General features: G+C 40.2%; 43 protein-coding genes and 2 tRNA genes (1 of these 45 cut by a window edge). 33 read left to right on the top strand and 12 right to left on the bottom strand.

Annotated features, from left to right (window positions below):
* Window positions 1-191: 191 nt before the first annotated feature.
* The 3 genes from FKV42_RS04920 to ablB all read left to right on the top strand — a co-directional run bounded on the left by FKV42_RS04920 (window position 192) and on the right by ablB (window position 3,835).
* Window positions 192-1,448, top strand: a complete 1,257-nt coding sequence (locus tag FKV42_RS04920) for an ATP-binding protein (protein WP_154809127.1) — start codon at window positions 192-194, stop codon at window positions 1,446-1,448.
* 238 nt (window positions 1,449-1,686) lie between these two features.
* Window positions 1,687-3,000 carry a lysine 2,3-aminomutase gene (gene kamA, locus FKV42_RS04915; protein ID WP_154809126.1) on the top strand — a complete coding sequence of 438 codons (1,314 nt, stop codon included), beginning with the start codon at window positions 1,687-1,689 and terminating at the stop codon, window positions 2,998-3,000.
* Complete coding sequence (gene ablB, locus FKV42_RS04910) at window positions 2,993-3,835, top strand: putative beta-lysine N-acetyltransferase (RefSeq protein ID WP_154809125.1); 843 nt, start codon at window positions 2,993-2,995, stop codon at window positions 3,833-3,835. The genes kamA and ablB overlap by 8 nt, the downstream gene beginning before the upstream one ends.
* On the opposite strand, the gene FKV42_RS04905 is transcribed toward ablB, so the two are convergent.
* Entirely contained in the window at window positions 3,826-4,269 is a 444-nt protein-coding gene (locus FKV42_RS04905) for an Lrp/AsnC family transcriptional regulator (RefSeq protein WP_154809124.1), read from the bottom strand. The two genes, ablB and FKV42_RS04905, sit on opposite strands and share 10 nt — an antisense overlap.
* A 187-nt stretch (window positions 4,270-4,456) precedes the next feature.
* Between FKV42_RS04905 and FKV42_RS04900 the strand changes: the two genes are divergently transcribed.
* The 4 genes from FKV42_RS04900 (at window position 4,457) to FKV42_RS04885 (ending at window position 7,462) form a co-directional block, all read left to right on the top strand.
* Window positions 4,457-4,936: a 3-isopropylmalate dehydratase small subunit gene (locus tag FKV42_RS04900; protein WP_154809123.1), complete on the top strand. Its 480-nt coding sequence runs from the start codon at window positions 4,457-4,459 to the stop codon at window positions 4,934-4,936.
* Between the two features lie 69 nt (window positions 4,937-5,005).
* Complete coding sequence (locus tag FKV42_RS04895; RefSeq protein ID WP_154809122.1) at window positions 5,006-6,133, top strand: isocitrate/isopropylmalate dehydrogenase family protein; 1,128 nt, start codon at window positions 5,006-5,008, stop codon at window positions 6,131-6,133.
* Between the two features lie 273 nt (window positions 6,134-6,406).
* Complete coding sequence (locus tag FKV42_RS04890; RefSeq protein ID WP_154809121.1) at window positions 6,407-6,925, top strand: cobalamin B12-binding domain-containing protein; 519 nt, start codon at window positions 6,407-6,409, stop codon at window positions 6,923-6,925.
* A gap of 237 nt (window positions 6,926-7,162) precedes the next feature.
* Window positions 7,163-7,462, top strand: a complete 300-nt coding sequence (locus FKV42_RS04885) for a hypothetical protein (RefSeq protein ID WP_154809120.1) — start codon at window positions 7,163-7,165, stop codon at window positions 7,460-7,462.
* A 42-nt stretch (window positions 7,463-7,504) separates the two neighbouring features.
* Here FKV42_RS04885 and pyrH read toward each other — a convergent pair whose 3' ends face one another.
* From pyrH to FKV42_RS04870, 3 genes are all read right to left on the bottom strand, one after another.
* Complete coding sequence (pyrH, locus tag FKV42_RS04880; RefSeq protein ID WP_154809119.1) at window positions 7,505-8,206, bottom strand: UMP kinase; 702 nt, start codon at window positions 8,204-8,206, stop codon at window positions 7,505-7,507.
* A gap of 8 nt (window positions 8,207-8,214) precedes the next feature.
* A complete protein-coding gene (locus tag FKV42_RS04875; protein ID WP_154809118.1) occupies window positions 8,215-8,922 on the bottom strand; it encodes a hypothetical protein in 708 nt (235 codons plus the stop codon).
* A 190-nt stretch (window positions 8,923-9,112) separates the two neighbouring features.
* Window positions 9,113-9,289, bottom strand: coding sequence for a 4Fe-4S binding protein (locus FKV42_RS04870; protein WP_154809117.1), 177 nt, complete (start codon window positions 9,287-9,289; stop codon window positions 9,113-9,115).
* 282 nt (window positions 9,290-9,571) lie between these two features.
* Here FKV42_RS04870 and FKV42_RS04865 point away from each other — a divergent pair, with 282 nt between their 5' ends.
* The 12 genes from FKV42_RS04865 (at window position 9,572) to FKV42_RS04810 (ending at window position 26,692) form a co-directional block, all read left to right on the top strand.
* Window positions 9,572-10,207 (top strand): type IV pilin domain-containing protein, encoded by a 636-nt coding sequence (locus FKV42_RS04865; RefSeq protein WP_154809116.1) that lies wholly within the window; start codon window positions 9,572-9,574, stop codon window positions 10,205-10,207.
* A gap of 49 nt (window positions 10,208-10,256) precedes the next feature.
* On the top strand, window positions 10,257-12,440 hold the full coding sequence (locus FKV42_RS04860) for an ATP-dependent DNA helicase (RefSeq protein WP_154809115.1): 2,184 nt from the start codon (window positions 10,257-10,259) through the stop codon (window positions 12,438-12,440).
* 145 nt (window positions 12,441-12,585) lie between these two features.
* Window positions 12,586-12,996: a GerW family sporulation protein gene (locus FKV42_RS04855; RefSeq protein ID WP_154809114.1), complete on the top strand. Its 411-nt coding sequence runs from the start codon at window positions 12,586-12,588 to the stop codon at window positions 12,994-12,996.
* 37 nt (window positions 12,997-13,033) lie between these two features.
* Window positions 13,034-13,723, top strand: coding sequence for a DUF2953 domain-containing protein (locus tag FKV42_RS04850; protein ID WP_154809113.1), 690 nt, complete (start codon window positions 13,034-13,036; stop codon window positions 13,721-13,723).
* Window positions 13,724-13,750: 27 nt separating this feature from the next.
* Window positions 13,751-14,710, top strand: coding sequence for a beta-ribofuranosylaminobenzene 5'-phosphate synthase (locus FKV42_RS04845; protein WP_154809112.1), 960 nt, complete (start codon window positions 13,751-13,753; stop codon window positions 14,708-14,710).
* Window positions 14,658-15,785: an NOP5/NOP56 family protein gene (locus FKV42_RS04840; protein WP_328287505.1), complete on the top strand. Its 1,128-nt coding sequence runs from the start codon at window positions 14,658-14,660 to the stop codon at window positions 15,783-15,785. Before FKV42_RS04845 ends, FKV42_RS04840 begins: the two co-directional genes overlap by 53 nt.
* Window positions 15,785-16,480, top strand: a complete 696-nt coding sequence (locus FKV42_RS04835; RefSeq protein ID WP_154809111.1) for a fibrillarin-like rRNA/tRNA 2'-O-methyltransferase — start codon at window positions 15,785-15,787, stop codon at window positions 16,478-16,480. Before FKV42_RS04840 ends, FKV42_RS04835 begins: the two co-directional genes overlap by 1 nt.
* 484 nt (window positions 16,481-16,964) lie before the next feature.
* Window positions 16,965-19,007 (top strand): methyl-accepting chemotaxis protein, encoded by a 2,043-nt coding sequence (locus FKV42_RS04830; RefSeq protein ID WP_196214053.1) that lies wholly within the window; start codon window positions 16,965-16,967, stop codon window positions 19,005-19,007.
* A gap of 228 nt (window positions 19,008-19,235) precedes the next feature.
* Window positions 19,236-19,907: a winged helix-turn-helix domain-containing protein/riboflavin kinase gene (locus FKV42_RS04825; RefSeq protein WP_154809109.1), complete on the top strand. Its 672-nt coding sequence runs from the start codon at window positions 19,236-19,238 to the stop codon at window positions 19,905-19,907.
* A gap of 45 nt (window positions 19,908-19,952) precedes the next feature.
* Entirely contained in the window at window positions 19,953-20,687 is a 735-nt protein-coding gene (gene ribB / locus FKV42_RS04820) for a 3,4-dihydroxy-2-butanone-4-phosphate synthase (protein ID WP_154809108.1), read from the top strand.
* Window positions 20,688-20,764: 77 nt separating this feature from the next.
* Window positions 20,765-20,842, top strand: a tRNA-Pro gene (locus tag FKV42_RS04815).
* A gap of 525 nt (window positions 20,843-21,367) precedes the next feature.
* Window positions 21,368-26,692 (top strand): PGF-pre-PGF domain-containing protein, encoded by a 5,325-nt coding sequence (locus FKV42_RS04810; RefSeq protein WP_154809107.1) that lies wholly within the window; start codon window positions 21,368-21,370, stop codon window positions 26,690-26,692.
* 90 nt (window positions 26,693-26,782) lie between these two features.
* Here FKV42_RS04810 and FKV42_RS04805 read toward each other — a convergent pair whose 3' ends face one another.
* Window positions 26,783-27,190 carry a fasciclin domain-containing protein gene (locus FKV42_RS04805; protein WP_154809106.1) on the bottom strand — a complete coding sequence of 136 codons (408 nt, stop codon included), beginning with the start codon at window positions 27,188-27,190 and terminating at the stop codon, window positions 26,783-26,785.
* A 157-nt stretch (window positions 27,191-27,347) separates the two neighbouring features.
* Between FKV42_RS04805 and FKV42_RS04800 the strand changes: the two genes are divergently transcribed.
* The 3 genes from FKV42_RS04800 to FKV42_RS04790 all read left to right on the top strand — a co-directional run bounded on the left by FKV42_RS04800 (window position 27,348) and on the right by FKV42_RS04790 (window position 30,095).
* On the top strand, window positions 27,348-28,241 hold the full coding sequence (locus tag FKV42_RS04800) for an ABC transporter ATP-binding protein (protein ID WP_230375500.1): 894 nt from the start codon (window positions 27,348-27,350) through the stop codon (window positions 28,239-28,241).
* Entirely contained in the window at window positions 28,238-29,029 is a 792-nt protein-coding gene (locus FKV42_RS04795) for an ABC transporter permease (protein WP_154809104.1), read from the top strand. The genes FKV42_RS04800 and FKV42_RS04795 overlap by 4 nt, the downstream gene beginning before the upstream one ends.
* A 154-nt stretch (window positions 29,030-29,183) precedes the next feature.
* A complete protein-coding gene (locus tag FKV42_RS04790) occupies window positions 29,184-30,095 on the top strand; it encodes a DUF5803 family protein (protein WP_154809103.1) in 912 nt (303 codons plus the stop codon).
* A gap of 42 nt (window positions 30,096-30,137) precedes the next feature.
* Here FKV42_RS04790 and FKV42_RS04785 read toward each other — a convergent pair whose 3' ends face one another.
* From FKV42_RS04785 to FKV42_RS04775, 3 genes are all read right to left on the bottom strand, one after another.
* The gene (locus FKV42_RS04785) at window positions 30,138-30,887 is read right to left on the bottom strand and encodes an MBL fold metallo-hydrolase (RefSeq protein WP_154809102.1); all 750 of its coding nucleotides are present in this window, start codon (window positions 30,885-30,887) and stop codon (window positions 30,138-30,140) included.
* The gene (locus tag FKV42_RS04780; protein ID WP_154809101.1) at window positions 30,884-32,164 is read right to left on the bottom strand and encodes an ATP-binding protein; all 1,281 of its coding nucleotides are present in this window, start codon (window positions 32,162-32,164) and stop codon (window positions 30,884-30,886) included. Before FKV42_RS04780 ends, FKV42_RS04785 begins: the two co-directional genes overlap by 4 nt.
* Window positions 32,165-32,328: 164 nt before the next feature.
* Window positions 32,329-32,832: a DUF5817 domain-containing protein gene (locus FKV42_RS04775; RefSeq protein ID WP_154809100.1), complete on the bottom strand. Its 504-nt coding sequence runs from the start codon at window positions 32,830-32,832 to the stop codon at window positions 32,329-32,331.
* A gap of 82 nt (window positions 32,833-32,914) precedes the next feature.
* On the opposite strand from FKV42_RS04775, the gene rimI reads away from it, so the two are divergent.
* Entirely contained in the window at window positions 32,915-33,349 is a 435-nt protein-coding gene (gene rimI / locus FKV42_RS04770; protein ID WP_230375498.1) for a ribosomal protein S18-alanine N-acetyltransferase, read from the top strand.
* Between the two features lie 21 nt (window positions 33,350-33,370).
* Here rimI and FKV42_RS04765 read toward each other — a convergent pair whose 3' ends face one another.
* A complete protein-coding gene (locus FKV42_RS04765; RefSeq protein ID WP_154809098.1) occupies window positions 33,371-34,030 on the bottom strand; it encodes an undecaprenyl diphosphate synthase family protein in 660 nt (219 codons plus the stop codon).
* A gap of 89 nt (window positions 34,031-34,119) precedes the next feature.
* On the bottom strand, window positions 34,120-35,304 hold the full coding sequence (locus FKV42_RS04760; RefSeq protein ID WP_154809097.1) for a redox-regulated ATPase YchF: 1,185 nt from the start codon (window positions 35,302-35,304) through the stop codon (window positions 34,120-34,122).
* Between the two features lie 133 nt (window positions 35,305-35,437).
* Here FKV42_RS04760 and FKV42_RS04755 point away from each other — a divergent pair.
* The 5 genes from FKV42_RS04755 to FKV42_RS04740 all read left to right on the top strand — a co-directional run bounded on the left by FKV42_RS04755 (window position 35,438) and on the right by FKV42_RS04740 (window position 38,864).
* Window positions 35,438-35,509: transfer RNA gene (locus FKV42_RS04755), tRNA-Arg, on the top strand.
* 91 nt (window positions 35,510-35,600) lie between these two features.
* On the top strand, window positions 35,601-35,897 hold the full coding sequence (locus FKV42_RS13995; protein ID WP_196214052.1) for a hypothetical protein: 297 nt from the start codon (window positions 35,601-35,603) through the stop codon (window positions 35,895-35,897).
* Window positions 35,851-36,399: a hypothetical protein gene (locus tag FKV42_RS04750; protein WP_196214051.1), complete on the top strand. Its 549-nt coding sequence runs from the start codon at window positions 35,851-35,853 to the stop codon at window positions 36,397-36,399. Before FKV42_RS13995 ends, FKV42_RS04750 begins: the two co-directional genes overlap by 47 nt.
* A 101-nt stretch (window positions 36,400-36,500) precedes the next feature.
* Window positions 36,501-37,826 (top strand): Fic family protein, encoded by a 1,326-nt coding sequence (locus tag FKV42_RS04745; RefSeq protein ID WP_154809095.1) that lies wholly within the window; start codon window positions 36,501-36,503, stop codon window positions 37,824-37,826.
* A gap of 174 nt (window positions 37,827-38,000) precedes the next feature.
* Window positions 38,001-38,864: a hypothetical protein gene (locus tag FKV42_RS04740; protein WP_154809094.1), complete on the top strand. Its 864-nt coding sequence runs from the start codon at window positions 38,001-38,003 to the stop codon at window positions 38,862-38,864.
* Between the two features lie 87 nt (window positions 38,865-38,951).
* Here FKV42_RS04740 and FKV42_RS04735 read toward each other — a convergent pair whose 3' ends face one another.
* Complete coding sequence (locus tag FKV42_RS04735) at window positions 38,952-39,212, bottom strand: hypothetical protein (RefSeq protein ID WP_154809093.1); 261 nt, start codon at window positions 39,210-39,212, stop codon at window positions 38,952-38,954.
* A gap of 123 nt (window positions 39,213-39,335) precedes the next feature.
* Between FKV42_RS04735 and FKV42_RS04730 the strand changes: the two genes are divergently transcribed.
* From FKV42_RS04730 to FKV42_RS04720, 3 genes are all read left to right on the top strand, one after another.
* Entirely contained in the window at window positions 39,336-40,139 is an 804-nt protein-coding gene (locus FKV42_RS04730) for a hypothetical protein (protein ID WP_154809092.1), read from the top strand.
* Window positions 40,140-40,304: 165 nt separating this feature from the next.
* Complete coding sequence (locus FKV42_RS04725; RefSeq protein WP_154809091.1) at window positions 40,305-41,174, top strand: ribonuclease HI family protein; 870 nt, start codon at window positions 40,305-40,307, stop codon at window positions 41,172-41,174.
* Between the two features lie 213 nt (window positions 41,175-41,387).
* Complete coding sequence (locus FKV42_RS04720) at window positions 41,388-41,687, top strand: DUF5658 family protein (RefSeq protein WP_154809090.1); 300 nt, start codon at window positions 41,388-41,390, stop codon at window positions 41,685-41,687.
* A gap of 8 nt (window positions 41,688-41,695) precedes the next feature.
* On the opposite strand, the gene FKV42_RS13990 is transcribed toward FKV42_RS04720, so the two are convergent.
* Complete coding sequence (locus FKV42_RS13990; protein WP_196214049.1) at window positions 41,696-41,983, bottom strand: hypothetical protein; 288 nt, start codon at window positions 41,981-41,983, stop codon at window positions 41,696-41,698.
* Between the two features lie 191 nt (window positions 41,984-42,174).
* Between FKV42_RS13990 and FKV42_RS04710 the strand changes: the two genes are divergently transcribed.
* Window positions 42,175-42,330, top strand: coding sequence for a hypothetical protein (locus FKV42_RS04710; RefSeq protein WP_154809089.1), 156 nt, complete (start codon window positions 42,175-42,177; stop codon window positions 42,328-42,330).
* 302 nt (window positions 42,331-42,632) lie between these two features.
* Window positions 42,633-43,263: the 5' portion of an aspartate-semialdehyde dehydrogenase gene (locus tag FKV42_RS04705; protein WP_154809088.1), read on the top strand. The gene runs 362 nt beyond the window's last position; the window shows 631 of its 993 coding nt (coding positions 1-631); its start codon is at window positions 42,633-42,635; the stop codon falls past the right edge of the window.

Raw genomic sequence — 43,263 nt, 5'->3', positions numbered from 1 at the left:
TATCTAATGACTTAAAAAATACAGGGTTAATCTGAATCCTCTATATGATTGGATTATTGAAGGAATTGATGTTACATGTCCAAAGAAACCCCATAATAAAGTCTCAGCCCAACGTGAATTATCTAATGACTTAAAAAATACAGGGTTAATCTGAATCCTCTATATATTGTGGCTATGTTTTCCCATCCTGTATGTCTTACTCTTTAAATGCAGGTGTTTCAAAGCAGCAATATATTTTGGGGGGAAATTGTGAAGATGTCCTTCTTTACATGGGAAGGTATCTTGCACGTGATCGATCTTCCGGTTCCCATGTTTCTCTGGATGTGAACAAACCGCATGCAGTATTCATTGCAGGTAAAAGAGGCTATGGTAAATCCTACACAATGGCGGTTCTCATGGAAGGTATGATGATGCTTCCCAGTGAGATCAGGAGTAATGTTTCATCAGTTGTTATTGATACCATGGGTATTTTCTGGACTCTTGGAAAAGCCAATGAGGTCCAGAAAGAACAGATACTTAATTGGGGACTTGAACCTGCACCATTTGATGTCGATATTTTTGTACCTGTAGGAAGTCTTGCATCTTATAAGGAAAGAAACATCAATGTAAAGCCTATTTCCTTGCCGATATCGGAAATAGATGGATATGAGTGGTGTAAACTTTTTTGCATCGATCCGGTATCTCCATCAGGAGTTCTAATTATACGGTTGATATATGAGCTGCGAAATAAAGAGGCATTTTCATTTGAAGAGATTATCAATTCTGTGATGGAAGATGAACGGGCAGATCCTGTTGCAAAAGCTGCTGTTGAGAATCATTTCAGGATAGCAGAGTCATGGGGTATTTTTTCGGAAAAAGGAGTGGGAATTACAGAACTGGTAAAGGGTGGTTCAACATCAGTAATTGATGTAAGTACAATCAGAAGTGAGGCACTAAGGTCTGCACTTGTGAGTTCAATTGCCCGGAATATCTATCATCTGAGGCTGGAAGCCAGGCGTTCATATGAAAGGAAAATGATGGGTGATAATTCAGTTAAAAACGGAATCCCTATGGTCTGGATGTTTATTGATGAAGCTCAGCAATTCCTGCCCGCACAGGGTGAGACACTTGCATCGGATGTGTTACTGAATGAATGGCTCAAACAGGGTAGACAACCTGGTCTTTCACTTGTGCTTGCAACCCAGCGTCCTGCATCTATTCATCCCGATGTGCTTTCACAATCAGATCTTGTTATATGCCACAGGCTCACATCTAAGGACGATATTAATGTCCTTGAATCTGTCAGGCCTACATATATGAAAGGCAATTTTGGAGATTCAATTATGAAAATGGAATCTGAGAAAGGGATCGCATTTGTAGTGGATGATAATACAGAGGCAACACATATAATACGAATGCGTCCACGTCTAAGCTGGCATGGGGGAGATGATCCGTCCATCATCTCGTAATACGGTAATGTATATTCTGCGGATTCTGCAAAAAGTAGATGATTATTCATCTGATATCTCAAATAAATTATATAATATCTAAAATGATTATTTGCTATCAAATCAGAATTGATACGCATGCAGAAGATCAGCGCTGAATTATGTTTGTGAATTATTCATATATCCAAACAAAAAACCTCATTCAGTGTGTTCTGTTTTCAACTCTCTTCTGCAGATTCATATATTATTAAGTGATTTGATGCAATCTTACAAACGCAGGCAGCAAAATATTGTAGATAGAATCGACTCTGAAGTACCTCTTGCAAAATGGAATGACTGGAAGTGGCAGTTAAAAAATTCAGTTAATGACATTGATACTTTTGAAACACTTCTTGACATCAAGTTTGAGGCTAAAGAGAGAGAAGCTTTACTAAAAACACTTGAAAAATTTCCATTATCCATAACTCCATACTATCTCTCTCTTATAGAAGTGGAAGATTTCAGAAATGACCCTATTTTCATGCAATCTTTTCCTTCTCCGCAGGAACTAATTGTTTCATGTGATGAGATGGCAGACCCTCTGAGTGAGGATCATGACAGTCCTGTTCCGGGAATAACACACAGGTATCCTGACAGGGTGCTTTTCCACATCAGCAACGTATGTTCAATGTATTGCAGGCATTGTACAAGAAAAAGAAAAGTAGGTGATGTAGATTCCATTCCTGAAAAAGATGAAGTTCTTAAGGGAATTGAGTACATAGCAAACAACCCTCAGGTAAGGGATGTTCTATTGTCAGGAGGTGATCCACTGATGCTTTCGGATGAATACCTGGACTGGATTCTTTCAGAAATACGTGCGATTCCACATGTTGAGGTCATAAGGATTGGCAGCAGAATGCCGGTGGTTCTACCTTACAGGGTAACAGATAACCTAGTAAATGTCCTGAAAAAACATCACCCTGTATGGCTCAATACTCATTTTAACCATCCCCGTGAAGTTACAGTTTCTTCAAAACAGGCACTCAGTAAGCTTGCAGATGCAGGTATTCCATTGGGTAATCAGACAGTCCTGCTTGCAGGTGTGAATGATTGTTACAAGATTCTCAAGAAACTCTTCCACAAGCTTGTGGAAAACCGCGTCCGACCGTATTATTTGTATCAGTGCGACCTTTCCGAAGGCCTAACTCATTTTAGGACGTCTGTGGGTAAGGGAATCGAGATCATGGAAAATCTCATAGGCCATACAAGTGGTTTTGCAATTCCATCCTATGTAATTGATGCACCAGGAGGCGGAGGGAAAATACCTGTAATGCCAAACTACCTGATTTCATGGTCCACTAACAAAGTTATTCTCAGAAATTATGAGGGTGTTATCACTTCCTACACGGAACCTGATTCATATGAGGCGATTTATTGTGACAGGAAATGTGATGATTGTTCTTTGCAGCTAAAACTGGACGAAGCCCAGGAATTCAGATCAGTGGGAATTGCAAAATTGCTTTCTGATTTCGATGATGCAATGAGCCTTGTACCTGAAGATACTGAACGCATGGAGAGAAGAAACATTGCATGATCAGGTTCTTAAGATCAATAATTCGGTCATTCAGCACGGTCCTTTCAACGACCGTGTGTACTTGATGAAGCTTTCACCTGAAGATTATGGGGAAGTACCTGCAAAGATAGAGGGTATAGCAGAATCAAATGGATATTCAAAGATATTTTCCAAAATCCCTTCTTCTGCAAAAGATTATTTTCAGGAAATAAGTCATGTTGAAGAGGCCTACGTACCCGGGATGTACAATGGAACCGAAGGTGCCAGCTTCATGGCAAAATTCCTTTCAAACGAACGTGAGAAAGAGATAACTGCTGATGAGGTTGAAGCAGTAATTAGTACTGCTCTCTCCAAGATCAATAGTCCGAAGGAAGTGACACTTTCAGGAGATGAAGATTGTTTTGTTTGCACCGGTGAGGACGTTCAGGAAATGGCAAAAATATATGATCGGGTGTTTGCAAGTTATCCGTTTCCAATAAAAGACCCACAATATCTTCTCAGGACTATGCAGGAGAACCTTATCTATTTCGGAATAAGAAAAGCTGGTAAAATTGTTGCTCTTGCATCCTGTGAAATGGATGTTGACAACAGTAATGTTGAGATGACCGATTTTGCAACATTACCTGAATACAGGGGCAGAGGTTATTCCTACTATCTGCTCAGGAAGATGGAATCAAAGATGCGTGAAATGGGGATAATAACTGCTTATACAATTGCAAGGGCAAGGTCTTATGGAATGAATATTACATTCTCCCGCAGTTCATATTCATATGCAGGAACTCTTGTGAATAACACAAATATTTCCGGATCAATTGAAAGCATGAACGTCTGGTACAAAAAGCTTGATCAGATGTGATATATGCTGTCTTTGATATTTTTTGTAATTATCTCAACGCTATAATTCTGAACAGGGATCTCGTAGAGAAGACGATTGTTTATGAAATTGGTCAGTTCTTCTTCATCGTTGAAAAGACCAAAGGCTTTGATAGAGTATTGTCCCGTAGTCTGATATATTTTTATGAACTCTTCAATTGCCATTAGTTTTTTAATGCTCTCTTTTGTCTTTTTGGGTTCCATCTCCAGATTAAAGATGGCAAACGTTCCCTTTCCGAATTTTCTGGGATTTAACAACACAGTATAATTCTTGATGTATCCTTCATCTTCCAGTTTTTCGAGCCTGTACCTGACACCATTTTCGCTAAGGCCTACTTCCTTTGCAATCTCTGATATAGGTGTTCTGGCTCCCTGTTGCAGTATGGATAGGATAAGTTCATCCTTTTTGCTGACCATTGCCTTTAACTTATGTTTGCTATTATTAATGATTTCTTGTTAATTTGTTTCTGTTGTAAATGTCTACTCCATATACTTTTTCAAAAACACTGCTTTTTCCAGTAGTATTATTTAGTATGATGCTATCTATGGTATAGTTTCAAGTTCATTAATGATAATTATCGATTAATACTAATTAGGTGTAAATATGAGCGGAAGAGTCTGGAAATTTGGAGACGATATTGATACTGATGCTGTAATTCCGGGAAGGTATTTGATCATGAATACCCCTGAAGAACTTGCAGTACATGCCTTTGAAGGTGTAAGGCCTGAATTCCCAAAAGAGGTAAAAGAAGGTGACATTATAGTTGCCGGCAACAATTTCGGCTGTGGTTCTTCAAGAGAACACGCACCAATTGCACTGAAAGGAACAAAGATAAGCTGTGTAATTGCAAAGTCATTTGCACGTATCTTTTTCAGGAACTCTATCAACATCGGTGTTGCACTCCTTGAGTGTCCTGATACTGACAAGATAGAAGACGGTGACCAGCTTGAGGTTGATTTCGCATCCGGTGTAATTAAGAATGTCACAAAGGGCGAACAGTACCAGGCAACACCTCTGCCGGATTTCGTAAGAGGAATCATGGATGCCGGTGGACTTATAGAATACACAAGACAGATTATCTGATCTTGCTATTTTATTTATCAATATTATCTATTCATTTTTAAATTCAATAATGGTTAGGAGTTATTATTTATGACACAGTACAAAATACCTGTAATACCAGGAGACGGTATAGGACCTGAGATCATTGCCGAAGGACGTAAGGTAATTGATGCTGCAGGTGAGAAATTTGGTTTTGATGTTGATTGGGTAGAGTTCCCTCACGGAGCAGACCACTATCTTGAAACAGGGGAACTAATCTCAGAGGATTCCCTCAAAGAGCTTTCAGGCTACAAAGCAATCTACCTCGGTTCCATCGGAGATGACAGGATCGCACCGGGAGTACTTGAAAAAGGTATCCTGCTCGCTGCAAGATTCTATTTTGACCAGTACATTAACCTTCGTCCGATCAAGCTTCTTGATGGTGTATGGTGTCCTATCAAGGACAAGACTCCTGCAGACATTGACTTTACAGTTGTCAGGGAGAACACCGAAGACTTCTATATCGGTATAGGTGGACGTGCAAAGTCAGGTGCTAGCAAGGATATCCTTGAAGTTCACAGGACACTCTACAATGCAAAGTTCGGTCTTGACATAGAGACTGATAGCGAAGAGATCGGATATCAGATCGGTATGATCTCAAAGGAAGGTACACAGAGAGTTATCAACTATGCATTCGACCTTGCTGAGAAGAGCAAGAAGCATGTTTCATCTGTTGACAAAGCAAACGTCCTTTCAGACATATACGGATTCTGGAGAGAAGAATTCAATGCAGTTGCTGCAAAGCATCCGGATGTTTCTACAGACTTCAACTATGTTGATGCAATGACCATGTGGTTTGTCAAGAATCCTGAGTGGTTCGATGTTGTTGTAACACCAAACATGTTCGGTGACATCATCACTGACCTTGGTGCAATGGTACAGGGCGGTCTTGGACTTGCACCTGGAGGAAACATCAACCCAGAAGGTACAAGCATGTTTGAGCCTATCCACGGTTCAGCACCAAAGTACAAGGGACAGAACAAGGTCAATCCTATTGCAACTATCTGGGCAGGTGCAATGCTCATTGAACAGATGGGTGAAAAGGAAGCAGCAGATGCTATTGTCTCTGCAATTGAAACTAACATCCGTGAAGCAAAGGTCCAGACCTATGATATGGGCGGTTCTGCCGGTACTTCCGATGTTGGTGACGATATAGCAAGAATTGTTCTTGGAAAGTAATTATAAATTGCATCCTTCGAGGATGCATGTTTTCTCTTTTTATTCTATATTTCTTTCAATTTGAAAAAATTGTTATTTTTTGTAATATTTAATTCGATATTCTTCTCCACAGAAATAAATTTTTGTATTTTTATTTTATTATGTAGATTCATTATGAATATCTCTATTTTGCTCGATGAGTTTATATATTATAGCAAATTTGTGTGAAATGTGACTAAATTGCACTAAAGTGAGCAATTTAGAATGTGCTAATCCAATCAAAGGGATGATAATTTGTCTGAGGGAAAAACGATTACACAAATTATAGATGAAGCAAAAAAATCCATACTGGATTTTGATGAGAAAGCCGCAGAAAACGCGGCAAACCAAGCCCTTGAGTTGGGTTACGACCTAAACGAAATTATAGAGAAGGGATTTCTCGAAGGCATGAAAGCAATCGGGGACATGTTTGAAGAGGGAAATGCATGTCTCCTCCATATTTTTGTAGCAGCCGACACTATGGATGCAGGTCTTGCTGTATTTGAAGATTGTGGGGAATATAACAAACTTAGTAAGAACATGGCTATTGAGCTTGTAGGTGAAGGGCAGCGGGATGAAAAGATCGATGTACTTGAAACCATGTTCAGGATAAATGGTTATGATGTTGTTGAAATTCCGGATAATATACCTATTGTAGATTTCCTTGAAAAGGATGAAGCATTTGTAGATATTCCAGATTCCTGCAAGGAAGAGATCATGGCAAAAGTTGCTGCCAATCCATGTGTAACAACTTTCCAGCTATGTGAAATATAATTTCTTCTTTTTCCTGTTCATTTTTTCTCATTTTTGCCTTTTTTCTACCCTTAAGCTGTTGTTTTTGACTTCTGCAATATATCATTCTCATAATGATGATTATATTCTAAAGAATAGATATCATTATATAATAGTAATTGTCACACTCTAAGTGTAAACTTATGGCATATCGGGCTGTAGAGTTAATCAAAAAACGGACCTTTAGTCAAAGTTAACTTAAAGGAGTGTGAAACTCGTATGGCAAAAACAATTAAAGAACTGGAAAATGACCTTGATCTCATGAATGAGATGTTTCGTAAGTACGTAAAACTCTCTTTAAATTACCAGCAGCAGATAAACAACGCAGACATTCCTGAGGATCAGCGTCAGGCTCTCATGGATAAACTGGAAGTTGAAAATGAAAAGGTCCGAAAGGCAAAAGAGCAGATGGCAAAGTTTGAAAAGACCATTGAAACTCTTAAAAAATCCAATGATAAATTAAAAGAGGTTACTTCCTGTAAGGAAGAATCCGGTGACTATCTCGTGGCTTATATCTAAAGCCACTTCTACTACTTTTGAATCAAAATCAATACAGAAGGATCAGTTAATGATCCTTGTGCCTAAATAAACAGCTTTTTTATCGGTCTTTCCGCTTTCATCGCGAATGACCTTCAGTACATCCTGTGGATTGCTGCCGTCCATTACAATTGTCTCTATGTTGCAGCGTTCAATTATCTTTGCAGCAAGAGGATCTACAGGTGACTTTGAGCCAGCTTTCATCTCAGTAGTCATTACAGTACTCACAAGTTCTTTAGCTGTCATTGTCTCATACTTTACAGCATCAGGGTCTTTGCGTGGATCTGCAGAATACACTCCGTCAACTGCAGTTGCTATAACAAGAAGGTTTGCACCCAGATATTCTGTAAGGATTGCTGCCACTGCATCGGTTGTCTGTCCCGGGATAACTCCACCCATAACAAGGATCTTACCGGAAGAGAGTTTGTCCTGTGCTTCCTTGTAGTCCTTTGGTGGCTCAGGATAAGCAGCATCTCCGAGTGCAGAAATCAGAAGTTTTGCATTGAGGCGGGTTATGTCAATTCCAATATAGTCACATTCGACTTCATTGGCACCGGTACTTCTTGCAACGTTGATGTAATCTCTTGCAGAAGCACCACCACCTGTTACTATAACAATTTCGTGCTCTTTTGCAAGTTCTTTAAGAGCTTCAGCATATCCCTTAAAACTGTCCGGGTTGAGTTCTTTAGCCAGTATGGATCCACCGACTGATAATACGATTAACATGATGATCTCTAGTCCTTACGTTGCTTTGATTTTAAAAGTAACGCTATGGATAATATGGCAATTGCACCCATAACGGATGAAAATCCGGGAATCAATGTGGAAATTGATAATGGGGATTTATCCAGTCCCATACTCTCGCTGTGAAGTATTCTTCCGTTGTAAAGCCCTGTGATCTTGGCTCTGTCTCCAACCTGAAGTTCAGTAGAACCATAGAAAAAAACTTTTAATCGATTTCCTTCTTCATCCTCTGCAACAAGGGTATATCTTCCCATACTCTTTTCTACGCTGGTAAGATTACCTGCTACTATCATGTATTTTCCATTGTATGCGGCAGTGTCTGCAACAACATCACTTATATTGACAAGTCCCAGGTCTTGTGTAGGATAGTGAAGGACGTAAGTAGGTGTAAGCATGCTATCTCCAAGAGGATCGTAAATATATTCCCCTGTTACCATTATCTCATCACTGACATTAAAACCTTCAAAAAGCTCGACCTTTGTAACGTCGATCTTCAATTGTTCTAAACTAGCATCATCAATGCTTGCGGATTGTTTGCTAAGTTCAGTAATATTCCCGATAACACTTATCTTACGATATGCCATGGTGCTGTCATAAGCAGAAGGGTCATCATTAATTTTTGATATTGGCACAATTTCCAGTTCACACATTGAAGCATATGCATTGGTGGCAGTACAACTGAGTAAAAGTAATGCCATAAAAACTATTCTGAATGTACTGCTTTTCAAACATTATCACATCGAGAGGATTATAATCCTATTTAAGTCATTTAATTATATATAATTTACACTAAAATAAAACTCCCTTTTCAGAAAGCATAAGAACCAGAATAAAAAAGCAGAATAAAAAAGAATAGAAAAGAAAAAGTGTGGAATAGAGATATTAATCTTATTCCATTGCGATTGCGTCTGTTGGGCAGACGTCAACACATGCACCGCAGTCAAGGCATTCTTCTGCACTTACGACTGCAATGTTTTCACCGTTGATTGTGATTGCCTCTGCTGGGCATTCGTCTACACATGTTCCGCATCCTACACATTCATCGACTGTAATAATTGCTACCATTTGTTTTACGCTCCTTTAGTTGTATAACAACATACTATTGCAGTTGTATATTTCATTAGAGTATATTAGTTGAACTCTACCACTCTATCATAACAGAAGTGGGATAAAAAGTTATCGTTATTAATATTAAATCGTGGAGACTGCTGTTCTATTGTCATTTTATTTATGAGCTTGAGAGCTTAATTTTTCCATATGTCTAATTATTCGAATGCTTGTATACTGACAACGAATATATTAGAGTAATTAAGATTAATTTATATAGTTGTTATCAAATTTGAAAACGTGGTTAAAAAATATTTTACTTTGCCGGGAAATGAAAAAGGCATGTCACCAATATTGGGTATTTTGTTGATGCTACTTTTAACAATAGTACTGGCAGGAATTACAGTCTCTGCTGTTTATGGTGATGATCTCAGTACATCACTTTCTAGCGCTCCAATGGCAGGTATAAAAGCAGAATCAGAAGGATCTATCGGCTATCATGTAGGCTTTGCTAAGAACTTTATTTATCTTGAACATACAGGTGGTGAACCATTATTTACTGATTCTACAAAAATAGTCATAACCGGTGAGGGGAAAAGCCATACTCCTAACTTTATAGGTGGTATGAATCTATTTGGTGATGTCTTTATCAGTTATGATAATCTTCTTTTTGATGGTAAGAAATCTGAATATGCTTCAAGAAATCCAGTTCTTTCTGACGGTGTTTGGTCTCCAGGCGAGGAGTTAATTCTGAATGGTGAAGATAGTATTAATGGCACTTTAGCATCTTCAGTATCTGTTAGCATTGACGGAAATGAAAATACATCAAAGAACTATGGTTTGAAAGAGAATAGTATGATAACCATCAAAGTGTTTGACATTAAAACACAGCGCCTGATATCTGAATGTGAATGTAAGGTTATTCCTGCAGAATGATTCTGCTGTATCAACACCGTTTAAGTAATGTGAGCTCATAGGTAGTGCGATGAGCGGCAAAACCGGATACATGAAATATTTCCCAAAGGAAACCTGCTACCCAAACCAGCAGGATGCAATGGATAAGATCCATGCTTCTCTCATTAATAAGGAAATCATACTTTTTGAAGGGGCATGCGGTACAGGCAAGACCCTCAGTGCACTGGCACCTTCACTAAATGTCGGGAAACAACTTCAGAAAACCGTAATTATTGCAACGAACGTTCATCAGCAAATGGTTCAGTTCATCAATGAGGCCCGTGAGATCAAACAGACAAATGACCTGAAGGTTGCAGTGGTAAAAGGTAAAGCCACAATGTGTCCCAATGAGACTGACTATGAGGAATGCAGGCTCAAACGTGAGAACACATTCGAACTTCTGGAAACCGAAAGGGAAGTTGCTCTTAAAAAACAGGAAATGAAGTCTGCATATGAGAACTATAAAAAATCAAAGGACCCTGCTCTTATAGCATTGCGTGATGCTCTGTCCAAAGAACTTGAAGTTGCAGAGGAAAAATCCACAGAGCTTCGAAAACGGTCATGCAATGAACTTTATGAGGTGCTGCGCTATGATGGAGAAGCTTTCAGACAATGGCTTTTTGATGATGTCCGCACACCTGAAGAGGTCAATGATTATGCTTTCCAGAAAGGTATGTGTGGTTATGAACTGCTGAAACGTGAACTGAAACATGCAGACCTTCTGATATGTAATTTCCATCACGTGCTCAATTCCGATATTTTTATGACCGTGCTCAACTGGCTTGAAAAAGAGCCTCAGGATGTTATTGTAATCTTTGATGAGGCACACAACATTGAATCTGCTGCAAGGTCACATTCATCTATTACAATTACCGAACACACACTGAAGAAAGCTATCTCTGAGATCGAGGCAAATCTCGATATTATGCCGGATGGCGGAATCCATAATCTGCTTAAGATTCTGACCAGCGTTATGCAGGATATCTATAACAACCGTTTCAAATTCGGTGAACGTGAACGCGTTGGCAGGCACTGGTATGATATGCGTATCAGTGACCCGTATGAACGCAATGACATGGTAAGGGGCAAATTTCTCAAACAAGCGCAGGAAGCAGGCTTTGGCGATGAGGCTGCAATCCAGGCAACTCTTTCTGAAGCAAGCGCTTTTGGAGCTATGCTTGATGAGAATTACCGTGAGCAGTATAAAAAAGGACTTACAGGTGTCCTGAAACGCTCCCACATAAGATATGCGGCAGATTTTCTTTCATCTTATCTTGTTCTTTCAAATAACCTGAACTATTATCCTGTTTTGAATGTGAGACGTGACCTCAATGATGAGATATACGGACGCATCGAACTTTTTACATGTATCCCTAAAAACGTAACCGAGCCGTTGTTTGATTCGGTCTTCTCAGCAGTTCTGATGTCCGCAACCCTGCGACCATTCGATATGGTCAAGTCCACACTTGGAATTGCAAGAACTACATGTGAACTATCCTATGGAACCTCGTTCCCCGAGGACAGGAGGATGACTCTTTCAGTTTCAGTGCCACCTTTATTTGCAAAGACAAGGGATGATCCGCAGACACTTCAGGCAGTAGAGGAAGTGATCTTTGATTCCATAGAGCAGACGGAAGGCAATGTGATTATCTTTTTCCAGAGTTCATTTGAAGCAAGACGTTACTACAGTAAGCTGGAATCACGTCTGAATGTTCCTGTTTTTCTTGATGAGGTTGGTGTATCTTCCCAGGAGATACGTGAGGATTTCTTCAGGATGGGCGAATCAGGTGGAAAGGCGGTTCTTGTCTCATATTTATGGGGAACTCTCAGCGAAGGAATAGATTATCGTGATGGCAGGGGAAGAACTGTTATTATAGTAGGTGTCGGTTATCCGGCACTAAATGACAGGATGAATGCTGTGGAATCTGCTTACGATCATACTTTTGGTTATGGTGCCGGCTGGGAATTTGCAGTGCAGGTGCCAACAATTCGCAAGATCCGTCAGGCAATGGGAAGGGTTGTGCGTTCTCCTGTTGATTATGGAGTAAGGATTCTTCTTGACGGCAGGTTTACAACCGAAGCACCAAAAAAGTTCGGTAAATTCTCTGTTTTTGAAATGTTCCCTGATGATGAGAGGGAAGAATTCATTGATGTTGTTCCTGAAAAGGTGAAATATTCCCTGATGAACTTCTTCCAGGATAATTCTGAAAATTAAACGCTGTATTTTTTGAAATTAGGGAAACTCTCGCTATGTAGTCCCTTTATAAATAGGGGGACTACTTCTATATATTTTAAAGACTCATTTCTTATCAGGAAATAATATTAGCAATAAAATTCCATTATTCTTTAGGGGTTAAAATATGGCATTAGAAGATCTAATGAAAGAAGTATCCGCAGAACTTGAAAGACTTGTAAGCACAAAGACCGTGGTAGGGGAAGCCATGATTGTAGGTGAGACTACTATCATTCCCGTCACCAAGGTTTCATTTGGATTTGGAACCGGCGGCGGCGAAGGTAAGAAGACAGGAGAGGAAGAAGGGTTTGGCGGTGGTGGCGGAGCCGGTGCAAAGATCGAACCTGTAGCCTTCATTGTGATTTCTCCGGAAGGCACAAAGCTCATGACCCTTTCAGGACAGACAGATTTTGGAAAGATTCTTGAATCTGTTCCGGGTCTCATTGAGAAAGTCAAGTCTATGAAAAAGTCAAAGAAAGATAACAGTTGTGAAGGCGATGGACCCTGTGAGGGTGCAGAAGAGTCTTCAGAAGACTGATTCTTTCTATTTTTGACAAATCAGAACAGGAGCAGATATGCTATCGCTCATAATGGTGATACTGCTTCTTATTGTATTTTTAGTACTCTTAGTCTTGGTTGCTGCAATTGATATTGTTTTTGATGTGAAAGGTTGCGGTGTTTCAGTTGAACATACTGTTATTGTTCACTGGTTATTATTTTCCAGACAGGTGAGTCCTGAGCAGGAAGATGAGGATAATTCTGACGATTTTCCAGAGGAGTTCAAAGATGCAGAAAAATATGTTACGGAAAAGGTAAAGGGACACTTTCAGGAATCCGATGAAAAGGAAAAAAGAAAAAAGAAAAAGTCATTGGATATGACTTATTCTGAGATGATACAGACTTTCAGGCAACTGAAGGTGCCTGTAATTAGATTTATCAGGGAACTTATCTATGCCATAAAGATTCCTTATGCCAGGGTAAATGCGGTGTATGGATTTGCTGATCCATCATATACAGGTATTGTATGTGGCTATTCTCATTCACTGATGGCCTATCTTGCATGTAATTTTGAAAATCTGAAAATGCAAATTGAGCCCGATTTTGTGGATCGCAGGATTGAATTTGATATGTCGGGGAAGCTCCGTATAAGATTGTATCGTTTAATCCCTGTGATTTTGAGATTTATATTTAATAGGGCGATACTGAGGTTTTCATGGAACTATTTTATTAAAAAATATTACAGAAAATCAAGTGGTAATCTTTAATAGTATGGGTCACTGATACTCCCTGACATGATAACTATTAAGTCCCCATCAAGACTTCATCTTACTCTTATTGACCTGAATGCGGAACTTGGGAGAGTGGATGGAGGTGCCGGAATTTCGGTAGAATCTCCGCATGTTATCATATCTGCGGAGAAATCAGATATTATTGAAGTGGTGGGTGACTCTTTCCTTGCTGAAAGGATGACCAGTGCCGTAAAACAGGTACTTCCTGAAGGCGAGGGTATTAGTCTTAAAATAGAAGAGGACATGCTGGCACATGTCGGTTTTGGGTCAGGTACCCAGGCAGCACTTTCTGCGGCTGCGGCTGTAAATGAGCTTTATGGTCTTGGCAAGAGCGTAAGGGAACTTGCAATTGCAGTTGGACGCGGTGGAACATCCGGTATTGGCGTTGCATCATTTGAGATGGGTGGCTTCATAGTCGATGGAGGTCACAGGTTCAGTGACAAAGGTTCATTTTCGCCATCATCTGCAAGCAGGGCAGACCCGGCACCGGTGCTTTTCAGGCATGATTTCCCTGATTGGAACATAGTGCTCGCACTCCCTGACACGACCGGAGCACACGATGCCAAAGAGGTCAATATTTTCCAGAAAGAGTGTCCGATTCCTCTAAATGAGGTGCAGGAACTCTCTCATATTATTCTTATGAAAATGATGCCTGCTATAATGGAGCAGGATATCGAAGCATTTGGTTATTGTATAAATCACATGCAGAACATTGGTTTTAAAAAGCGGGAAGTATCCCTTCAGCATACAGTTGTGAGGGATGTTATGAATCTTATGCAGGACAATGGTGCCTACGGTGCAGGCATGAGTTCATTCGGACCTGCAGTTTATGGAATTGTTGAAACCCCTGAAGATGCTGCATATCTGCAGGAGGATGTACAGGAACTTCTTGACAGAACAATAGGCGGCAATGTTCTGGTTACCAGGGCAAACAATACCGGTGCAGAGATCAGGAGGGTTTGAACTGGCAGACATTGAATTCACCGCATGGTTCGGTAAACTCAAGCTTGATGCAGACGGAGAGATACAGGACTGTAACCTTTTTGATAATGATCCTGAAAAGCTGGCAGAGCTTGTTGTACAGTTGCAGGAAAGTTCAAAGGAGAAACCACAGTCAGTCCCATTACAGAGAACCGATTTAAGAGATGCTGCACTGGGATGTGGTTTTGTTGAGCTTGACGAGGATTATGATATTTTGCTTCGTGATGTTTGTATAAGAGCCGCAAAGAGTCAGATTTCACAGACCGATACCGATGATTCAAGAATTATCCAGGCAGTTGAAGCTCTGGATGATATAGATAAGAATGTGAATGAATTGAGCGAGCGCTTGTTCGAGTGGTATGGAAGGTATTTCCCGGAACTTGAAATGACAGGTGAGGAGCTTGCAAATTTCGTTTCCACCTACGGCTCCCGGTCAAATGTGCCGGATGATCATGAACTATCCGAAAAAGCATCTCAGTCCATGGGTGCTGAACTCATGTTCGCAGATGAGGAGCTTCTGAGATCATTTGCAAGAAACATCTGCAGCCTGTATGACACCCGTAGGTACATTGAAAATTACATTAATACGAGTATGGGCTCGGTGGCACCGAACCTCTGCGAAATAGCAGGAGCATCAATTGGTGCCCGTCTTATGAGTATGGCAGGAAGCCTTGAGAAACTGGCTGCTTTCCCATCCAGCACGGTTCAGGTAATTGGTGCAAACAGGGCGCTTTTCAAGCATCTTCGTTCCCGGGCACCGTCTCCAAAACACGGAATTATCTTTAACAATCCAGTTATCAAGAATGCGCCCTGGTGGCAGAGAGGAAAACTTGCAAGGGCACTTGCTGCAAAGATCAGCCTTGCTGCAAGGACTGATTTCTATTCCGGTGAACTGGACTCAACGATCAAGGAAGCCCTTGATAAGAAACTGGAAAGCATAAGGCAGGCTAACCCTAATCCTCCTGAGAGGAAGCCGGAAGCGAAACCACAAGGTAAAGGTGGCAAACGCAGAAGCAGAGGAAGGAAGAAAAACAAAAAGTCAGGAGGTAACAAGTGATGCCGGTAAGGGAATTATCCAGTGGTATCTATGAATTGGATATTGATGACAGGATGATTCTTGCAACAAAGAATATGATTCCGGGCACCAGTGTCTACGGTGAGCGTCTCATTACAGATGATGGCATAGAATATCGCCAGTGGGACCCAAGCAGGAGCAAGCTCGGAGCCATGGTGCTCAAGAACTTCGATATTCCTCTTGAAACTGATTCAACAGTTCTCTATCTTGGTGCTGCCTCGGGAACAACAGTAAGCCACGTATCCGACATACTAACAGACGGACTTGTCTACGCAGTAGAATTCTCCCCACGCACCATGCGTGACCTTATCCAGCTCTGTGACCAGCGTCCGAATATTATTCCTATTCTTGCAGATGCAAACAAACCACAATCCTACGCTCATATAGTGGAAAAAGTGGATGTTGTTTTCCAGGATGTTGCCCAGCCCAACCAGGCTGAGATAGCCGTCTTCAATTCAAAATACTTCTTAGAAGAACATGGCCACCTGATGCTCTCCATCAAGTCAAGGAGCATTGACACCGTAGCTAGCCCGAAAAAGATATTCAAGGAAGAGGTCCGCAAACTTGAAAGCGGCTTTGACATTGAGTTTGAGGTGCTGGAAAGAAAGGAGCTTGAACCTTTTCACGAGGACCATCTGGGTCTGGTGGCGCAGATGTTTGTGGATGATGAAGAATGAAGTTGTTTGTAATGTGGAATAAGTTGTCTTTTATTTTATCCTGATACAATTGTTCGAAGCATGCATCACATTCCCTGAAGAGTGATTGCATTAGCAAAATAATTATAAAGATCTGCACGCAAATTCAATCATGTCTGAGCGTCCATCCATTTTGTACAGAGCACAATTTTGCCAGGCAAAATATAACATTTTTATTTATTTTTGTAGACCACACAACTAATGTGGAATATGGGAATACGATTTTGTCATTTACATGTATTAGTTCGATGTCATTATAGTTATGCGCTTGTCTTGCAAGTTCTTTTAAGCAACCGTTATATCAGTTCCTTATAAATATAAGCAATAGTAATATACAGGAAATAATATATTATTAGACAAATTGGTATAAGTTTATAGGTGGCTGATTATTATTAAGTATACTCACTCTTTAACGTTCAAAGCTACGGCAATGATCAGTTTAGCTATCATACTGATAGCTAGTGCCATGATCTTGGTAGTTTCAAATTCAATTCTTGAGCAGGAACAGAAAATTATCTTTGAGGAATCAACTCAAATGGCATCTAATTATGCCAATCAGTTTGACTCCGACATGCAGGCCCATATGTCTGTTTCAAGGACAATGGCATCTTTTATGACCGGATATGAAGCAGGCGATACTTCTCAGGTTCTGATGATGCTGGAAGGAATAATGTATGAATACCCGGATGTCAATGGTGTATATCTGGCCTACGAACCAGATGGCTTTGATGGAATGGATACTGTACACATAGGAGAATCCGGACATGACAGTACCGGAAGATTCAGTCCATTCTGGTATCGTGAAGATGGTGACATATATCTGGACGATGAGGTTTATGAATATGAACAGGACGTTGCTGAGGATTACTATCTGATACCCAAAGAGACCCTTGCTGATTCAGTAATAGAACCTTATCTTGAGGATGGTTCTATCATGATAAGTTATGTCTCCCCTATCATAAAAGACGATACGTTTGCAGGTATTGCAGGTGTTGACGTTATACTTGCCAACATCGACGAAGAAATAAGCAGTATCAGTATTTTTGACACGGGCTATGCATTTGTGGTAAGTAATGCAGGGGTTCTGCTGTCCCATCCCTACGAAAAAGAATGGATCGGGGTGAAAATGCTTAGTGATTTTGGAAATGAGGATATTTCCTTAATGAGCACAGACATAAGTGATGGTAAAGGCGGTTACATAGAAACGATCGACCCTGCAACAGGTAAAGATGTTGTAATGTTCTATGAGCCGATAGAAACCGGGAACTTCGCATTCGTCCTGTCAGTTCCCCGTGAAGAAATGTTTGCAGGAGTTGAAGAACTAAAAGCTGAGATGATCTTCTTCTTTTCAGTTGCTATTATTTTTATTGCAATAATCACTTTCCTGCTTACAAGAAAGATTGTCCGGCCACTGGGCGAAGTCCTTAAAGCGGCTGAAAAGATGGCAGATAATGACTTTAATGTGGAAGTGACCCACCGGTCAAAAGATGAAATAGGACTATTATCAGATGCCATACGTACCATGGCCGTAAATATCGGTCAGAATCTTGCTAATATGGTGGTTAAGGTTCAGGAAAATGCATCAATGCTGGCACTAACCACCGAACAAATGTCAAGTTCCACTGCCAGTGTTGCAAGTGGTGCAAATAGTGTTTCTAATTCTATATTTGAGATATCACAGGGTGCGACTTCCCAATCCCATAAGAGTGATGAGATTTCCAGGGCGATGAATGATATGTCTGCAAATGTGCAGGACATTGCCCGAAATGCACAAATGGCTGCAGAAACCGCAACTGTAGCAAGTAATCTCATTCAGGAAGTAGGAGGCCGATCAGAAAATCTGATTAGGCAGATGGATGAGATTCAGGTTTCTTCAGCTGCTTCTGCTGAAGTTATCCGGGAACTGGACAATAAATCCTCTCAGATAAGTGAAATCGTAGATATGATTACAGGCATTGCAGACCAGACCAATCTTCTTGCACTCAATGCTGCAATAGAAGCAGCAAGAGCCGGTGATCACGGGAGAGGTTTTGCCGTAGTGGCCGATGAAGTTAGAAAACTGGCAGAAGACTCAGGGAATGCTGCCCACCAGATATCCGGTCTTATCAGGGAGATACAGGAAGGTACTCGCGAAGCTGTTGAATCCGTAGGAGGCAGTGTAAGTTCTGTGGGTTCAGGTGTACAGGCGCTGAACGAAACTATGGATGCTGTCAAGAAAATAGTAGAAGGTGGAGGTAAAGTTGCAAGAATGGCGGATGATATTGCTGCGTCTGCAGAAGAGCAGTCGGCATCCATTGAAGAGATAACAGCTTCTATGGAAGAAGTTTCGGCAATTTCAAAGCAGTCGGCTATTTACACGCAGGAGACATCCGAATCTATAAAGAATCAGATGTCTTCAATGAAGGAACTTGAAAGTTCATCACTAGAACTTAGTTCTATGGCGGAGAGTCTCAGGGCAGTAACTATGCAATTTAACTTAAATCTTGGAAATGAGGCTGAAGATAAATAGGTTTGACCTGTTTATCTTCTCCTGTTTTTTATTTTTAGCTTTTGTCTCACTCCATTGGACAAAATTTGCATTTAAATATCTTCTTTTCCAGACAGGCTTGATGTGTATCATTCTGAATTACCTGAACGTTTCTTCAGAATCTCCAGAATAACCAGTCATCAAAACCTTTATCTCGTCTCATCTCATACATGAGATTCTGCTCAAATATGAGATTGATGTGATTAGTCAATGTACACAACAACGTCCCTAAAGAAACTGGCACTGATCGGTGCGATCGAAAAACCTGTGAAGATATCCTCCACTGAGTTCATGCACCACGTATCAACCAGTTCCAAGACTGCCGCAAGAGTGCTAAAACAGCTTGAAGATGACGGTTTCATCTCAAGACAGCTTGTTGCAGGAGGGCAGATGGTCCAACTCACTGAAGTTGGTGTCGGGCTTCTCAAAAAGGAGTATGCTGACTACCAGCAGATATTCTGTAAGGACCATGTTGACCTTGAACTCTATGGAGAGGTCATAACGGGGCTTGGGGAAGGACAGTACTACATTGCAAAAGATGGTTACATGTCCCAGTTCAGGGACAAACTCGATTTCAAGCCATTCCCCGGAACACTTAACGTGCGTCTAAATGGTGAAAGTGCCCAGATACGAGACAACATGGACCTGATACAACCTATCATTATAAACGGTTTCAATGATGGAGAGCGCAGTTTCGGTGGTGTGAAATGCTATCCAATCGAGATAGAGGGTATCAAAAGTGCCGTCATAATACCGGACAGGACACACTATCCGGCAGACCTTCTGGAGATAATCGCACCTGTAAAGCTGCGTGAAGTGCTAAGGATACATGATGGCGATGAAGTAAAGGTAGTGGTGAAAAACCCGCAAAAATGCAAGTGATGATTGGAAGTCAGGAAGACTAAGTGCAAGGGAGAAATGATAATTATGGTTTCAAATGCGGATTCTATTGAAAATTACAGTAAGAATATACAGAAAGCAATCAAGGCTCTCCAGAGAGGTGAAATGATCCTGCTTTTCGATCTTGAAGGCCGTGAAGCTGAGACTGACTTCACCATTGCTGCAAATGCAGTTACACCTGAAGATGTCAGGTGGATGCGTAAGGATGCAGGCGGACTCATTTGTGTTGCTCTTGATTCTGAAGCATCAGAGAAACTTGGTCTTCCATTTATGGCAGACATAATAAGGGAAGCTAATCAGTGTAGCACAGCACTCAACAAGATCGTGGAAAAGGGCGGAGATCTCAAGTACGATTCACGTTCATCTTTCTCAATATGGGTTAACCACAGGGATACACGCACCGGAATTCCTGACAATGACAGGGCTCTTACAATCAACAAACTTGGTGAGATCGTCGAGAAGACACTCAACGGTGAAGATGTTCATTTCGGAACAGAATTCAGAACCCCCGGTCATGTTGCAACCCTGCGTGCTGCAAAAGGACTTGTCCATGAACGCATGGGTCAGACAGAACTTTCCATTGTTCTTGCAAAGATAGCAGGCATAACTCCTGCAATGGTTGTTTGTGAGATGCTGGACGATGAAACCGGCAGAGCTCTTGAAAAAGGAGATGCAAAGCAGTATGGTAAAGACAATGACCTTGTCTTTGTTGAGGGCGAGGAAGTCATTGAGGCTTACGATATCTGGCTGAAGTCCCAATAACTATTTTTTAATTAATTTAGAGTTTCTGCCCTCGGAAACACTAAAATACTGTAATGTATATCTAATTACAATCCTGCGGGATCGTAGGGTAGCCTGGTCCATCCTGTTAGGCTGGGGGTCTAGCGACTGGAGTTCAAATCTCCGCGATCCCACCAATTTCTACGTTAATTCATGTGGTATTACACGTAGTGTTATACCTCGTCTCGCGCTCCAGAAGCGTCATCTGGGTTGCAAATCTCCGCGATCCCACCAATTTCTACGTTAATTCATGTGGTATTACACGTAGTGTTATACTCGGTTTCGAAATCAACAAGGATCATCTGTTTTAGATGATCGAACCAAACCCTGATTCTCTTTTCATATTGTATTGTAGTTTTTCATTTCTGAAATATCTGCGCAACAATTAATAAAATACATATAATATACTGGATATATACAATTCTTGAAATATTAGCGTGGATTGTTCTAGTTCTTATAATCGCTAGCTTTCTACTTCATTCAAAATAGTGTATACTGTTTGTCATTTTACACTAAGTATAAAATAAGTTTTTACATTTACGGAGAGGATATTTTTGATAAAGGAACAGGCTAAGCATAATCGATTTTTCTTACTATTGGGATTAGTTCTACTACTCCTTCTATTTTCAGTTATTTCGGCAGGTGGAACCATAACCGGAGCTGTGGTACAAACGGTTTATGGTGATAATACAACTGAATATATGATTCCCACGTATTTGAATTTCACAGCAACTGAAGATGCGGATATTACGTCATTGAACATAACATGTCCAGACGGCATTGGTATAGATATCATTAGTACAGATAACTATACACTGAATGGTTTTGATAATGTGTCTTTAGGCAACATTACTTTCAATCAAAACGTACTTACAATCTCTAACGGTACAAATATTATTGTTCATAATAACACAGAATTTTCCATTAACATCTCTGATTCTGCAGTAGTATTTGATGACCAGTACCTACAAAATATCACTTCTACATTCAATCTTAACACTAGCGCAACAACCACAAGCGTACCAATTTATTTAACAATAGATGGTGAACCTTCTGTAATTCCCATAAATTTCACACAATCAGAAGAGACATGGGTTAAGAATGGTTCAATCCTTTCACTTAATGCAAGTATCAGTGATGCAGTTTCAGGCGTGTATAATGCCACAGTTAATATATCCCAGGTAAATGAAAGTGCAAGCTTAATCAACCTTGAAAATATACTTCCTGATTACTGGACAAACAGTTCATTTGTCATTAGTGCCATTGACGGCCGATATGACCTGCCTATTACTTCTTATGATAATGTATCCCATGTGAATAACAGTGCCAATTTTACTGTGTGGGTCGACAATACAGAACCAACAGTCACTCCAAATACATTTGGAGAAACACAAACATGGGTGAGCAACGGTATGGCAATTACATTGAATGCAAGCGTTGTCGATGTAAACGGTTCAGGTGTGTCCACAGTAACATTCGGCGGACCTGCCATAAATAACTCATATGGAGGGCCAATTGATCTTACGCTAATTGATGGTTACTGGATTAATAACAGTGTAATCGTAGGGGTAAGTGCTGAAGGGTCAACCAATGTGCCAATCACCGCAACTGACAATATGGGCAATATCAACGGAACTGTCGAATTCACAGTATGGGTCGATAATACTGAGCCTGTAGTTACTGCAATCTCCCCAACATCCGATGTTTGGATGAACAATGGTTCAACCCTCACACTTAATGTCAGTGCAATTGATTTAGGAGGCTCCAATGCAAGTAACGTAAGCAGTGTTACAGTCAATGTTTCAGATGTTAATGCAAGCACAACAGCAATCCTTACCAAAGTTGGTGAAACTGATTACTGGTTCAACGATTCACTTACAGCAGCTTCATCTTCGGAAGGACCTATAGATTTGCAGATAGGTGTATCCGATGACGCAGGTAATGTCAACAACAGTGTGAATATTACACTGAACATTGATAATACTGCACCGGTGCTTGAAACACAGGATCCGGTCTATCCAACATCACAGACGGCTGCAAAGGCTGGTGACACTATCATTCTTAATGTAACTGCGAACGACTCTGAATATTCAGGTCTGAATTTCTCTTCTGTGATGCTCGATCTCTCGGGCTTGAATGATAGTTTTACTGACTGGGTTCAGTTCAATTATGCAGACGGTGATGTTTTCACCAAATCAGTAATTATCAATAATTCTACTACTGGTACTGTCAATGTACCTGTAAAGGCATCTGACAATGCAACAAATATGAATCAGACAACGATTCAGGTAATCCTTGATAATACAATGCCTGAGTTCAGTTCTGTTAATCCGGTAATTGCAAATGGTACCGAATACCCTACAAGTATGTACTATTACTACGACAACACAACTGCAAATCCATCTGCTATTGTAATAGATGTGAATCTGACCGAAACAGCCCTCACGGTCTGGGGTAATTTTAGTGAAGTCGATGGAAATATCTCAGAAGTGTTTGCAACTGCTTCAGGGAACACGTATACTATTGCACATCCAATTGGCAACTCTGCAAATGGTAACGTCAGTGCAGGTTATGTAAGAAATGTGATAATTTATGCCATGGATGGAGCAGGTAACATGAATATCACAGACTCATCCACAGGACCTGATCCGTTCATTGCCCTTGTCAACGTAACTCCTGAGATGTTCGACCCTTCGCTTGGAGGTTCGACCACCAACTGGACCACAGAGATCAGTGATTTCACCAATGTCAGTAACCTTGTGTTTGAAAACGTAAACGGATCAATCAACTTCACAGCACCAGTGAATCTCTGTGATATGACTACGGTTTCAGCTCTTCAGAATCTTAGTACCAACATGCAGATTGCTGCAGCCAATATGTCACTTGACAGTGCAGCAGATGCACTTATAGCACTGAATGTATCCGCTGATCTGAGCATGTACAGCCTATCACAGTTCTCATGCGACCCCGGTATACTCATGGATGGTGTTCCTATAGTTCAGAGTGGAGCTACAAGCGGAGATACAGTAACAGGACTTGTATGGAACGATACCACAGATACCCTGACATTCAGTGTTTCCCACTGGACGTCCTATTCTGCCGATGGTATGGAACCGTTAGTGATCCCGATATCTCCACTTGGTACCGAGTGGTTGAACAACGGTTCACTGCTAAACCTCGCTGCAATCATCTATGACAGCGGCGAAGCCGGTATTAAGAACGCAACCGTTGATATCTCACAGGTAAATGATTCATCAATAGCTATTCTTGCAAACACGGAAGGGAACAACTGGACCAACAACTCAATGATTGTTTCCGCATCCAATGACGGTATTTTCAACCTAACTATAACCGCATACGATAATGTGAGCAATGTTAATGATTCCGTAAACCTGACAGTGAAGATTGATAACACTGCTCCGATAGTAAGTAATGTAGTAGCAGTTTATCCTTCAGAACATGATGCTGTGAACAGCAGTGGTGAGGTGGTATTGAACCTCACTGCAACAGATGGAGATCTCTCAGGTATCAACGCTTCGGCCTTAATGATCAATGTCTCCGGTCTTAACAGTTCACTTGGCTGGGAAACACTAAGTTCGGCAGGCGGTAACAACTTCACACTGTCTGTGAACGTCAATAATTCAAGTACCGGAACTGTCATTCTGCCGGTAAGTGTTGCAGATAATGCAACAAATGTTAATTCCAGTCAGACCATCTCAGTTGTTCTGGATAATTCTGCACCATTGGTATCAGGTATCTTGCCGGATGGTTCCGAGTGGCTTAAGAATGGTTCAAGCATCGATATCAATGTCTCAAGCACGGATGTTGGTTCTGCTGGAATGGATACAGTGGTAGTTGACACATCTGATGTGTCAGTTGCAAGCACAGCAATACTTGCCAACTCTGCTGGTAGCTACTGGACCAACAGTTCACTAACAGTTTCCACATCAAACGAGGGTTCTATCAACCTTACGGTAAGTGCCTATGATAACATCAGTAATGTGAATGACAGCGTAAACCTGACAGTGAATGTGGACAACACTGCCCCGATCTTCACCAATGCTGAAGCTGTCTATCAGTCAGGCACGAATGCTGTAAGCGATGGTGGAACAGTTGTACTGAACCTTACTGTTATCGATGGCAGCCTTTCAGGTGTGAATGCATCTACAGTAATGGTCAATGCTTCCGGTCTTAACAGTTCACTTGATTGGGAATCCTTCACCGTTGCAGGTGAGGATGATTACACACTTTCAGTCATTGTGAATAATTCAAGTTCAGGAACAGTTAATTTACCAGTGATGGCAGCAGATAATGCAACCAACTGGAACACCAGTGGCTCCATATCCGTTATCATTGACAATGTTGGTCCTACTGTAACTCCTGTTTCTCCTACAGGTTCCCAGTGGTTTAAGGATGGCGACGCTCTTGAGCTGAATGCTACTATTGTTGATACGGGAGTTGGTGTGAAGAATGCTACAGTTGATGTTTCAGATGTAAATGCATCATCACTGGCAATCCTTGAGAATGCAGGCGGAAACGACTGGTTCAATAATTCGCTCATAATCTCTGCGCCTACAGATGGTACTTTCAATCTTACTGTAGTGACCTATGACAATGCAAGTAATGTGAACGATTCAGTGAACCTCAGTATCAAGGTAGACAATACTGAATCACTTGTGCTTGATGCTCATACTGAATATGCAACCGGTTACACAGCAGTGAACAATGGATCAACCATTACACTCAATGCAACAGTTTATGATGCTTTTTCAGGTGTTTCAGGTGTAATGTCCATTGATAATGTCAGCAATATAAGTGCACATGACAATGTGACGCTGAGTCAGGTTTCACCAACTAATTACTGGAAGTACAGCAATCTTGAGATTGCCGGAGCTGAAGGAACATACCTGCTTAATGTCACAGCAACCGATGAGGCAGGCAATGTGAATGACAGTTCATCAGCGACCTTTGAGGTTATTATTGACAATACTGATCCGGTAATCTACAACCTGACACTGGGTACAGAAAGCCCAAGTTCTTATGGTGAAAGCATTGAGGTAACTGTGAACGTATCTGACAGTGGTAGTGGTATTAAGGGCGTCACTGCTGCAGGAACTGCACTTACAGATCAGGGCAGCAACATGTGGAACGGAACAATATCTGCAGGATATGGTGCAAATACTGTAACAGTGGTTGCAACAGATAATGCAAGCAATACAGTAACCAATACCAGTCTTTCATATACTGGCCCAACTGCTCCAGCTTCCAGTTCAGGCAGTAGTTCTGATGGTCTTTCATCAACGGTGCGTGAGGCTTACCTTGAATCAAAGAGCACTTACGAAGGAGTAAAGATCGTAACTCAAGAGTCTTCCGGAAAGGTCCTTTCTGATCCTGTAAAGGTTGTTTCAGTAGAACTGACCACGACAGATGTAATCGGTGTGGAAGTTGAATCTGAAGTTGATATTGATAAGATATCAGTTTCAGTTCAGAAACTTGAATCCAAGCCGGATAATATCCCTAACTCTGCACCGGGCAATGTTCATAGCTATCTTAACATCAAAGTAAGTGAAGTTGACTCTGATAACATTGCAGGAGCCAGCATTGCATTCAAGGTAGAGAAATCATGGCTTGAGCAGAATGGAATCTCAACAGATGATGTTGTACTTTCACATTATACGGGAAATGCATGGGATCAGCTTGAAACTTCTGTTTCAAGTAATGACGGTGAGTACGTTTACTATGCTGCTAAGACTCCAGGTTTCTCTACCTTCGCAATAAGCACCCGATCAGATTCTGAAGATAACTATGTTGCTTCAGGAGATAAAACAGGTTCTGATTCGGATTCAGGAGCTTCCGAAAGTGAAACTACAGGTGATATACCTGACACCGAAGAAGACAAAGGAATTCCCGGATTTGGAATCCTCCTTGGAATAATGGGTATTTCAATGGTAGCAGCATTAATGCGCCAGAAGAACAGGAATGAATGAAGGTTTTAAACCTTCATTTTCTATTTTTTAAATTGATATTTGTGCTTGCAATCTTTACAGATTCGTATTTTTCAATAATTAACTTCTGAATTACGGAATCAGAATCTCATCAATTGCATGAATAATCCCATTGCTGCATTCAATATCAGCTTCAATGATAGTTGCAGTGTCGACTTTAATTCCATCTTTTACGGTAATCTTCAGTTTGTTGCCACTGAGTGTTTCCAGTTCGGTAAGTCCTTCAAGGTCTTTTGTGGTGTATTTTCCTTCAACGATGTGGTAGTTGATAATTCCCAGAAGGTAGTCATGATCATCAAAAGATTCATCAATGACGTCATCAGGTATTGACTCAAAAGCAGATTCTACCGGTGCAAAGATTGTGAAAGGGCCTTCGTTGCTGTATTTGCTCACGAGCTTGAGTTTCTCTGCTGCCATCATCAGGGTTGGAAAAGAACCCTTTTCCTTTGCTGTTGCTATCAGATTCTTTAGTTCAGCCATTGTAATCCTCCAAATTCTCTTGTTATTCTACAATTATGTCTTTTTATGATAAATACTGCGTGCACACAACCTGCAAAACCCCTTGATTTCCAGTCGAAATTATTAATACCTACCCTTGCCAACTTCCATAAAGGTGGTATAAATAGCTCCGATAATTGTGGCCACAGACCTGAAAAAGTCTTACAAGGACTTTGTAGCAGTTGACGGCATTAGTTTTAGTATTGAAGAAGGCGAAATGTTTGGATTTCTCGGACCCAACGGAGCAGGTAAAACAACCACAATGCGAATGATACAGTGTGTATCTCCAGTAACTGGAGGCTCTCTGGAAGTGCTGGATATGGACGTTTCCAGACAGCAGCGAGAGATAAAATCACTCATGGGAGTTGTTCCTCAGGAAAACAATCTGGATGGAGATTTCACGGTCTATGAAAATCTCCTTGTGTATTCCAGATATTTTGATATCCCTAAAGATGAGGCTGAAAAGAGAATTGAAGAACTTCTGGATTTCGTTCACCTTCAGGAAAAACGTGATGTAATGACAGAAAGCCTGTCAGGTGGAATGAAACGCAGACTTGTACTTGCAAGAGCATTGATAAATCGGCCAGATGTCCTTATCCTTGATGAACCGACTGTCGGACTAGACCCACAGGCACGTCATCTGATTTGGGAAAAGCTCAGGAATCTAAAAAAGCAGGGAGTTACCATCGTTCTCACTTCCCATTATCTTGACGAAGTTGAAAAGCTCTGTGACAGGCTTGTGGTAATGGACAATGGCAAAATCCTGGTTGAAGGCAGTCCAATGGGAGTAATCGAGGAGTTCATAGGTTCAGATATCATAGAAGCAGAGAACAATCCTGAACTACTGGAATGCCTCCGGCAGAAAGAAGCAAAATACGAGGTCATAGGTGATATTGTCCACATCTATACGGATAATGCCAGGGAAATATCTGAAATCCTTCTCATGGAATGCTCTCTTTCAAAGATAAGTGCAAGGCCGGCAACACTTGAGGATGTATTCCTCAAACTCACCGGCAGGAGTCTGAGAGAATGAACCCGGTAGATTATTTCAGGATTCCCTCTGTAAGTTCAAGGTCGTTTAAGGTCTGGCAGAGGAACAAGGATGTTTTCATGAAGGACATTAAACTGAACTTCCTGCCTCCGTTCCTTGAACCTATATTGTACCTACTGGCTCTTGGTTTCGGACTTGGGAAGTTCGTAGAGAGTATCGACGGAGTTCCTTATGCCCGGTTTATAGCCCCTGCACTGATTGCAGTTTCAGTAATGTATGCATCCTTTTTCGAGTGCAGTTACAGTTCTTACGTCAGGATGTACTATCAGAAAACATTCGATGCCATCATTGCAACCCCGCTTACCATAGAGGATGTGATTGCAGGGGAGCTGCTGTGGGGAGCTACCAGAAGCATGATAAATGCTACAGTTATGATACCTGTGATAGCACTGTTTGGTCTGATTGACCTGAAGTACTCTCTTCTGATTATACCCTTCGCTTTTTTTGGAGGATTACTCTTTGCAGCCATAGGGATGTGTTTTACAGCCATTACACCAAATATTATGTCTATCAATTATCCGGTACTGTTATTTATCACACCGATGTTCCTTTTCAGTGGAACATTTTTCCCACTCAGTGCACTTCCTGTTCCACTCCAGTATTTTGCAACGGCCTTCCTTCCGCTGACCCATATTGTGAATGTTATAAGGACTCTTTCATTCGGGGTGCTGAGTTCATCTCTTATCTTTGATGTTGCATGGGTTTTGTTTGTTGGCGTGGCTCTGCTGGTTCTTTCAATAAACCTCATGAAAAGAAGATTGATAGTATGAACATACTTCTACTATGTAAAAATGCAAAATTATAGGTTAAAATCTCTAATTGAATTTAATCGATGAAAAGCCTGCTATGCAACAGCATATATGATATAAAGCTTCAATATATGTAGCGATAGTTTCATAAAATAAATCATCAATTGGTGTAGCAATGAAAAAAAATTTTGTCCTGGCATTGTTCATTTTAGGTACCATACTTTTTACATCAGGTTGTGTAGATGACCTTGTGGCCATAGATGGGGATACTACTCAGAATTTATCTGCTTACGAGTTTGAACTTTTCCTCAACAATAGTTATGATAATGGTACTTTCATTCCAACTAATACTTTCTATCTTTCAAAGGACGGTTCTGCGAAGGTCGTTTCTATTCTTGAGAATGAATCTGTCATACAGGTAATTTTACTGGAAGACCTCAGTAACCAGAACAGCGAAACTGTAAGCAATGTAGTGGTACTTGGTGATATCTCTAATAATACCAATGCAACGCCGGAAAACTTTGAGTATTTTGCTTCCATGAGCTCGCCTTCAGATATTAATTATACAATATCAGATGATGTGATCAGAGGGCAGAAGTACTTATACATAACATTTGAAGAGCCGGTTACAGGATTTGTAGCTTATACAATGACCACAGCTCTTGGTCAGGATTTTGTCTATATCACAACGCCACCATCAGTTGTCCGATATGTTCTTCCCGAAGGCTATACGACTGGTAATTCCCTTATCGGAAAAGTGAAACCTACACCGAATGAGATTTATTATGATTCAGATGGAAGAGAGAATCTGGTCTGGACAAACGAAGTAACTACAACCAGTTTCCTGAGTTTGCTGGGGGATTATTCATCAGAGGATGACTCATCTATTGAGCCAATTCCAAAGCTCATCAGCGTGAAATTCTATACAGAAAATGCTCCAAGGGATCTGACAATAGCTGCCGGAGTGCTGGGGATCGTTGCTCTCTCAGTATTATTGAGATTCAGAAATCAAAGGAAAAAGCTGGAAAAAATACGCAATGAATTTGAAAGCCAGTTGTCAAATCCAAAAAAGAAAAGTAAGAAATGAAGATACGTGAATGTTATCTTCGTTCAGCTTATTTTCTAATATCTATTTTACCGGGAATTCAAAAACCAGCCCATCATACCCAAGCGGATACTCCTTGATGGCTTCCTCATGTGGTGCAAAAAAGTGGCTTAGGTGAGTGAATATGACTTCTTTTGCTCCAATCTCGTTTGCAAGGTCAAAGGCTTCGTCGGTATTCATATGTTTTTTGACCTCGACTGTGGGAGGCACAATGGCATCTGCAATAAGGAGATCTGGTTCCATGATTAAATCAATACTTTTCTGTGGAATACCTCTCTGGGTGTCGCCTGTTATGACAACTTTCGTGTCGCCTTCCCGAATCATGACTCCGATGGATTTCTTCACTGGAGGGTGTACTACCTCAAAAAGTGTGAATTCAAGCCCGATGAGATTGAAAGGCTCGTACATTTCTCTCTCATGCTTTTTAGGATGAAGGAATTGCAGATAGTCTAAAATGTATTCCAGTGTTTCAGGCAGTCCGTAAACATCAACATTATACTGGACTCTGTGGAATTCCGCAAAACCTGCAAAATGGTCATAATGGCCATGTGTCCAGATTACTCCGTCTATGTGTCTTGTTCCTGCTTTGAGTAACTGGTACCTGAGGTCAGGTCCGCTGTCAATAAGGACAGTTCCCTGCGAAGATTCCACAAGGACTGCAAATCTGGTTCTCTGGCTTTTAGTACCTTTCAGTGCATCCTGGCATGTGGGACAATTACAACCTATAACAGGGGTCCCGGTAGCGTCACCGGTACCCAGAAGTGTGATCTTCATGAATTGTATTCTTCGTATTCGTTTGTCTTGATGATAGCTCTCTCATCAAATGATGCTACTGCATTGAGCATATCCTTTTGTGTGAGTTCCATTCTCTCTGTTACAAGTGCGCTAAGAACTCCTTCGCGGATAACCATTCTAAGGTCGGAACCACTGTATCCGTGTGTGAGTGCTGCAATCTCTGCGGTGTCAAAGTCACCTTTGATCTCCTTTGTGACAATGTCAAGGATCTTCTTACGCATGTCAACATCAGGCAGTGGGAACTTCATGATCTCATCGAAACGTCTCCATGCCGCAGAGTCAAGCATTTTCGGGTGGTTGGTTGCTGCAAGGAGAAGTACCCCGTCGGTTGTAAGACTGATGTTGTCGATTGCTTTGAGAAGTGTGTTTACAGCTCTTTTTAGAGCGGCATGCTCATCGGATGAACGTGTTTTTGCGACAAAGTCGAATTCATCGATAAAAAGGATGCATGGACTTAATTTTTTAGCCAGGGTGAATACCCTGTCGATGTTCTTTGCTGTTTCTCCAAGGTACTGGTCGGTAATCATTGAAAGCCTGACTTCAACGAAAGGAATTGATAGATGTTCAGACATTGCCTTGGCAAGTGATGTCTTTCCGGTACCGGGTGGACCAACCATGAGAATCTTTCCAACATCATAAAGTCCGATATGTTTCAGGTAATCACGATACTGAATGGCCTTCACGATTTTTTTAGTTTCCTCTTCCTGTTCATGTGTGAGGACAAAATCCTTCATTGTCTGCTGGATGTCTTCCGGCGCACTGATCTGTGCCAGTTTGAGCATATCAGGTCCGCCTTCCTCCTTCTCGATCTCAGCTATCAGGGATTCGATCCATTCCCTGTCAACTTCCTTTGGCCTGACCTTTGATTTGGCGGTGTCGTAATCTGCTCCTTCTGTCTTTTTTTCCTCATAATAAAAGGCAATTGCAGGGTTGTGTGAAATTCTCTCCCTTTCCTCGTCCTTTTTCTGGAACCATTCAGCACCGATGTCAAGTGCTGTGATCCTGGCAGAGAATTCCTTGTCATCAATGTTGACAAAAGGAAGTGATTTCAATTTGCTATCAATGCTCTGTTCACCGAACATCTTTTCGATATCTTTGACTGTGACCCTGATGGGTTTTGGAACTGTTTTATGGTCTCTGCTCCAGTAAAACTTGCGTATCTCCTTGGGCAGGTCACTGGCATCCATCTGTGGATATTTGTTGTATATTTGCGCTGTCAGAAGCAGTTCCACAATATCAAGGGTTGTATCGGACATAATAATACCTTATGAAGTCATTTTTAAAGGAATTTAAGTTTTTGGTAATCGTTGAGACATTCTATATTATACATCTTTTTAGATATATTTTTTGTATTATCCCCATGAATATATTTGTGTTACATATAACCCAAATTATCGAATTAGCTTTGAATTAAAAAACATCATACTATTCTGATAAGATCCTTTGATGGTGAGTACAGTTCTCCTGCCATCAGCAGTTTTTTGATAATATCATCGAACTGCTCTTCTCCAACATCCATTTTCAGAGCTTTCTCTTTCAGTTCATTCAGGTTCATCCGGTTATTATTTTCCACCAGTATGCTGATTATCAGCTCATCTGCCTTCTTCTTTTTTTGTGGCTTTCTGTTATCGATGAAACAGGCAGTTTTTTCATCAATTTCATTCCCGAATGTCTGATGCTTCTGAAAATCTTCTGCGAAAGCATCCAGCGATTTTCCCTGAGTCCCGGTTCCTGATAGTTGGGCCTGTATCTGAGTTCTTACCGATATCGCTTCTTCAAGATCATCTGATGAAAAAAAGACACGCAGCTTCCTGACGTTCAGGCTGGCATTGCATCTCTGGCAGCGTGTTGTCTTGCTGTTGCCAACTTCAATTATCTGTGCATGGTCCCTGCATTTGGTACAGATGATTACTCCGTAGGTCATCGGCAACTTTTTAGTATGTATTCTATAAATAATAGTGCTCATAGAAAGTGAAGCATAATCCATGCGTTCAGGTGTGCATATAGTGAAAGATGTTGTCATTAGAAGAGCAGAGTTACCGGATATTCCGGCTATTGTAGAAATAGAGGATTGTTCTTTTGAGGTTCCCTGGCCTGATTTTCTTTTCAAGGCCTATCTTAATAATCCGGGATTTGTAGTCTATGAAAATGACGGAATACTTGGTTATGCAATAGTCGGCATCTCGGAGGACAGAACCAGGTCACATCTGCAGAGTATAGCTGTTCATAAGGACTGCCGCCGTCAGGGAATCGCTACAAGGTTGCTTGACTGGTGCATTGACCTTGCAAAGCTATATGGTTTTGACAGAATGACTCTTGAGGTCAGGGAGAAAAATGTTGATGCACAATTGTTTTACTCTGAGAACGGTTTTAAGGTTGAGGGCAGGATGGATGGTTACTATATCGATGACAACGCCATCATAATGGGCAGGGATATCTGATATGACTTGTTTTTTCTTTGTTTATTTTCCAAAACGTCTCTGACGCTTCTGGAAATCCCTAATGATCCTGATTATGTCGAGTTTCCTTATACTGCGCCAGTCCACATCGGTAAAATAATATTCAGAATAAATAGATTGCCAGATAAGGAAATCTGAAAGATGTTTTCCACCTGAACGGATGAAAAGGTCTGGTTCCTGTTTGATCGTAAGGCGGGATTCAATATCCTTTTCGCAGATCTCGGAAGGTTTAATCTTTCCTTCCTTCACGTTTTGGAGTATATCTTTAACAGCGTTTGTAACTTCTCTTCGTCCGCCAAAACCGACTGATACATAGATCTGAAAATCCTTCCATTTTCTTTCAGAACGTAGCTCCCCATTTTCTCCGAATATCTGGTATCCGGTGTTATGGGAAGTTTTTGTGAAAAATTCATTGAGCTTTGTTATAAGTTTCTCTATCATCTGGGATTTGAGTGTCTCTTCGGTGTCAAGGACATCAATGTAGATACTTGTCATTTTGATGCCTGTCTGTTTGCACCATGTGACATAATCCCTGAGCTTCCTGAAACCGTCTGCATAGAGCAGATCAGTCTCGGAAATAACCAGAGAAACGTGTTCTGGTATGGGATATTTACTGATCTGCTGCATCAGGTGTTTTTCGTAGAGAGATGTTACAAAGCTCATGTGAGTCTGATGTCTATATTAGTCTTAATATTATTTTAAATGTGTTTTAAAACACGGATTTAGTTTTTGACCGGGCTTTGATCTGGGTTTTATTTTGCAGTGGAGACTATCTTGACAACATCGCCGTCGTTGAGTTCGTGCTTTTCACCTAAGCGCATCTTTGTTTTTGCGTCCACTGCGTAGAGGAATCTGTCTCCGATGTCAGAGTGAACCCTGTATGCAAGGTCATGAGCATTTGATCCTTTCTTCATGAGGAATGCATCTGGCAGCATGCGTCCGTTCTTGTCCTTCCACTTGCCTTCATCCTCTACAGGATAAACGATGATAAGGTCAAGAAGGTCGAATACGGCGCTGTTAATGCACTTCTGTACGCCTGTACCTTCGGTTTTTTGTATGAGAGTACGTACGTTCTCAAGTCCTTTTTTCTGCGCAGGGCTGAGTTCTTCGGAGAGTATGGTGAAGTCTTTGTCTCCAGGTTCGTATTTGATGGCCTGTCCTTTGGATGCGGAACGCAGTGCAAGTTCTGCGGCTGCACTTGTGGGCACGACTATTTGATCAAGTGCCTGAAGATTTGTGATATTCTCAGGTGGTGCTACATCCATTTTGTTTGCGGCGATTATCATTGGTTTGCTAAGTGCACGGATGACGTCACAGAAGTGAATTATGTCTTCTTCGGACCACTTGGTGAGGTGATTCCTGTCCAGTTTGCACTGGCTTAGTGCTTCACTGATGTGCTGCTCGTTTACTCCTGCTCCCATGAGCTGGTCTGCGAGTATGTGTTCGATGTTAAGCCCCTCTGCCTGAATCTTGCGTGACAGTTTTGTCCAGTTTCTCATGATAATGCTGTGAATCCACATTGTGAGTTCGTGGTTGAGAAAATCTATGTCTCCAAGCGGGTCATGGTCTCCGATATCCCCCGGGTTGCCTTCAATATCTGTTGCACCGGAGGCATCAATTACGTGAATGATAGCCTGTGCCTGACGGAGATCATCAAGGAAGGCGTTACCAAGTCCACGTCCCTGGTGTGCGTCAGGAACTAGTCCGGCAACGTCTATGAGTTCGATTGGTACGTAACGTATGCCATCGCTGCAGTTGCCACAGCGTTTGTCACGGCTGACACAAGGACATTCTGCTTTTACGTAGGTGACCCCTTTGTTAGCATGGATAGTTGTGAATGGGTAATTAGCAATTTCAACATCTGCAAGTGTTGCAGCCTTGAAAAAAGTGGATTTGCCTGCATTTGGCTTCCCTGCAAGTCCTATTGTCATTGACATGCTTAGTAATCATTCTTGCAGCATTTAACTTTTATTGATTGCACCCATATCTCTTTTAAGGAGCAGTATCTTATTCTCTTACAACCAATAATCTTTATATGGCAGAAAGACATTAGTGCATGAACCCCCCAATGTCCCGGTAGGGTAGTGGATATCCTTGAGGCCTGCGGAGCCTTAGACCCGAGTTCGATCCTCGGTCGGGACGCTTTTTTCTTATTGTTGAGAATGTTGAGTTTTACTTTTACTTCCAATGAATATTCGGTTTACTTATATACAATTTTTAACATCTCTAATATATGCAAAATTTGGATATTGATTTCTACATCAATGAAGCTGAAGAAATTGAAAAACTATATGATGATTTGTTGGTGGAAACTGCAAGAGAAGTAAAAGGATTTAATGTAAATGCTCCTTTGCAAATAAAATGTGAAGCCAAGCTAATAAATAAACCTCTCCAGCGTAAGCTACTAAGAAAATATGAGATTTGGTATGAAAGCTGTAGACAAATAGTCCACATGTATGCAGATAATCAAAATACCAAGAACTATGAACTGTTTTGTAACCACTACAATCGTATTAAAAAAAATAATTGATTTAAATGTAATTTCCTTAACTACTTCCAATGTTTATGATGAAGAAAAATACTTGAAGTATGAATTCATCGAAAATTTCGACATTCAAGTTAATATTTTGCATACAATAATCCCTACACTCAATTTAACTAAAAACAATTACAAGAAAGTAGTTTCTGCCGATGTTTTAAATTCAGAACTTGATGAAGCAGAAATGCTATACGAAAATGAATTCATTAGACCAGCTGGAATAATTGCTGGAATTGTTCTTGAAAGGTACTTGAAAACATTATGTGAGATAAATGGTATTGAGCTAGAATCAAAAGATACTATGGTTCCAATAGCCCAAAAAATCCGTATATCTGACAAATTACCTGATTTTGATTTATCGATGTTTAAGGCGATAGACCATTTAGCGAGTTTGAGAAACAAATGTGCGCATCCTAGAGAAGAACCTAAAAAACACGAAGTAAGAGAATTGATTGACAAAACAAAGAAAATAACTTTTATGGCATTTTCTTAAAAAACTATTAATTACTAATTTTGTTAAAATTAGTAATTAGATTTAATTACTATTAATTACTAATTTGTACTAAATTAGTAATTACTATCTAGAGGTTTATAATGAGGATTCCTGAAGCTCCTCCTGAATTAAATGATTCGTCTTTGCAGAGCATTCTGCATTATATTAATAATGCTGACGTAAGCGCGGCTACAAAAAAATACAACAATCGATATCTATATTGGTCTGAATTTAAACACAAAACGATTCCTGATTTTGTCACACATGAACAACTATGGTTACTGCTTAAACTAAGCAGGGGTTTAGGCTCGGAGCAATTAAAAATCAGTGATATTCCTGGATTTCAACTTAGTTATTATTTAACTTCTGATATTCAGGAAAAATTGCATAATTTTGATTTGAATTTAGGTGGTACTCTTGAAAGTCAGAACATTATTGGAAAAGACCATCAACAGCAGTATTTGATGAATTCGATAATGGAGGAAGCAATAGCATCAAGTCAATTGGAAGGTGCAAGTACTACACGGCAGGAAGCAAAAAAAATGCTGATGCAGGAAAGAAATCCAAAAGACAAATCAGAGCAGATGATTTTCAACAACTACAAAACAATTAAGAAATTATCATCAATGAAAAACGAAAAAATGACCATTGAATCGATACTGGATATTCATAGCTGTATGACAGAAAATACTCTGGATGATCCGGATCACATAGGTGTATTTCGCAAATCAGATAACATCTATGTAATTGACAACATGACCGGTGAAATTGTACACACTCCGTTGGAGCATATTCATATTTCACAGGTTATGCAGGATATATGTGATTTCATAAACAAAGAATCTGACGATGATTTCATTCATCCGATAATTAAAGCAAGCATATTGCATTTCTTAATAGGATATATCCATCCCTTTGTTGATGGTAACGGAAGAACAGCAAGGGCATTATTCTACTGGTACTTACTTTCAAAAAATTATTGGTTAATAGAATATATGTCAATATCACGGATGATTAAAGATTCTCCTGGGCAATATTCTCAGGCTTATCTATATACAGAACTTGATGAGAACGACGTAACTTACTTCATAAATTATCAATTAAAAACAATGGATAAGGCTTTCAAAAGTTTGAAAGAATACATCTCAAGGAAAATAGAAGAAAAGAACAAGTTATATGATTTCAAGAAAATACCCGGTATAAATGAAAGACAATCTTACATTCTAAAATGGTTGTCTGATGACCCTAAGATGACTTTTACAATAAAAGAGATAGAAAACAGGTTATCTGTTGTGTATCAGACTGCTAGAACTGATATATTGGGTTTAGAGAAACTGGGTTTATTGGAAAGAAACAAAGTTGACAAGAAAAAAATTCTATTTTATCGTTCAAACGATTTTACCGACATTCTCCGAAAATTACAATAATCTATTATAAATTATACGTCAATTATGTGTTTTTAGTGCTATTTCATTCAACAAAATACGATGCTAATGGCAATGGTTCTACAAGTTACAGAACATGCATCACTGTTTGTTCGTGATTCACTTTTTCACTCCTCCCAAAAGAATATCTATCTTCAACTCACAATAGATTTTACGATGTTTGAGTCAATAAAGTGCCGTGTTAATCCTTTAATTTCAACACATCTGTTTGCTGCACACTGGAAAATAACTGACTGGGTGTTTTATTTTCTATTAGTTCCGGCTCTACTCATAGCTATATTTGAGCTTCCGGCTGGTATAAAAGAAGCTTATTTCATATTGACTCCGTCTGAGATTACGCCTTACTCGTTCTTCCTTTCAAACTATACTCACAGCAACCTGCCACACTTTATAGGAAATCTCATCTCTTATCTGGCGGTATGTTTCCTGATATTTAATTTTGAGACTAACAAGCGCAGTTTTCATATGTATTCCTTATTCATGTTCCTGCTATTGCCATGGATAATATCAGCAGTATCTCTGGAAATGATCGGTTTTCAGACCACATTTCAGGGATTTTCAGGAATAGTCAGCTCTATGTTTGGCTACCTGACATATGCCATCTATAAATTCCTACATAAATTCTGTTGCAAGCACATGAATCTTACATTCCTGTTCCTGATCATCGTAATGAATCTCTTATTAGTTCTTGAGAACATATCCTCACAGATTTTCCAGTACTCACTCATAATAACATTTGCTCTTATTCTGGTCTTTATGCAAAAAGACGTTATCATCGACGTGGTCCAGACACGCTTTGATATCAGAAAATGGCTCAAAAGAATTCCTTATCTACAGAAAACCTATCTGCTAATGATATTTTTAGCCGCCATCAATTTCCTGTTCATTCTTCCTGATCTGGTGCCACAGGAGCTCATGCAGAATGGAGCCTACGTAAATTGGGTTGGTCATTACACCGGTTACTTTTTCGGGATATTTGTTCCAATAATCATTGGCATTTGCTCTAAAAAACTATCCTGAATATGAAACAAAAACAGGCAGCAAGTCTAAAAGTCCAACTACCTACAGCACCCGTAAATATTCTTCTTCCGGAATCTTCTCGTGATATCAATTCACAAAAAGAAGCTCTTTGAGTTTCTGAACAAAACTCTCATTGGAATGGTTCTCGCACTTTTCTTTAAACTGCAAGAGAAGAGTCTGGATTTGGGCAGGAGGATGGTTGTCGTAAAGTTGCTGCATAGCCTCAGAAATGCATGCATAGCGACATGGAGTACAACAGTTTTCCATGTCATCCTGAATCAAAGCTACGTGCCTCTCGGTTTTCTCATAGCTATGATTTTTCATATCTATCGATACAAAATCTGGCATGTTAAAAACCTCTAATAATCAGATTGGTTTATGTGTATTTATCGATTGTGTATTTGATGCGCTTTAATAAAACTCCATGCCTGTCAGCGCTTATTTATATACAACTTTATCCATTTTCTTATTATGGTTAGCCCGGATATTGATACCTATATTCAGGAAGCTGAAAAAATCGAAAAAATGTATATGGCACTTCTGGACGGCACCACACAAAGAAGGATAAAACGTATCGATGATGGTTCAACCGGCATGCAAAATGTCGAATACAGAATTTGCGTGATTAACTCCAAAAATGAGCTACTCCAAACCACTCTCCTTGAAAAATACAACTTATGGTATGATGACTGCCAGCAACTCATTCAGAAATACGCAGGTCATATCAGGAATGATAAATACGAATCTTTCACAGAACTATATAGCAGGATACTAAACCTGATCAATCTGGAAGATTCTGTCAGGAAATCCAACGAGCGAAATCATCTGAGAAAGGAATTCATTGCCTGTTTTGATTCTCAAGTCAGTATTCTTCATTCGATTGAGCCAACTGTTGTTTCATCAGTCAATAATCAAAAAAGACAGGCAACAGCAGATATTGTTAATTCGGAACTTGAGCATGCTGAAATGTTATATCAGCAAGGTTCATTCAACCTGGCCGGTGTTTCTGCTATCAATGCTCTTGAAATATATCTCCATTCATTGTGCGAAGAAAATGATATTGAAACAGAAGATGAAGACACTATTCCTTCAATAGTTGAGAAACTTCATGAATCCGGCAGGGTACATGAATTTGATCTCGAAATGATCGAAACAATAGAATACCTCGTATCACTTGGGGACAAATGTCTGAATGCAGATGAAGAGTTACAGGAAAATAAAGTAAGGGAATTAATGGATAAGATTACGGAAATAACATTTCTGGCATTTTGCTGAATCTGTGCTCACATAACCAATTCTCTCTATTTTTCTCTGTTTTTGGAATCTATATATTCCACAGTACTTCACCGGGAGTACAGTTATATATTTTTAAACAAATAGTAATATGCAAGGGAAAGTTCCTGTGTACGACTGAAGATAGATTCTAACAGTACGAGAAACATGGATGCAATAACCTTCGACGGCTCATGCACGCCTAATCCGGGAGGATGCATGGGGTTAGGTTGGGTTGTGACCTTGCAAAACAACTCATTCTCAATCCTCGGAAACGACCACCTTGAGAAACAAACCAGCAATAACGCTCTTTTTGCAGAATACCTTGCCCTTAAAAAAGGCATGCTTGAATATGTCAAAGCTGATGGGCAGGGTCCGCTGACCGTAATGGGAGACAGTCAGACTGTGATCTACCAGATGCGTGGCATCTATCCGATAATGGATGACGAAATATGGAACATCCACCGGGATATCACTAATATCATCAGGGAATATGAGCTTGACATTCATTTCCGCTGGGTTCCAAGGATGCAGAACAAGCAGGCTGACAGGCTCTCAAAGACCAAACATAAGGTCAGGATCGAGTATCCAAATGACCGTGAATTTATTATCGATGTCAGAAATTCTCCTGCAATTGGTAAACTGAGAAAGAAGATCGCTTCAATGAATGCGGCTCCTTTCCCGACAAATGCCATGTATAAGCGGCTTCATGTCTCCATCAGGGATGTCCTTTCGGACAAAGACCTTTTTGAGCTTCGGGAAATGGCAGGGGAAAAAGCCACAAAGATGTTAATCGAAACCTTCCCTGGAAAGCGTGATAAAAATAAATACTATCAGGCACAGGCGCTTCGCTGGATGCTCAGAGGACTTGCTGTTGACCTGGCAATCAAAAAAGTGAAGTTCGATATCAACAACAAGAAAATAAATGGTAACCGACGCACTTTGCAATCTAAAAATAAGAATCCTCCTGCAAAAAAGAAAACAAGGTCTTCAAGTGGTGCCAAGTATTATTTGAACAGAAGAGCTTTTGCTTTTTGAAAATCTGTTCAATTTTCTTTTTTAAAAGCCCATTAAATATTATGACTTGATTATTATTTTGACATTAGAATTTTGTTTACAAAGAGTTATATCTTATTGTATCTTATAGTAATGTAGCAGGGGTTATAGCGGGGCTTGTCATACTGTAATACATGACTGCAAAGAATCGTTCGTTGGTACGTATGTAGTGTACCAAAGCGAAAGTGATTCAAAATGTCATTTATAAAAGATATCAAACATGTTTTACTTCTCTATGTTATAGGTGACACCCTCACAACATTGTATGCACTTCAAACAGGAAATTTCTACGAAGGAAACCCCATATTGTCCAGTATATTTGGCATGTATGGTGCTACTTCACTCATTTCTCTAAAAATAGGTTTTATGTTCCTGCTTTATCATGTGTATAAAAACGCAGACAGATATTACTGGAACATTACACGACACACGGTAGCATGTATCGGTTTTCTTGCAACTGCAAGCAATATGATATCGGTAATTAGCTACTGGTGAATGAGTTCTCAGCTCTTCAGCAAAAGGAAAATGAACATAAGTATTCCAAGCAGGAATATTGCACCAATCAACATAATGGCTTTCTGCCTTTGTGATTCCTCTTCCGGTGTCATTGATAAAGGTTCAGGATTGTATTTTTTTTCAAGATACAAGCCTAATCCGATTCCCAGAATAAGTCCTATGGCTGGTCCAATAGCTACTATTCCCAGAACGATGCCGATAGGAATCCCAAGTGGAAGACCCATAACCATTCCTATTGGCAGAAAATGACCTTTTGGATATCTTTTTTCCTGCATAGCTTAAAGTCAAGATCAAAACTATAAATATTCTGCTATACTTTCATCGTAAAAACAAGGCTGATTTCTATTGATTCTACCGGATCTATATGTCTATATAGAAACCCGCATCAGAATGTTTTTATATAATAAATATAGATAAATCTTATTACTTAAGAATTGCTCTATAAACGTAAATTCGAGGGGAATTTATGAAGAAACAAGATGTGGAAATGTTTGATGAGTTTAAAGCAATGTTCAGTAGATATATGGAAACAGACGATCTTTCCGAACAGGAATTTGAACTCAGATGCAACATGATCAATTTCGTAAAATCAGCATGTATACAGTCCATGGTTTCATACTGATACAGTAATGAAAATCCGCTATCAATAGGCATTTTTCTTAACAAAGCAACAGCTATCCACTAATTTCTGGAAAATGCTGGCTTTGTGTTCCTTTAGTTCTTTTGCTCTACTTTTTTCCAGTTTTTAAATAACATATTCAATAATATTTTTCAGGTTAAAACAAGGATAATCTTCATATCATTCCTTATATATGATAGTGTCAGAAAAAAGGCCGATATGCGGTAACGATATTAGTAAATCAGAAACTTATTAAGCTAATTGGTTTTACATTAAATCCCTGCAATCTGACGGATGATACAATTATGAGTTACAAAGTAGGAATTATGGGTGCTACCGGTGCAGTAGGTAGAGAGATTATTGAAGTATTGCATGACAGGAATTTCCCTGTTGAAGAACTAAGGCTCTTTGCTTCAGTAAGAAGTGCTGGCAAAGTAATGGAGACGCCATTCGGGGAAATCACCATTGAGAATGCCGATGAGGCAGATTACTCTGAAATGGATATTGCATTTTTCGCAATAAGTGGTGGATGGAGCCAGGAGAATGCTGAAAAAGCAACCAGTGCAGGCTGCTATGTAATTGACAACAGCAGTGCGTTCAGGTATGATGACAATGTACCTCTGGTAGTTCCTGAGATCAACGCAAATGCTATAGGTGATTCAAAACTCATTGCAAACCCTAACTGTACAACTGCAATTGCAGCTATTCCACTATATGCACTTCATAAAGAATACGGTGTGAAAAAGGTAATTATCAGTACCTACCAGGCTACAAGCGGAGCCGGTGCCGCAGGTATGAGCGAACTTACAGAAGAGACCCGCAATTACCTTGAAGGCAAGGAAGTAGGAAACAAGGTATTTGCTTACCCGATCGCTTTCAATGCAATTCCACATATTGACAGTTTCCAGGAAAACGACTATACCCGCGAGGAAATGA

The sequence above is a fragment of the Methanolobus vulcani genome (genome assembly GCF_006546655.1).
Lineage (GTDB): Archaea > Halobacteriota > Methanosarcinia > Methanosarcinales > Methanosarcinaceae > Methanolobus > Methanolobus vulcani_A.
The sequence above is the reverse complement of the archived record's forward strand: the minus strand, read 5'-3'. Positions and strand labels throughout refer to the sequence as shown.

Bases quoted from the DNA above. Each gene is read 5' to 3' on its own strand.
- FKV42_RS04920 (WP_154809127.1), top strand. From the start codon at position 192: ATGTCTTACTCTTTAAATGCAGGTGTTTCAAAGCAGCAATATATTTTG.
- kamA (WP_154809126.1), top strand. From the start codon at position 1,687: ATGCAATCTTACAAACGCAGGCAGCAAAATATTGTAGATAGAATCGAC.
- FKV42_RS04905 (WP_154809124.1), bottom strand. From the start codon at position 4,269: ATGGTCAGCAAAAAGGATGAACTTATCCTATCCATACTGCAACAGGGA.
- FKV42_RS04900 (WP_154809123.1), top strand. From the start codon at position 4,457: ATGAGCGGAAGAGTCTGGAAATTTGGAGACGATATTGATACTGATGCT.
- FKV42_RS04895 (WP_154809122.1), top strand. From the start codon at position 5,006: ATGACACAGTACAAAATACCTGTAATACCAGGAGACGGTATAGGACCT.
- FKV42_RS04885 (WP_154809120.1), top strand. From the start codon at position 7,163: ATGGCAAAAACAATTAAAGAACTGGAAAATGACCTTGATCTCATGAAT.
- pyrH (WP_154809119.1), bottom strand. From the start codon at position 8,206: ATGTTAATCGTATTATCAGTCGGTGGATCCATACTGGCTAAAGAACTC.
- FKV42_RS04875 (WP_154809118.1), bottom strand. From the start codon at position 8,922: ATGGCATTACTTTTACTCAGTTGTACTGCCACCAATGCATATGCTTCA.
- FKV42_RS04870 (WP_154809117.1), bottom strand. From the start codon at position 9,289: ATGGTAGCAATTATTACAGTCGATGAATGTGTAGGATGCGGAACATGT.
- FKV42_RS04860 (WP_154809115.1), top strand. From the start codon at position 10,257: ATGAGCGGCAAAACCGGATACATGAAATATTTCCCAAAGGAAACCTGC.
- FKV42_RS04855 (WP_154809114.1), top strand. From the start codon at position 12,586: ATGGCATTAGAAGATCTAATGAAAGAAGTATCCGCAGAACTTGAAAGA.
- FKV42_RS04850 (WP_154809113.1), top strand. From the start codon at position 13,034: ATGCTATCGCTCATAATGGTGATACTGCTTCTTATTGTATTTTTAGTA.
- FKV42_RS04845 (WP_154809112.1), top strand. From the start codon at position 13,751: ATGATAACTATTAAGTCCCCATCAAGACTTCATCTTACTCTTATTGAC.
- FKV42_RS04840 (WP_328287505.1), top strand. From the start codon at position 14,658: ATGTTCTGGTTACCAGGGCAAACAATACCGGTGCAGAGATCAGGAGGG.
- FKV42_RS04835 (WP_154809111.1), top strand. From the start codon at position 15,785: ATGCCGGTAAGGGAATTATCCAGTGGTATCTATGAATTGGATATTGAT.
- FKV42_RS04830 (WP_196214053.1), top strand. From the start codon at position 16,965: ATGATCTTGGTAGTTTCAAATTCAATTCTTGAGCAGGAACAGAAAATT.
- FKV42_RS04825 (WP_154809109.1), top strand. From the start codon at position 19,236: ATGTACACAACAACGTCCCTAAAGAAACTGGCACTGATCGGTGCGATC.
- ribB (WP_154809108.1), top strand. From the start codon at position 19,953: ATGGTTTCAAATGCGGATTCTATTGAAAATTACAGTAAGAATATACAG.
- FKV42_RS04805 (WP_154809106.1), bottom strand. From the start codon at position 27,190: ATGGCTGAACTAAAGAATCTGATAGCAACAGCAAAGGAAAAGGGTTCT.
- FKV42_RS04795 (WP_154809104.1), top strand. From the start codon at position 28,238: ATGAACCCGGTAGATTATTTCAGGATTCCCTCTGTAAGTTCAAGGTCG.
- FKV42_RS04790 (WP_154809103.1), top strand. From the start codon at position 29,184: ATGAAAAAAAATTTTGTCCTGGCATTGTTCATTTTAGGTACCATACTT.
- FKV42_RS04785 (WP_154809102.1), bottom strand. From the start codon at position 30,887: ATGAAGATCACACTTCTGGGTACCGGTGACGCTACCGGGACCCCTGTT.
- FKV42_RS04780 (WP_154809101.1), bottom strand. From the start codon at position 32,164: ATGTCCGATACAACCCTTGATATTGTGGAACTGCTTCTGACAGCGCAA.
- FKV42_RS04775 (WP_154809100.1), bottom strand. From the start codon at position 32,832: ATGACCTACGGAGTAATCATCTGTACCAAATGCAGGGACCATGCACAG.
- FKV42_RS04765 (WP_154809098.1), bottom strand. From the start codon at position 34,030: ATGAGCTTTGTAACATCTCTCTACGAAAAACACCTGATGCAGCAGATC.
- FKV42_RS04760 (WP_154809097.1), bottom strand. From the start codon at position 35,304: ATGTCAATGACAATAGGACTTGCAGGGAAGCCAAATGCAGGCAAATCC.
- FKV42_RS13995 (WP_196214052.1), top strand. From the start codon at position 35,601: ATGCAAAATTTGGATATTGATTTCTACATCAATGAAGCTGAAGAAATT.
- FKV42_RS04750 (WP_196214051.1), top strand. From the start codon at position 35,851: ATGAACTGTTTTGTAACCACTACAATCGTATTAAAAAAAATAATTGAT.
- FKV42_RS04745 (WP_154809095.1), top strand. From the start codon at position 36,501: ATGAGGATTCCTGAAGCTCCTCCTGAATTAAATGATTCGTCTTTGCAG.
- FKV42_RS04740 (WP_154809094.1), top strand. From the start codon at position 38,001: ATGTTTGAGTCAATAAAGTGCCGTGTTAATCCTTTAATTTCAACACAT.
- FKV42_RS04735 (WP_154809093.1), bottom strand. From the start codon at position 39,212: ATGCCAGATTTTGTATCGATAGATATGAAAAATCATAGCTATGAGAAA.
- FKV42_RS04730 (WP_154809092.1), top strand. From the start codon at position 39,336: ATGGTTAGCCCGGATATTGATACCTATATTCAGGAAGCTGAAAAAATC.
- FKV42_RS04725 (WP_154809091.1), top strand. From the start codon at position 40,305: ATGGATGCAATAACCTTCGACGGCTCATGCACGCCTAATCCGGGAGGA.
- FKV42_RS04720 (WP_154809090.1), top strand. From the start codon at position 41,388: ATGTCATTTATAAAAGATATCAAACATGTTTTACTTCTCTATGTTATA.
- FKV42_RS13990 (WP_196214049.1), bottom strand. From the start codon at position 41,983: ATGCAGGAAAAAAGATATCCAAAAGGTCATTTTCTGCCAATAGGAATG.
- FKV42_RS04710 (WP_154809089.1), top strand. From the start codon at position 42,175: ATGAAGAAACAAGATGTGGAAATGTTTGATGAGTTTAAAGCAATGTTC.